We start from the raw sequence: 57,671 nt of genomic DNA on the forward strand, positions 1-57,671 counted from the left end.
TACTTCTCCCAGCGTGGCGGAGTAAGCACCGACGATCACGTCGGCATACCCGTCGCCGTTTACATCGCCGGCGGAGGAAACGTCATTTCCGAAGCTGGAACTGGCGTCGTAGCCCTGTATGGTCACCGGGTTTGTCGCACCGTTGTTCTGGCTACCATAGTAGATGTAGGCAGCGCCATAAATGTTCTGGCCGACGGCGAAATTGGGCGAGCCTATGATCACGTCCGCAAATCCATCCCGATTGATATCTCCCGCACCGGAGACGGATGCCCCGAAGCCGGCATTGGCAACGTCCTTTTGCAAAGTTTGACTGGTATTTGGATTGATACCCGAATTGGAACCTTTGTAAATAACCGCAATGCCCTCTTTACTATTTCCTTCGGTGTAATCGCGGGCACCAATAATAATGTCGCCATAGCCATCACCATCAATATCGCCCGCCCCGGCGACAGAGGTGCCGAAATGGCTGCCAGGTTGGTTTTTGCTTAAAATCAAATAGTTACCCGTATTGATGCCGGTAAGTGAACCGTAGTACACAAGAGCTACTCCACCCGACTGGCCCATGTAGTCATAATCCGGCGCACCCATTATAATGTCATCGAATCCATCACTATTCACATCCCCTGCGCTTGCCACGGAGGAACCCGCTAATGCACCATAAATGCTGCCTAGCGACAATGTCGTCAATTCATTTGTGCCTACACCTTCTGCTCCGCCATGGTAAAGGAATACATGCCCTTCGTCTTTCTGGCCGTTGTCAAAGGTGTAGCAGCCTATCAGAATATCGCTGTACCCATCGCCGTTCACATCCCCGGCGCTAGCGACTGCGGTTCCGAACCAACCGTCGGCCTGGTTACTTTCCAGAGTGGAAGCCGGAGGGCCGACTATGCCATTTTTCGAGCCGTGACAGACGAAGACAGCCCCTTCGTTGAATTGGCCGTTATCATAATACTGAGCGCCGAGGAGAATATCGGAATAGCCGTCCCCGTTCACATCGCCAGCACAGGCAATCGAGGAGCCCAGACGGTCGTCGATATGACCACCAGCAAAGGTTCTGACCGGCTGAGCGGTGATGCCGGTTGAGGATCCCATATGCAGGAATACCCTCCCTTCATCTTTAATTTGTGTGGCGCTGTACTGGCCGTCATACAAATAAGCACTAATAAGCACATCACTATACCCGTCTCCATTTACATCCCCAGCCGAGCACACTTTGTTACCCAAGGCGGCGTCATATTGATCGCCTTCAATGACAACCGGATTTCCGGTGTCGAGGCCACTTGCCGTTCCGCGATAGATGAACGCAGCACCTTCCCCGTCCTGCCCCTGGCCATTGGTATAATACCTGGCTCCTATAATTACATCACTGAATCCGTCCGCATCGACATCGCCAGCACCCGCCACGGAATAGCCGAACTTCGCATTGGCCTGGTCGGCAGCCAGTTGTTGGGTTGTTTTGTAATTTGCGGAAGCTCCGTAGTATACGAGGGCTATTCCCTGATTATTTTTTTGACCAAAATCACTTGAATGTGCGCCTACGATGATATCACTGTATCCATCCGCATCGATATCGCCTGCCGTAGCCAATGCTATGCCGCAGAAGTCGCCGGAGTTTCCTGTGAAAAAATTCATGGGAACGGAGTTGTCCTTAATCCCTTGTGCAGACCCGAAATAGAGTTTCGCCATCCCATCATTCTGTCCGTTAATGTCATAGTAAGGAATCCCCACCAACACATCACTGTATCCATCCCCATTGAAATCGCCAGCGCTGGCAACGGTGTATCCCATTTTAGCACCGACCTGGTTGCATTGCAACGTTACCGCAGCGAGGCTCAACCCCTGTGCAGTGCCCGGATATATGAAGGCCGCACCTTCACCATCCTGGTTTAGGTCATACTCTGGAGCGCCCACGATCACATCGCTGTATCCATCCCCGTTCACATCACCCGCGCTGGACACCGAGAAACCCAGCCACATATAACTCTGGTTGATTTCCAGGATTTTGTTGGCGTTCTGCGGGGTACCGTTAGCGATAATCGGGTCGATGGTGACGGGGTAGGCGGCGGCTGCAACGTCTACGCTGATCTGGATGCGTTTATCCACATAGGCTAGGGTTGCATTCAACGGTTTTTTGTTGGCGTCCCAGCATTTGAGATCGCTGTAAACGAGTTCGTTGCGGGTATTTCCGTTGGAGGATTCGGAATAGAAGCGTAGTTCGTTGCCGGAGCCTTGTTCTACTTTCAGGCCTTTGGCGGTCATTCTTACCTGCAATTGGCGGGTGCCTTCCGGGGCGCTTTCTACAATGAAGTTTTGGCGGACGCCGTCTTCATTGTTGATGAACTCTTCGATGAATGCATTGTGGCTGATCTGCACTTTGTTTTCGTGGTGCTTGGCCTTTGCGGTGATTTCGGGCGTGTAGAGCAACTTCCCGTCGGCGAATACCCCTTCATTCAAGAGTTCCATCTTGAAACCCTTGCCGGTGGTGTCTACACGTGTCTGGACGGTAAGTTTACCCGGCTCGTAGTAGGCCCGGATGTTGTTTCTGCGGTTCGGGCTTTGCAGCTTCTTCTTTTGCTCGTCGAAGGAAATGTGGTATTCCTGCTTTTCCAGCGAGTTGCGGATATCTGCCAACGTTGTTTCCGACAGGGCCGTTTTCGACAAAGCCGTCTCAGGCATTTGAGCAGGTAATGCGGTGGCTGGCCGTGTTAGGGGCCGGCCTAGGCGGTCGAGGTATTGAAAACCGGCAGCGAAAGCTGCCAAGGCCATTCCGACATACAGAACAGGCAGGTAGCGACTTTTCATAGAAGCGATATTTTAGGTGATACAATCAGGTTACCGGGCGAGACGCCGGTGTAAATTTTACCGATACTTCAAAAGTGATTTCAAACCGTTTAGCCGCCGGGTGGAATGGAATGATTAGACGGTATATGAAAAAAAGAACGCCTCCCCACGGCACGGGGGAGGCGTCGGAGAGGGGGCTATCGCCGGATCAGAACCCGGTGCGATGTACTTGTGCCGCTGGCCCGGTTGAGCATGAGGATATAAACGCCTCCGGGCAGTTTGCTTACGTCGATATCTTTTTCGTATCGCTGCGATTCGAAAACGGGTGTCCCGCTGGTATTGTAAAGGCAGACACCGCGAACGTCGGACGGATCAGAGACTTGAATTGACAAGCGATCCGAAGCCGGGTTAGGAAACAGGGAAACGGAAGTTTCGATTTCCGGCTCGACTTTTCTTTTGATCGTTTCAGCCATGGCTTCTTCCGGTACCGGTGGATTGGTGTAGCCTGCGAGCTGGCGTTGCACGTAGCGCCACGGGCCGTACATCTGGCCGGTGATAGCCAGGGTGGGGGAGTAGCGGACGCGTACGCGGACTTTGGTTACAAAATTGCCAACTTTGCCCTGAATGGATATCAGTTCGGTGCCTGAATACGGGATAACGATATTTCCAGAGATTGTCGAAAATGCGGTACTTGTTGTGATAGGATTGTTTCCTATTCTTGAAAACGCAATACCTGGCGCTTTCACTTCCCGAACATACTTTTCCTTATTGCTTCCGCCTAAAAATGATTTTGTAAACAATCCGATATTAAATTCTGAGTAATTAAAATTGGTATGGTTGATCGGAGTTAACGTGCTGGCATTGTAAAGCCGCACATTATTCCGCAACCCTTTGCCATTGTTGCCATAATAAACGAAAGTTACACCAGCGTCGGTAGCTTGTCCGTTATTGTAACCATTTGCGCCTGCAAGAACATCACTGTATCCGTCGCCGTTGACATCACCGGCTCCCGAAACCGCCTTGCCCAGAAGGTTATCGGCAGTATTACTTTCGTTGCTGAATGAACTGGCTGCTTTAGCACCATCGGGTGAACCTTGGTAAACAAATACATTTCCCTCATTACTTTGACCGACGGAAAAATTGGGCGCGCCTACAATTAGATCACTATACCCGTCTCCATTCACATCTCCGGCACAGTTGACCGACCATCCGAAGTAGGCCCCACTGACGTTTGCTTCCAGATAAGTTGGGGATGGGGTGACGTCATTGATGCCTCCCACTGTTCCATAATAGACAATCGCAGCACCTTCATTGGATTCGCCTTTATCGTAGTAGCGGGCTCCCACAATCACATCACTATATCCATCTCCATTCACATCTCCGGCAGAGGCCACTGAAAAGCCGAAACTGGCATCGATCTGGTTTCCTTCCAGACGCTTGTCGTAAGTCACATCAAGTCCCGAAGATGCCCCGAGGTAAATATAAGCAGCCCCTTCACCCTGCTCTCCGATAGCTGCGCCCCAGGCACCTACAATTACGTCGTTATACCCATCTCCGTTCACATCACCTGCCGAGGATACTGCTTCACCAAAGTGCGTATTGGTAAATCCGGTAAGGGTGACTTGATTCGCTGGGCCATTCACTCCTCCGTAGTAAACCAAAGCGATGCCTTGCGCGATATAGGTGGGTGCACCGATGATAATATCGGCATATCCGTCACGATTGATATCTCCCGCACCGGCAACCGCGTAACCAAAATCCGAATCGGCTTTATTCATTTGCAGTGCCTTGGGTTGTACGTTCAAATCGATACCCGATGCCGTGCCAAAGTACAAAAACACCACCCCTTCATTACTTTCTCCAATAGTGTACTCCTTGGCACCAACCAGGACGTCATCAAAGCCGTCTCCATTGGTATCACCTGCACCTGCCACGGAGCCGCCGAAGAAAGAGTTCGCCTGATCTTTTTGTAACAGGTGATAGGTATTGGTAATTAACCCATCGACAGAACCATAATAGACAAATGCAGCTCCTTCGCTGGGCTCTCCGTCATCATAATAGGGTGCTCCGACGACCACATCGTCGTAGCCATCCGCATTGACATCACCTGCACTGGCCACTGAAAAACCCATTTGAGCACCCGGTTTGCCGTTCGTGATTGTCAATGCATCCTTCGTGCCAATTCCTTCCGCACCGCCATTGTAAACAAACACATGCCCTTCGTCCGTCTGCCCACTGTCAAAAGTGTAGCAACCAACTAGGATATCGCTGTATCCATCCCCGTTCACATCCCCGGCGCTGGCAACGGCGGTGCCGAACCAGCCGTCGGCCTGGTTGCTTTCCAGCGTAGCGACCGGCTCTCCGACGATACCTACATTACCTTTTGATCCGTAGTAGACGAACACCCCACCTTCATTGAACTGGCCGTTATCGTAGTACTCAGCACCGAGTAGGATGTCGGAATAGCCGTCGCCATTCACATCGCCGGCACAGGCGATCGAGGAGCCCATATGGTCGTTATGCTTTCCGTAAAAGGTTCTGGATGGTTGCTGTTGTGCACTGATGCCGGTTGAGGATCCAAGGTACAGATTGACTATGCCATGGTCTTTCTCGTTCGCGACATTAAGGTCGAACAAATAAGCACTAATAAGCACATCACTATACCCATCCCCGTTCACATCCCCTGCCGAGCTTACTCTGTTGCCCATCGCGGCATTGTATTGGTTGCCTTCTATGATTGTCGGATTCCCCTGAAGACCGTTGCCTCCTCCGCGATAGATGAAAGCCGCACCTTCTGCATCCTGTCCCTGGCCGTTGGTATACCACCGTGCGCCTACGATAACATCACTGTATCCGTCCGCATCAATGTCTCCCGCGGGAGCGAGCGAGTAGCCGAATTGGGCATTTGCCTGGTTAATTTGAAGGGTCATTGAAGAAGCGGAATTTAAGTCTGTATTGGCATTCCCGTATTTTACCAAAACACTCCCTTCTTTGCTTTCTCCATTTGTATCTTGACTTGCTCCTATTAATAGGTCACTGAATCCGTCGCCGTTAATATCTCCAGCGGTGGCCACATTGATTCCCAGTAAGGCGCCCGCATGGCCGTTACCGATACCATAAGCAGTAATTGGGCCAGTAAAAAATGTACCGGCGCCAAGATAGAGGTTTACCCCTCCTTCATCGATGGCATTTCCGTCGTAATATGGTATCCCCACCAATACATCACTAAACCCATCCCCGTTAAAATCCCCTGCGCTAGATACGGAATATCCCATTTTGGCACCGGCCTGGTTGGATTTGAAGGTAACAGCTGTTAATGTCAAGCCGGCCGGACCACCTTTGTACACAAACACCCCTCCTTCGGCATCTTTGGTATAGTCGTAATCCGGCGCGCCCACGATCACATCGCTGTATCCGTCCCCATTCACATCACCCGCACTAGACACAGACCAGCCCAGGTGCATGGAGGTTTGGTTTACTTCAAGCACTTTGTTGGCATTTTGAGGCGTACCATTAGCGATAATAGGATCGATGGTAACGGGGTAGACAGCTCCCACTACATCCACGCTGATTTGAATGCGGTTATTCACATAAGCAAGGCTCGCGCTCAGCGGCTTTTTGTTGGCGTCCCAGCATTTGAGATCACTGTAAACAAGCTCGTTGCGGGTTTGGCCATCAGCTGCTTCGGAGTAGAAGCGCAACTCGTTGCCGGAGCCTTGTGCTACTTTCAGGCCTTTGGCCGTCATTTTTACCTGCAACTGGCGGGTGCCTTCCGGGGCGTTTTCGATGATGAAGTTCTGGCGGACGCCGTCTTCATTGTTGATAAACTCCTCAGTGAATGCGTCGTGGCTGATCTGCACTTTGTTTTCGTGGTGCCCGGCCTTTGCCTTAGCGTGGGGCGCGTACAACAGCTTGCCGTCGGCGAAGACGCCCTCATTGACCAGTTCCATTTTAAAGCCTTCCCCGGTGGTGTCAACACGGGTCTGGACGGTGAGTTTCCCCGGCTCGTAGTAGGCCCGGATGTTGTTGCTGCGATTGGGGCTTTGCAGTTTTTTCTTTTGCGCATCGTAAGAGATGTGGTACTCCTGCTTTTCGAGCGCATCGCGGATATCTGACAGGATCTTTTCGGAGGGCGCTGCTCCCGGCAGGGCCGCATGTAATGGGGAGGCTGTCTGTTTTTTAACAGGGTTTCGTGGCAGGGACCGGCAAAGGTGGTCGAAGGTGTGAAAACCGGCAGCGAATGCTGCCAGGGCCATTCCTGCGTACAGAATGGACATGTAACGACTTTTCATAGTCAGCAATCCTTTAAGTGAAACAATCGGTTACAAGGAGGGATACGTGAAGCGCTTTCGTAAAGTTTACCGATACTTCAAAAGTGATTTCAAACCGTTTAGCCGCCGGGTGGAATGGAATGATTAGACGGTATATGAAAAAAAGAACGCCTCCCCACGGCACGGGGGAGGCGTCGGAGAGGGGGCTATCGCCGGATCAGAACCCGGTGCGATGTACTTGTGCCGCTGGCCCGGTTGAGCATGAGGATATAAACGCCTCCGGGCAGTTTGCTTACGTCGATATCTTTTTCGTATCGCTGCGATTGGAAAACGGGTGTCCCGCTGGTATTGTAAAGGCGGACACCGCGAACGTCGGACGGATCAGAGACCTGGACCGATAGGCGATCCGAAGCGGGGTTCGGGAACAGGGAAACGGAAGTTTCGATTTCCGGCTCGACTTTTCTTTTGATCGTTTCAGCCATGGCTTCTTCCGGTACCGGGGCATTGTTGTAGCCTGCGAGCTGGCGTTGTACGTAGCGCCACGGGCCGTACATCTGGCCGGTGATGGCCAGGACGGGGGAGTAACGGACGCGGGCTCGGAACTTAGTGCTAGTTAACTTCTTAGATGCAAGTTCCGTTAACTCAGCCTCTGTTTTAGGTAGGTTGAATGTCGGTGACATGCCGCTATACGAAGTACTAGTTGTGATGGTATTGTTGCCTACCTTTGAAAATGGGAAACCATTCCCGGTTTCATAGGCAGTTTTGCCGTTATTCACACCAAGAAATGATTTTGCATAGATGCCAAAGCCAAAAAATGTCTGATTAAACCACGTATGATTGATCGGTGTAACTTTATTACCGCAGTAAAGCCGCACATTATTCCGCAACCCTTTCCCATTGTTACCATAATAAACGAAAGCTGCGCCAGCGTCAGCCGCTTGTCCGTTATTGTAGCCATCTGCGCCTGCAAGAACATCGCTGTACCCGTCGCCGTTGACATCACCCGCTCCCGAAACCGCCTTGCCGAGAAAAGTGCCGGCGATATTACTTTCGTTACTGAATGAGCTGGCTTGTTTAGTGCCGGAAGGTGATCCGTGGTATACAAAGATTTTTCCTTCCTGAATATGCCCATTATTCACATTGTAGGCCCCTACAATTACGTCACTATATCCGTCCCCATTCACATCTCCGGCACAGCTAACGGATGAGCCGAAATAAGCATTCACAACGTTTGGTTCCAATAGCGTGGGAGCGGGAGTTACGTCGTTGATACCGCCAATCGTTCCGTAGTAGACTTTTGCGACCCCCTCGTTGGATTCTCCATTGTCATAATAGCGGGCTCCAATGATCACATCACTATATCCATCCGCATTCACATCTCCGGCAGAGGCCACTGAAAAGCCGAAATTGGCGTCGATTTGGTTGCCTTCCAGGCGTTTGTCATAAGTCGCGTCGAACGACGATGCCCCGTGATAAATATAGGCTGCCCCTTCGCCTTGCTCTCCGATAGCTGCACCCCAGGCGCCAACAATTACGTCGTTATACCCATCTCCGTTAACATCTCCCGCTGAAGAGACTGCTTCACCGAAATGCGAGTTGAAATATCCCGTGAGGCCGACCTGGTTGCCGGGTCCAATATTCCCTCCAAAGTAGACGAAGGCTATACCCTGGGCTATGTATGTTGGCGCCCCGATAATAATATCTGCATAGCCATCGCGATTGATATCCCCTGCACCGGCGACTGAAAAGCCATAATCTGAATCAGCCTTATTTGCCTCGCATATAAATGGGGCGGCATTCTGGTCAATTCCCGACGCGGAGCCAGGGTAAAAGAATACAACTCCCTCATTACTATGGCCGTTAGTGTATTCCTTGGCACCAACAAGTATGTCGTCATAGCCATCCCCGTTAACATCCCCTGCGCCCGCTACGGAGCCACCGAAGTAAGAGTCGGCCTGGTTTTTCTGTAACAGATTATAAACGTTGGTAACTAATCCGTCGACAGAACCATAATAGACAAATGCAGCTCCTTCGCTGGGCTCGCCTGCATCATAATAGGGCGCTCCGACGACCACATCGTCATAACCATCCGCATTGACATCACCTGCACTCGCCACTGAAAAACCCATTTTAGCGCCGGCTTTGTTATTGGTAACCGATATTCCATCCTTCGTCCCAATCCCATCCGCACCGCCATGATAAACAAACACATGCCCTTCGTCCTTCTGGCCATTATCAAAAGTGTAACAGCCAACTAGGATATCGCTGTATCCATCCCCGTTCACATCCCCAGCGCTGGCAACGGCGGTACCGAACCAGCCGTCAATTTGGTTGCTTTCCATCGTAGCGACCGGCACGGCCACAATTGGTATGCCGTCTTTTGATCCAAGATAGACGAACACCCCCCCTTCATTGAACTGGCCGTTATCGTAGTACTCAGCACCGAGTAGGATGTCGGAATAGCCGTCGCCATTCACATCGCCGGCGCAGGCGATCGAGGAGCCCATATGGTCGTTATGCTTTCCGTAAAAGGTCCTGGATGGTTGCTGCTGCGCGCTAATGCCGTTTGAAGATCCGAGGTACAGATTGACTATCCCATGGTCTTTCTCGTTTGCAATATTAAGATCGTACAAATAGGCACTAATAAGCACATCACTGTATCCGTCCCCATTTACATCCCCGGCTGAGCTCACTCTATTGCCCATGGCGGCGTTGTATTGGTTACCTTGTATGATTACCGGACCGTCCAGTTGACCACTACTGGTTCCGCGGTAGATGAAAGCACCACCCTCGGCATCCTGGCCCTGACCGTTGGTATAATAACGTGCACCTATAATGATATCGCTGTATCCATCCGCATCGATGTCACCAGCGGGAGCGAGCGAGTAACCGAACTGGGCATTGGCCTGGTTAATTTGGAGGGTCATCGAAGCAGCGGAATTTAGGTTTGTATTGGCATTCCCGTATTTTACCCAAACACTTCCCTCTTTGCTTTCTCCATTTGTATCCTGACTTGCTCCGATTAAAAGGTCACTGAATCCGTCGCCATTAATATCGCCTGCGGTCGCTACATTAATTCCTAGTAAAGCGCCGCCATGGCCGTTACCAAACCCGTAGGCAGTAATTGGATCATCGAAAAATGTACTGGAACCGAGATAGAGGTTTGCTCGTCCTTCGTCGATGGCATCTTTGTCGTAAAACGGTATACCCACCAGCACATCGCTAAATCCATCTCCATTGAAGTCCCCCGCACTTGCCACGGAATATCCCATTTGCGCATCCTTCTGGTTGCTTTGGAAGGTAACCGCTGTCGCGGTCAATACAAAGGGACCACCTTTATACACAAATGCCCCTCCTTCATTGTCCTCTCCCAGGTCATAGTGCGGTGCGCCAACGACCACATCGCTATACCCATCGCCGTTCACATCACCAGCGCTCGCTACCGAGAAGCCCAGCCACATATAGCTTTGATTGACTTCGAGCACCTTGTTTGCATTCTGCGGTGTGCCGTTGGCAATAATAGGGTCAATCGTAACCGGGTAGGTGGCCCCGGCCACATCCACGCTGATCTGAATGCGGTTATCCACGTAAGCAAGGTTCGCGGTTAGCGGCTTTTTGTTGGCGTCCCAGCATTTGAGATCGCTGTAAACAAGCTCGTTGTGGGTTTGGCCATTAGCTGCTTCGGAGTAGAAGCGCAGCTCATTGCCCGAACCTTGTTCTACTTTCAGGCCTTTGGCGGTCATTTTTACCTGCAACTGGCGGGTGCCTTCCGGGGCGTTTTCGATGATGAAGTTCTGGCGTACGCCGGCTTCATTGTTGATAAACTCCTCGGTGAACGCATTGTGGCTGATCTGCACTTTGTTTTCGTGGTGTTCGGCCTTTGCATTGGCTTGGGGGGTATAGAGCAGCTTGCCGTCGGCGAATATGCCCTCATTGACCAATTGTACTTTGAAGCCTTCCCCGGTGGTGTCTACACGGGTCTGGACGGTGAGTTTACCCGGCTCGTAGTAGGCGCGGATGTTGTTCCGGCGGTTGGGGCTTTGCAGTTTTTGCTTCTGCTCGTCGTAGGAGATGTGGTACTCCTGCTTTTCCAGCGAGCTTCGGATGTCCGCCAGCGTCGCTTCTGAAACGCCCGTCGGTAACGTTTCGGCGTTTTTCGTGACTTGCTTTGAAGGAGCCGGGCTTATTCGATGGTGTTTGTGCCACAACCCTGCTCCGAGGAGAGTCGTTCCGGCCAGGGCAACGGCCATGGCCCGTTGATAAATCTTTTTCATACTCGTGTGTATTGATAGTTTTGGATTACGGTAACATTCCCGCGCCCCAAATTTTGTGAGCGCGGGAATTTAAAGAGCTAAGCGATTATTCTCAGGTAGCAACCACTTAGCCCGTGGTTCATTGATCCTCTGAAAGTAGCCGCCGGATAATTAATGCAACACAATAGAGTGATGGCTTTCCGTGGCATCGGCGTAACGGATGCGGAGCACATATCGTCCCGTGCCGACTCCGCGCAGATCCAGTTTTTCAGGATTTCCTTTCCAACTTCGAACTACCGAGCCGTTGGTTGTGAGCAATGCGGACTCGGCGATTGTCAGGGTTTTTCCGATATGAATGTGTAATGCCGAGGCTGCCGGGTTGGGGTATCCGTAGGTTGTTGCGGCCGGATTTTCATCGTCTCCGGTTTCGGGGACCTTTGGAACGGGAGCGCTGGTTGTTCCCGTGGATGGACTGGACAGGTACCGCCACGGGCTGTAAACCTGCCCCGTCAATGCCAGCGCGGGATTGTATTTGATTCTGACTCTCAGGTTTGTTCGGGAGCCTTGTTTGTTAATTTTCGCTTTAAGCTCCGAGCCGGTGAGGCTGTAATATCCTTTTTGAGAGCCGTTGTAAAAAGTACTGTTAAGAAGAAGCCCATTGGAGCCGGTGGAGAATGCCTGCCCGCTTGCAAGCGCTTCCCACGCCAGTTTTCCTTTACTCAATCCTAAAAACGATTTGGAAAACAGCCCGACTCCGAAATCGCTTTTGCCATGCTGCTGGTTGTTCAGCAATGTGGAGAGATCCGAGTTATAAAGGCGGATATTGTTCCGTAAACCCGCGCCATTATTGCCGTAGTAGACAAATGCAGCATCCGCATCGGTCTGGTCGGAGCTAAAATTTGGGGAGCCTACGAGCATATCGCTGTAACCGTCCGCATTTACGTCGCCGGCAGCAGCCACCGACCATCCGAAGAAGTCATAACTATCGTTGGGATTGCCCGTAATGCGTTGTGGGCCGGGAGCGATTCCTGTGGGTGATCCGTAAAAAATCAGGACGAGGCCTGTTAGTACCGAGGTGTTTTCATCTATAAACCATGGCTCGCCGACAAGCACATCACCGTACCCATCGCCATCGAGGTCGCCCGCACCTGCGACGGACTCGCCCATAGCAGCGCCCATACCCGTCTCGTGCGTGTACAGGTGCGTGACGTTCGCCTGCGTGATCCCCGCGGGCGAACCATAGTAAATGTGTGCGGCACCGTCGCCGTTGTCGTAGGCATGGGCGCCCACAATCAGGTCGGAATGCCCATCGCCATTCAAATCGCCTGCGCCGGATACGTCCCATCCGAAATGCGCCTGATCCTGTGTGCCTTTGATGCAATCCAAAGTAAGCGAGTCCAGGGAATTGGCTTTCCCATAGCCAATAAAGACGGCGCCCGCGTCGTAATCGCCGACGCTGTATGCGCCTGCAACGATGTCGTCGCGGCCGTCGCCGTTCACATCGTCGGCGGCTGACACCGCATTACCAAGCCGTGCATCTTCGAGGTCGCTTTCGATAATCCGTAGTCCGGCGGGATTGGGGCCGTTGGGTGAGCCGGGGAAGAGATAAAGCGCGCCTTCTTCCGACTGGCCATTGGAATAATTCATCGCGCCGATTACTATTTCGGAAAAGCCATCGTCATTCAGGTCACCGGCGTGCGCTACGGCGCAACCAAACCAGGCGCCGGTTTTGTCGCTTTCGAGTTGGATGGGGGTCGAGTGGAGGCCTGCCGGTGAGCCGAGGTAAACAAATGCGGCACCTTCTTCGTCTTGGCCGCCATGGTAATGCATCGCGCCCACGATAATGTCGCCAAATCCGTCGCCGTTGACATCCCCGGCAGCGGAAACCGATGTGCCGAAACCGGCGTCTGCCTGATCGGCTTCGAGCATATGGGCGGGTATCTGGCCGATGCCGTCCCGCGTTCCTTTAAACAGGAATGCGACGCCTTCCTCGGATTGACCATTGTCATAATGCGGTGCACCGACGATCACGTCGTCGTAGCCATCGCCGTCGACATCGCCTGCACCCGAAACCGAATAGCCCAGGGCCGACTCCGGCTGGCTGGCATTCAAAGCCGCAGCGGTATTCGGGCCGGATGCACCGCCGTGCCAGACCATGATCGCTCCTTCGTTGTTTTGCGTATGATCATATAGATGAGCGCCGATGACAATATCGCTGTATCCGTCGCCATCGACATCCCCCGCGCTGGCGAGCGACTGGCCGAGGTACGCATTGGCCTGGCCGCTTTTGAAAACAGATGCAGGTTTTTTATGAATACCCGCCGGAATCCCTGAAAAAAGCATGACTACTCCTTCATGAAGTAAATTTTTACCCTGCATTAGGCTCGCAATCATAATATCAGCATAGCCATCGCCTTCCACATCACCAGCACAGGCTACCGCGCGACCGAATTCTTCTTCCATTTGCTGCCCCACAAGCGTGATCGGGGTGTTAGCATTGATTCCATTGGCAGAGCCGAGGTGTATTTTGACCAAACCCTGGTCGGAATACACCTTGTCGTAGTGCGGCGCACCGAGAATGATATCGGAAAATCCATCACCATTTAAATCTCCCGCGCACGCGAGCGAGGTGCCCAGGTGGGCGTCGGCCTGGTTACTTTGGATGATGGTTGGGGCCGGTGATATTCCCTGCACGCCGCCCAGGTACACAAACGCGGCGCCCTCATCGGATTCGCCCTGATCGTAAAACGGTGCGCCGACCAGCACATCGCTGAAACCATCCGAGTTGACGTCCCCCGCACCAGCAACAGAGGTGCCCATTCCGGAAATAGACTGGTTCATTTCCAGAATCGTCATCTTGTTGGGATCGATGCCGACTTTTGAACCATAGTAAACAACTGCCGCCCCTTCATTCAACTGCCCTTTGTCGAACTCGCTGGCACCGACGATCAGGTCGCTGTAACTATCATTATTTACGTCGCCTGCCAATGCAACGGCCATGCCAAATTGTGCCCCGGCCTGATTCCCTTCCAGCATCACAGCCGGAATGGGCTTTATGCCTTTGGGAGATCCGAAATGGACAAATACTACACCCTCGTTGGGTTGCCCATTGTCGTAAAATGGCGTTCCGAGTGCGATATCGCTGAAACCGTCGTTGTTGATATCTCCCGCGCTCGAAACCGAGTAACCCATTCCGGCATGCGCCTGGTTGCTTTCTAAAAGCGTTGGCACAGGATTGAGCCCGTTGGCGGAACCATAATAGAGAAATGCAGCCCCCTCGTTGTCCTCACCATTGTCGTAATGCGGCGCACCGGCGAGTACGTCGCTATACCCGTCGGAATTGACATCCCCGGCCGAAGCGACCGAAAATCCCAGTAATGCATCCGCTTGTGATGACGCGAATAATGCATTGGCATTGGCCGGACTGCCATTCTCGACAATCGGATCGATCGTAACCGGATAGGCGGCATGATGCACGTCGACGGTGATGCGAATTTGCTGACCCTCGCCGGTGAGATGCGCGGTGAGGGGCCGGTTTCCGGCGTCCCAGCATTTCAGATCGCGGTAAATGAGGTAGGGGTGTGTCTGGTCGTTATCGGCAAAAAACAGCAATTCGTTTGCACTTCCATTCTCAATGCGTAAGCCCCGGGCGGATAGTTTTACTTCCAGTTCTTTTGTGCCGGCAGGGGCTTGTTGAATGATAAAATTCTGCCGTAAGCCGCTTTCATTGTTGATATACTCTTCCGTGAATGTTGAATGTCGGAGCAGGAGCCTGTTTTCAAGTATTTCAGGTTCAGCGGTAGGGTTCGGGTGGCCGATCAGCAGGCCGTCGGCCAGGATGCCTTCATTTTGTAATACCAATGAAAAATACTGGCCCGGTGAATCGACGCGGTTTTGAATTGTGAGATTTCCGGGCTTGTAACAGGCGCGCAGGTTATGCTTTCGGTTGGGACTTTGGAGCACACGCCGGGCGCGGTCGTAGGAAATGTGGTACTCGTGGGAAGCGATGGTTTCACCGAGTCCGGGCGGAATGCCGGTATTATTGTGTCTGCCCGGTTTTAGCAGACTGTCGCCGGGTAATGATTGTATTAAAAAGGTAGGAAAGAAGCTAACGCTGCCCGCATAAGTGAGAAGCGCGATAACGGACGCCGCAATGGATAGCGGCAGGAGGTGTTGTCTCATGGGAAAAATTTGGGATAAGGTGAAGTGTAAAACAGGGCGGCCGACCCGGTTTTCAATTTTGTACTTATCTCAAACTCTTTCCGAAAGCAATGTTCAGGTGACGCTAGGGGTTATCAAACGGCTAATTCGGCTCCAAAAAAGAAAATCCCGGAAGCTGAGTGCCCGGGATTTTCCTTATGGATTGAAATGCGGGATTTACTTCTGCACCAATGCTTCCAGCATTTTTTCTGCCAGGAACTGGTTGCCGGCTTCTGTCAAATGCACGCGGTCGGTCGTGAGAATGCCTTTTTCCTTGTTTTCTGGATTGTTTTGGGCCAGATAGTCCTGGAAATGCTTGCGCAGGTCGAGCAGTTGCAGGCTGTTGCGTGTCGCGATCTCGCGGATCAGTTTGGAATACTGGTTCAAATCACCGTCCTGCTGGTTGGAATTGTCATTGCGCTCGCCGATGACGGTAGGCGTACACACGATCACGCGGATATTCTGCGCTTTCAGTTTTTTGATCAATGCCTCGTAGAACTTCACATATTTATCAGGATCGGTACCGGTTCCCGACGAGGCTTTGTGCCATACATCGTTGATCCCCACATAAATGAATACGACATCCGGCTTTTTGGCGAGCACGTCGTCTTCGAGCCTCAAATAGAGGTCGTACACCTTATTACCACCGATTCCGGCTCCGATCAGTTCATACTGACCGTCCTGGCCTTTCGCTTTCAGCATTTCGCCTACTTTGGTGATATAGCCGGTAGGGCTCACGCCCGCCTGGGTAATAGAATCGCCGAAGAATACGACGCGAAGGGGCTTGTCGGCACGCATGGCAAGTAACGGAAGCGCGATAACGGCAATTTGCAGCAGTTTGAAAAGTACTTTCATGGATTGATTGTATGGATTTTTTGGAGAAAAGACGGTTGTGAGGGGAAGTTACCCTTTTGACCGCCGACCATGGAGCCTAATGGCTCGACCATGGACCATGAACTGATTGTATACGGTCGGAGGTTCATGGTCTATGGTCGGCGGTCAGCGGTCAGCCGTCAAGTTCTAAGAATGCGAATCTCCACATCTCCCCCGCTGTAACGCAACGTGAACTTCGCGCCCGGTTGTAACTGTGCTTCCCAGTGTGTAGGAACATTGAATTGGCGGATTTTTCCGTCGATCCAGGCTTGTACGGAAAGTGTTTCGTTGCGGCGCTCGCGGGTTAGTACTTCGCCGTAAATGAGCAGCGCTTCGGTTTGATCATTCAAATACATTTCTGCGGGTGTTCCAAGTCGGGTCAACCTGCCGTTTTCCATGACTGCCACCTGATCGGCCAGCCGGAAAATTTCCCCTATATCGTGCGTCACCAGGATGACCGTAAATGGTCGTTCGCGGTGCAGTTTGAGCAGCAAATCCTGCAATTGCAGCTGCATATCCGGGTCAAGTGCGGCAAAAGGCTCATCCATTAAGAGTAGCTTCGGCTCGCGTACGAGGGCGCGGGCGAGCGCGACGCGCTGCTGTTGCCCGCCCGAGAGCTGGTGCGGTTTCCGGGCGGTAAGCTGCGTGAGACCTGCCGTTTCGAGCAAATGGCTGATCAATTCCTTGTTATGGATTTTGGGTAGGGCAAATTCAAGATTTTGCATGACCGTCATGTTCGGGAACAATGCATAGTCTTGAAAAACAAACCCGATATGCCGTTGCTGTGCCGGAACGTGAATGCGCGTTGCAGTGTCCAGCCATGGATTCTTGCCAAAAGTGATCCAACCGGATTCGGGCATAGCCAGCCCGGCGATTTGCCTTAGCAATGTCGTTTTTCCTGCGCCGGAAGGCCCGGTGAGTGCGAAAATGCTGTTGCCGGCCAATGCGAAGTCCACTTCCATCGGCAAGATCCCCTCCGCGGTGTGCAAAGTATGCCGGATATGGACTTCAAGCAGGTTGTCGGACACGGAGCAGGCGGTTGTTAATGGAATAGACCAGCAGCAAAATAACGAAAGTGATCGCAAAAAGCACCATCGCGTAGGCATTGGCGGCCGGGTAATTGAGAGCTTCCACCTCATTGTAAATGGCTACGGAAGCTACTTTGGTTACGCCCGGGATGTTGCCGCCGATCATCAGCACCACGCCGAATTCGCCGACGGTATGGGCGAATGTGAGCACAAATGCCGTAAGAATGGCCGGTTTGCAATTGGGTAAGAGCACTTTCGTGAACGTCTGCCATTCGCTTTTACCCAGCGTGTAGGATGCCTCCCGTAATGAAGGCGATAACGATTGCAGCCCCGCACGAATAGGGTAGACCATGAATGGCAGGCTGTATAAAATGGAGGCGATTACAAGTCCCGGAAAGGAAAAAACCAGCCTTAATCCCAGATATTCCTCAACCGTTGCACCAAACCAATGCGACGGACTGAATGCCAGCAGCAAATAAAACCCGATCACTGAAGGCGGCAGCACCAGCGGCATGCCGATCAACGCTTCCACCACGCCCCGCCCTTTGAATTTCCCGAAAACCAGCCAGTAGGCGATCGGCATGGCGATTACGAGTAGCAGTACCGAGGTAATGCCGGCGAGTTTGAAGGTAAGCCAGAGGGGTTGGGTGTCCAATTTTGAATGATTGAATGATTGAATGATTGAATGGTCAGGTGTTGTCAAGTGTAGTCAGGTATTGTCAAGTGTTGTCAGGTATTGTCAGGTGTTGTCAAGTGTTGTCATGTATTACAATGTTTTCAATGACTATTCTTGACCATTTCCTGACTACAAATGACTACATCTGACCACATCTGACCACGTTACTTGTACCCATACTTGTTAAAAATCGCTTTCGCCTTTGCTGAATACAGGAACTGGTAAAACTGTTCGCTGGATGCTTTTTTGGGCGAATCCTCGCTGTGTTTCAATAAAATGGCGGCTTGCTGAATGGGTTTGTAGAGGCTTGAATCCACTAGTACATAATGTCCCTTACCCTTCATTTCAGGCGACAGCACAATGGATAATGCATTGAAACCCGCTTCCACGGAACCGGTCGTAATGTACTGGGCCGTTTGGGCGATGCTTTCGCCGTATACGAGCTTTTTTTCGGTTTGTTCGTAAAGCTTCAATGCATTTAATGCCTGCACGGCCGCTTCGCCGTAAGGTGCCGTTTTGGGGTTGGGGACGGCTATTTTTTTGACTTTATCGGTCGCGAGTATTTCCGGTTTGAGGTCGGCTTCAGGGACGTCTTTCGTCCAGAGTACCAATGCGCCGGTGGCGTAAACCTGTGGTTTTTGGTCGGAACCGCCGTTTTTGAAAATTTCTTCGGGGTATTTGGTATCGGCGGAAACAAATACATCGAACGGCGCGCCCTCGCGGATCTGCGTGGTGAGCTTGCCGGAAGAGGCGACTACGATCTCGATCTTTTTGCCCGATTCTTTCTCAAATTCCTGCTGGATTTCCTTCATCACATATTGCACGTTGGCGGCAGTGGCGACGACGATTTTCTCCGACGGCTTGGAACAACCGGCCAGCAATGCAACGAAAAGGGCGAGGATACGTAGTTGGTTCATGCCGCAATTTAAAAATATTGAGGTGAGATAAATAGATAAGGGATAAACAGGAATGTGTAATATGACCATGTATGCAACTAAGGCTGCCCCGGAGGGGCCTCCTGTTTATGGCAATTCACGTATCAATCCAATTCGCGGGCCCCGGCGGGGCAGCCTTTTCCAATATTTCAAAACGCGTCCCCTCGGGAATTTGTCGTAAATTGCGCCCCGTTTCGCCGGGCTGTTCCGGACGGGCGTTTGAACCGCTGATAGCCAATGGCTAAAAGCACAATTTAATCATTATAATGATCATAGAAACTGCACAGCGCACCAGGCAGACATCGGAATACTATTTTTCGGTGAAGCTGGCCGAAGTGCGCAAACTGATTGCCGAAGGGCATGACGTCATCAATCTCGGGATCGGAAACCCGGATATGATGCCCTCAGTAGAAACGCTGGAAGCATTGACAACCGCTGCCTATCAACCGCAGGCGCATGGTTATCAGCCTTATACAGGCACCCCCGCTTTCAGAAAATCAGTTGCAGATTTTTATTATCGTACCTATGGCGTAACACTCGATCCGAATACTGAAATATTGCCGCTTATTGGTTCCAAAGAGGGCATTACCCACATATCGCTGACGTTCCTGGATCCGGGCGACGAGGTGCTGGTACCCGAGCTGGGCTACCCGGCCTACCGCGCCGTGAGCCAGATGGTGGGTGCGGTGGTGAAAGAATACCCGTTGCGCGAAGACCACGGCTGGCAGCCCGACTGGCATGCGATGGAAAGCCTCATTACGCCGAAAACGAAGCTGATGTGGCTCAACTACCCGCATATGCCCACGGGCGCGCCCGCTACGCAGGAGCTGTTCGAAGAGGCGGTTGCATTTGCGAAAAAGCACCGGATATTGCTCTGCCATGATAATCCTTACAGCCTCATCCTGAACAAGAAAGCGCCTATCAGCCTGCTTTCGGTGGAAGGAGCCAAAGAGGTGGCGATCGAGCTGAATTCGATGAGCAAGTCGCATAATATGGCGGGCTGGCGAATGGGATGGCTTTCGGGCGCGAAGGAGTATGTCAGCGCCGTGCTGACGATCAAGAGCAATGTCGATTCGGGGATGTTCTTTGCGATGCAGGAGGCCGGTGCCAAGGCATTGGGCAACTCTGCCGAATGGCATTCCGAGCGCAATGCGGTGTATCAGGGCCGTCTGGAAGCTTCGGAAGCGCTTCTGCGCACGCTCGGCTGCACGTGGGATGATAAGCAGGAAGGCATGTTCCTATGGGGTAAGCTGCCCGATTCCACGGAATCGGCGGAAGCGCTTGTGAACAGCCTGCTGGTTGAAAAGCACGTTTTCATCGCGCCGGGCTTCATTTTTGGTCCGAAAGGCCAGCGCTATATCCGTTTGTCATTGTGCTTGCCAAAGGAAAGAATCTGGCAGGCAGTGGAGCGGATTAAAGGGTAATGTTTCAGGATATTCAAAATTCAAAATAATGATAATCAGTATCATAGGGGTAGGCCTGCTCGGCGGGTCGTTTGCCCTGGGACTGCGTGAGAAATACCCGCACGTGAAATTCGTGGGGGTGGATAACTCAGCAGTCAATCAGAAAATAGCATTGGCGAAAGGGATCGTGGACGAGATCCTGACGCTCGACGAGGCATTGCAGGTATCCGAGCTGAATGTGCTCGCGACGCCGGTGGATGCCATTACCAAATTGTTGCCGTATATGCTCGACCACCTGCCCGACGGCCGGACGATCATGGACCTCGGTTCTACCAAGGAGCTGATTTGCAAATTAGCAGACAAACATCCGAAACGGGGCCAGTTTGTAGCCGCCCACCCGATGGCCGGTACCGAAAACTCGGGCCCGGGCGCGGCATTCAGGGAGCTTTTGATCGACAAAAACGTGATCATCTGCGACAAGGAAAAGAGTAACCCGGATTCCCTGGCGCTGGTAGAAACATTCCTGCGTGATGTAGGTATGAAAATCCACTATATGCAACCCGTGGAGCACGATCTGCATTTGGCGTACGTGTCGCATTTGAGCCATATCAGCTCTTTTGCATTGGGGATGACGGTCCTGGACAAGGAACGCGACGAGCGCGCGATCTTCGATATGGCCAGTACCGGTTTTTCGTCGACAGTTCGTCTGGCCAAAAGCTCCCCGCAAATGTGGGCGCCGATTTTTGACCAGAACAAAAAGAATGTTTCCAAGGCATTGGGCGACTATATCGAGCTCCTGAAAAAGTTCAAAGACGCGATCGACGGCCGCGATATGGATGCCAGCCTTTCTTATATGGCCCGGGCAAATGATATTGGACGGGTTTTGGCGGGGATTGAAAAGAAATAGTCAGGTGTGGTCATTTTTTTTGACCGCCGACGGCCGACCGCCGAATGGGGCAATGACAACTGTTCGGCGGTCAGCTGTCAGTGGTCAGCGGTCAGGTATAGTCAAGAATTGTTGTATATAAATTACTGAATATTAGTGCATTGCAAATGGTTCTGAAATTTTTCGGAACCATTTGCGTTTTTTGGGCTGTTAAGTTGGGGTCGTTTAACGGCACCCTTCTTGATTGATTTTGAAGCATATAGTCTCAACAAAACAATAAGAAATGACAAAGGCGCATGGGGTTTGGGCAGCGGTATTGATAGCAGCAGGCATTTCATTAAGTGTGCACCGGGCCGACTCACTTTCCAATCATTCTACCACCAAAACATTGCCGGTCGCGAAAACCGACTCGGCTGTTACCCGTTCCGAATGGATTTCATTGTACGACTCGCTGGGCCTGAAAAAGCAAGGTTTGTCGGAACGTGCATTCTACTGTGCCTGGTTCGGTTTCCAGAAAATCAAACTCGATAATCCGATCATGGCGATCTGCGATTTTACGCAATCATCGCGCAACAAGCGGTTGTACGTAATTGATCTGCTGAAAAAGAAGGTGCTTTACAATACTTACGTGGCGCATGGCCGCAACTCGGGCAATGAGTTTGCCGAGCATTTTTCAAATGCGAATTCGTCCTTTCAGTCGAGTTTGGGTTTTTACAAAACATTAGGTACCTACCAGGGCAAGCACGGATTGTCACTAAAACTGGAAGGTCTCGAAAAAGGCATTAACGACCGCGCATTGGAACGTGCCATCGTCATGCACGGCGCGGATTACGTGAGCGAATCCTTTATCAAAAATACGGGTCGCCTTGGCCGTAGCCTCGGTTGCCCCGCCGTCTCGATCGCCGATTCCAAAAAGCTGATCAACATGCTCTACAATGGCGCGGGGTTGTTTATTTACTCCGGCGACCAGCATTATCTCGAAAAATCCTCGCTGCTGGCCGGAATGGAAGCCGTTGCCGAAGTTCAGGCATTGGGTGCCTCGCGTTTGTAAACATCCGGGAAATACATCAAATCTCCCTTCTCGTTGCAATCTGCCGGTAAATACAGCAGAAACACCGGTACGCGGACTTTTAGCTTGTGCCATTTCGGCGGATGCGAAACGCTGTCGGGTTCGGTCATGAAATCGCTGTCGAGTAACTGGGTGCCGGCCATATAATTGGCAAGATCGGTCGGTTTTTGCACGCGCACGCATCCATGGCTGCGCCAGCGCTGGTTGCTTTTGAACAGGTAGCGCGCATTGGTATCGTGCAGATAAATGGCGAGCGGATTTTTGATCTCCACTTTTAATAAACCCAACGAGTTATCCTCGCCTGTTTCCTGGCGGAAGCGGTAGGGGAATTTGTCGGCTGTCAGGTCCCCCCATTCGATTTCTTCGGGGTTAATAGCCTGCCCGTCCTTATCAATCACCTGAATGCGGTTTCTGTTCAGATATTCGGGATCCGCGGCGGCTTTCGGGAAAATTTCTTTGATAGCAATGCTTTTGGGCACGTTCCAGTACGGGTGCGTGACAATGCTCGTCGCGTAGGTGTCGATGGTAGGCGTGGGCGTATCGCGCTTGCCTACGACGGTACGCATGGTTAGTACGTTCTTGCCCGCGGAATCCATGGCGGTGAGGTAGGCACCCCGGATATTGACCATTACAAAACGCGGCGCGTGCTGGATTTGTCGGTGAATCCAACGGTAGGCATTCAATGTCTGCGCCACATAGGCGGCGCTGTCCTTCTTGTTGGATTTAAGCAGCCGGTCGTAATGGATTTTGAGGTTGTGATAAACCGGGAAAACCGGCTCCAATTGCTCCATTACCCGCTCCACGGACTCTCCTTTCGCCAGTTCTTCTGCTGCATTACGTATCAATGCAGTATCGGCTTTCACTTTCTTTTGGGTAAAACGAATGGTAGGCTTGTGGCCGAATGCGATTTCTTCCAAAAGTGCGAAAACCGGCGCAATGGTGTCCTTCGTTTCAAATTTTTGGGTATTGATCCCCGCTCCGCTGGCTTGCGAGAGGAGTTCCTGGTAAATATCCTTGCTGCTGATCGCCTCTTCCAGTTCCTGATCAGTCATGTCCTTCGGGTTCTTCCGGCACGACTGCATGATGGCGAGGGTAAAGAGTATCAGGAGGGGTACATAGCGGGCTTTGCCCAGACCGGACAGCATTTGCATTACGAACGATGATTTGGTGCTGAATAGGGCAGTGCAATTGTCATGCTAACCTGAAATGTGCATACACGGACTGTCCACAACTCAAAAATGGGGAATTAAAGTGGCATCGCTGTACTTTAATTCCCTAAATCGATTATTCGTTGCGCAGGCTGCGGACCGGATCGGCTGTGGCAGCGCGGATCGCCTGGAAACTGACCGTCCCGATCGTCACTGCCAACGCCGCTGCGCCTGTCACAGCGAACACCCACCAGTGGATCGTCGTCCGGTACGGATAGCTTTCGAGCCATTTTTGCAGCGCATACCACGCCAGCGGCGACGCAACCACGATGGCAATGACCACGAGTTTGACAAAATCTTTTGAGATTAACCCCACAATACCTGCTACCGATGCGCCCAGCACCTTGCGGATGCCTACTTCCTTCGCCCGCTGCTCGGCGGCTTGCACTACCAACCCGAAAATCCCCAAAGCGGAAAGGAACATCGTAAGCCCGCTGAAAAAGAGGAAAAGCTGGTGCAATTTGGATTCTGCTTCGTATTGCTTTTCCAGTTTTTCTTCAATGTTATGAATGCGCAGCAGCTTTTCAGGAAAGAACTGCTTCCAGAGCTTGCGCACACCCGCACCGACCTGCATTTCGGTCCCCGGCTCGATTCGGATGAGCATGCCGGCGTATTCAGGTGCCTTTTGGGCGAGAATGAGCGTGGGTTTCAACGGTTCGTACAACGATTCGTTGTGGAAATCGCCTACAACGCCAACCGGTACCGATTGTGTGTCTTTGGCGTGGACATCCAGCTGTTTGATACGAAGCATTTTCGCAGCCGAGGCAGTCATTAGCGAATTCTGGTTCATCTGCATTTTTTCGAATTTTACGAAATCCTTTTCCCGTAATGAATCGGCGTTGAATGCATCGGCGAAACGGTTGCTAAACATGCGCCCCTTCACTAATTTTAATCCCAAAGTCGTGGGTAAATCCACATCACCGGCGACGTACCAGATCCGCAGGCGGCGGCCTGCGTGGGCCGGGTCGGGGACCTCGCGCTGCATATAACCTGCGCCCTCTGTGGGCATCCACATGCTAAGGCTGCTGCGCACGACGCCCGGAATTCTTTGCAATTCGTTTTTAAACGCCTCGCCTTTGCCATTCCACGCGATTTGCTCGATGCCGATCAGGTTGTTTTTATCGTAGCCGAGGTCTTTGTTTTTCATCAGGTCGAATTGCTGCCAGACTACGATGGTAGCGAGCAATACGATGATTGAAATGGAAAATTGTGCGACGACGAGCGTTTTGCGGAGCCCTGTTTGCCCCAACGAAGCCGTGAATATACCGCGTAAGGTATTGGCCGGTTTGAAGCCCGAGATAATCCAGGCGGGGTAAAGACCGGTGAGCAGCGCGGTGAAGAAGAACATCAGCAATGCGCCCCCCGCCATCAGGATGTTAGACGTAAATGTGAGTACCAACCGATGCCCGAGGAAGTTTTCGACCGGGCGTAATGTGAAGAAATAGGCAAATACCGCGATACCGACCGAAATCCCGAATAATAATAAGGTTTCAGTGAGAAGCTGCATGACGAGCTGCGTCCGCGATCCGCTGAGTACTTTTCGTACACCGGCTTCCTTTACCCGTGCAAATGCTTTGGCTGTGCTGAGGTTCACAAAATTGACGCAAGCGATGAATAACACGAGTAATGCGACGCCCGCAAAAATATAGATCGTCCGGATGCTGGCTTTAACACTTTGGCCTTCGGCGAAATCGGAGTGGAGATAGATGTCCTTGAAAGGCTGGAATTCGAACTGCTCCCGGCCTTTGTTTTTTGTGAAATCTGCATACCAGGCATTCACTTTCTTCGTGAATTTGCCAACATCTGTGCCACGTTTCAGGAGTATGTAATTTCTCCCAAAGCTCATGATGCCGGTAGCTACAAGCGGTTCCGGTTTTGTGACTTCCAGTCTGATGGCATCGGCGCGCAGGTGACTATTGTAAGGCAAATCGTCGATCAGGCCTGTGATTTCGTAAGGAGTCGGCTCAGAGCTGAAAATAGGAATGTCGTAAATGATCTTTCCGATCGGATTCTGGCCGGGAAAGAGGCGAGCAGCGTACGATTGTGTTACGAGCAAACTCCAGTGCTTTTGCGTCGAACGTTTGAGACTTCCCCCAAGCAGTTTAATATCTAATATTTTGCTGATGGAAGTGTCGGCGGTAAGCAAACTAGTGTTGATACCGTCGCTATCTTCCGGGCGGATTTTGAAGTATTTTTCACCGGAACTAATATTCGCCCAGGACTCAACCGCTGTATAATTTTTCTGCAACTCCGGAGCCAGCCCCATTACGGACGAAGAATTGCGTTCGAAGAGGCCTTCCCCCATTTTATTCACCGTGACAATCCTGTAAATATCATCCTTCCGGCTCCATTGCCGGTCGTACGAAAGGCTGTCGATCACCACCGTAGCCACCATCATGCACGCCCACAAGCCAATGGAAAGTCCGGTTAAATGGATCAGGGAATAGCCGCTGTTTTTAACCAAAACCCGTGAGCCGATTTTGAAATAATTGCGCAGCATATCGCGGCTGAATGCCGATGGCGAGCCGTATCGCGACGGTTGCCGTCTCATAATCGAAGGGCGGAGCAATGCTGACACTTCGCGGAGGAAGAAAAAATTGGCCTTGCGTGCGCCTGTGCGGCGGTGGCGCAACGCGTAGCGCTCGTGCAGGTCGCCGAGGAGTTCTTCGCGCAGGTGGGGCGCACAAATGCGGGTGGCCAGCTTATCGAGCCAGCGGGGAGGGAGTGGTTGCATGGTTCAGCTGTTTGAAAAGTCGAGGCCCATTTTGGATAATTCGGCAGGTGTGATGCGATTCCAGAGGCTGTTCCGCACGGTGCGGGCTTCGTGGAGGATCTTGCCGCCATAAGCAGTGACGGTAAACAGGCGCTTGCGGCGTCCGCCACGTTCCTGCGTCGCCTCGCCTAGGTACGAGCTGAGATAGCCTTTCTGTTCGAGCCTCTGCAATGCGGCGTGTACAGCGCCCGTGCTTACCGTCTGTCCGGTTTCGTTTTCGAGCTCTTCGGCGATGCTCACCGAGTAAGCCCCCGGAGCCAGCGCCGCCACCGCCAGCAGTACGATTTCTTCAAATTCACCCAAATCGCTTCGTCTCATAACAATGTGTCCGGATTGATTATATCTATTTCTGTATGTAAAATATCTTGCCAAACTTGAAAAACTGTATTTGTACTCACTTTAAGAGGGTTTTACGGAAAAACCCTGTTCGGTTTTGAACAAGTTCGTCCGGTATTGTACGGATTTAAAAGCTATCAGAAAATTGAACCCAATAGATTCAGTCAAGCTTTTTCTTTATCAGATTGCAAGCACTTACATCAAAATCATCACACTATGGCGAAGTTGAGTAAAATCACGGTGGATAACGTAGACATATCCATCGCGACCATCAAGGAGAATGACTACATCTGCCTTACCGACATGGTAAAGGGGAAGGAGGATGGGGGCAGGGCAGCGGATGTTATCAAAAACTGGATCAGAAACCGTGCAACCATCGAATTTCTGGGAACCTGGGAAACGATATACAATCCAGATTTTAAAGTGGTCGAATTCGACCACTTTAGGCGAGAGGCCGGAGTCCCTACATTTACCATGAGTGTTTCGAATTGGATTGAAAATACCAATGCGATCGGAATGTTTTCTAAAGCAGGTAGGTATGGAGGAACTTACGCGCATAAGGATATAGCATTCGAATTTGGATCGGCGATTAGTCCGATATTTAAGCTGTATGTAATCAGGGAATACCAGCGGCTTAAAGAGAGTGAATATGACCGGTATGGACTAGAATGGAACGTCAAGCGTATTCTATCCAAAGCAAACTACCAAATACACAACGGCGGTGCGGGATTACCTCATTCCGAAAGCCGGTTACTCGCAAGCGAAAGAATGGCTGCTTTACGCGGATGAGGCCGATTTGCTCAATCTCGTGCTGTTTCGTTGTACTGCCAAGCAGTGGCGCGACGCGAATCCCCAGCGTCATCTGGCCGGGGAGAATATTCGGGATATGGCCAGCATTAATGAACTAACCATACTTTCAAATCTTGAAAACCTGAATTCTGTTTTAATCAAAACTGGACTGGGCAAGCGGGAGCGCTTCAAAATACTGGACGAGACCTGTCATGACCAACGCAAAACATTAGAACAACTTGACCTCATCAAATCTATTAAGAAGGACAGGAACCTTCATCCCTGGATTTTGATAAAAAGAAGCTCAAATAGCAAGAAGGCACTGACTATTTCTTCCCAAAAAATCGTTGCTTGGTCCCCTTCTTCTCCACGTACTCCTTCACCGCTTCCGCCGCTTCAATGGGTAAATCCGATTCCAGAATGGACGCCCCGTCTTTTGCAATGGCCAGGTAGGCGGCTTTACGCTCTTCGGCGGTTTTCAGTTTGTCGTAAGAAGATGCGGCTGAGATCATGCACATCGTGCCTTTTTTGTTCAGTAATGCATATAATTCCTTGTTCTCGGGCTTCACGTGCGGGCCTATGTAGGCGATCATCTGGGTGAAAGGCACATTAGCCTTTTCGTAATCCTCGTACTCTTTCATGTTCCGGATGAATGCCGAGAAGGTGTGATTTTTGTTTTGGGATAAATAATAGGTCATTTCGGCGGCGCTGTGCACGGTGAGCATCACGAATGCATCGGCTTTGTGCTTTTTGATCAATGCGGCGGTCATGGCGAGGGGGACGTCCTTGCGGTCGAGGTTGAGGACGGTTTTGCCGCGCGCCCATTCTATCACCTCTGATAATGTCGGGATAGGGAAGTTAGTGACGTTACCTTCCGCGTCTTTGAGGCGGAATTTTTTGAGCTCTTCATAGGTGTAATCCGACAGCTTCCCTTTGCCCGTCGTCGTGCGGTCGAGCGTGGCGTCGTGCATGAGCACGATCACACTATCCTTCGTCAGTCGCGGATCGATTTCGAAGAATGCGGGGGTGTGTTTCAATGTGTTTTCAAAAGTAGCAATGGAGTTTTCCGGAAAGCCTTTCACCATTCCGCCACGGTGCCCGGCGATCAGTATCGGGTCGTTGCCGGTGTATTGAAAATAGGCATGTAGATCTTTCGCGGTCTTGATTTTCAGGACATTGAGCTGGCTCTGCGCATGGCTGGCAAAATGGCTACCCAGGGTGAGTAATGCAGTTAGTATGAATGGGTTAAGGAGTTTCTTTTTCATGATTATATTAAAAATTAAGAGCGGCAGTTGAGTTTTAAAAGACTGAATTCACCCTGCGGATCCAGGCTGAACAATGTTACCGAAGAGTTCTCCTGAACGATCTGCCGGTAGTTTTTGAGCGGCATCCCCAGCTTCCAGGCCATGTAAAACCGGTTCACGGCATTGTGTGCCACCACGAGCACGGTCCCATCGGGGTGTTTTTGTAAAATATCATTGAAAAAATCATCGACGCGCGTCACAATCTCGACGGCCGTCTCGCCCGTACCGCCCGCCCGTGCGTAATCGGGCTCGTGGGCCCACGCGTCCCAGAGCGCGGGGTTTTCAACGATGAACTCCGCCCGCGTTTTTCCTTCCCATTCCCCGAATGAGGCTTCGATCAGCCGTTGGTCCACGACGATGCCCGGGTAGTTGCCCGAGGCAATGGTGGCTGTGTGGTGGGCACGTTGGAGCGGCGAGGTGTAAACCGCGTCGAATGCAATGTCTTTGAGCAATGTGGCCGCCAGATGCGCCTGTTCGAGGCCTTTTTCGGTGAGGCCGATGTCCGTGGCGCCGCAGTAGCGGTTACCGTCGGCATTCCAGAATGTTTCTCCGTGGCGGAGTAGATAAACATGAAGCATGGTCAATGAGTTACGGGCACAGGCCCTGCTATGAAACCTTTTTCGGTTAAAGTTTGGACAAAATTCCGGTATTGCTGCGCATAGGCGGCTACCAATGCCGGTTGGGGGTGGATGGTCTTCTCAATGCGGGTCATTGCCTGCGCAGCCTGCGTGAGCGTTCCGAAATAGGAGCCCGCTGCCGCTACGATGGCGGCACCCGCTGCGCCGGTCACATTACCGCATTTGTGTACGGGCCGGTTGAGGACATTCGCGCGGATGGTAAGCCAAACGTCGCTGTTGCTCCCGCCGCCGGCAGTGTATACAGCATGTACTTCCTCGCCCGAAAGGCCTTCAATCATTTCATAGGCATAGCGTTCCACGAATGCGACGCTTTCCATATTGGCAGCGAATGTGGCCTCGCGGCTGGCATTTTCGGGCGCAAAACCCCGTGCCTGTGGCGCTATGAACGGGAAGCGCTCGCCTTGTTGCAGCAAAGGATAGGCGATGAGGCCGGTAGGAATGAGGTTTGCGGCAGCGTTGGTCAATGCGGGAAGGTCGTCGGCAAAGCCTGCCGAAACCCAGTCGGCGCCGATGTTACCCGCTCCTCCCGGCATCCAGTAGCCTTCCGGATGGCGGTGGCTGTACAGCCGGCCTTCCGGGTCGCGTACCTCCCGGGCAGTGACGCCCTTCACGACGAGCGTGGTGCCTATAGTGGTATTCCAATCTCCGGGTCGCACGGCACCAGACGCCACCTGTGACGCACAGCCGTCGGTCATGCCAGCTATAACCTGAATCTGCTCCAAACCGAGTTGCCCGCTCAGTTCTGGTAGTAAGCGGCCTATTTGTGTGCCCGACGGAACAACTTTTTGCAGCCATTCTTTGCGTAGCGGCAGGTGTTCGGTCAGGTAAGCCGGCCATTCGCCCGCGCCGACGTCAAAGCCGGATTTCAATGCATTGGTATAATCGGTTACCGAATAGTCGCCGCAGAGTTTGCCGATGATAAAATCCGTCGCGTGGATCCAGGTATGAATTTGCGCTGCTTTTTCGGTGAACTGGTTGGAATACCACACCATTTTCGACAGCCCGCTGGACGCATTGAAACCGGTGTAGCCTTCCGGGTGAAGGCGTTCGGCGATTTCCCGGCAATACTTGCCTTCTGCGGCGGGGCGGGTGTCGGAGTACATCAATGCATTGTGCAATGGCTCTTTTTTCGCGTCCAGGGGAATGACTGTGCCGGATGTGGACGTAACCGAAACTGCCCTGATATCTTTCAAATCGATGATTTCGCGGACGGAGGCCAGCAGGTTTTGTAAACAGGCCCATACCGACTCCCACCACAGCGCCGGCGATTGCTCCTCGCGCGAATGGGACGTGAGCGGGAAAACCTTCTCGCTGCTGCCCGCCGTCTGGCCCGTTTCGTCGAGCAGTATTACACGCACGCCCTGCGTTCCGACATCGATTCCTAAAAAGTATGAATGCATAGTTAATTCAATGTTTTAAATGCCTCGCGGCTGCGTTTCCATTCGGCATACCATGCGGCGTAAACCGGATCGCTATCCGGCTCCGTAACCTCCAATGTTTCCGGGGAATGGTTCGCGATGCCTAATGCATTGTTGCAAATAGTCACTCCGCCCGAAACCGAGGCCTGGCGGTAATTGGTCCGAATAAGTACTTTTTTACCTAACAAATTGGCGATAAACTGCCGCAGCAGCTTGCTTTGCACGCCGCCGCCGCACATCCATACATAATCCTGCTCATGGCGCGTCACTTCGCGGAGCACGTGGTAGTTTTCGGAAATACTGCAAGCAATGTCCCAAAGCGTGGCCCATACGAAATGCGCACGGCTGAGCTGGTGCGACACCGGCGTGTTAAATATGAACCCTCCGCGGATCAGCGGGGACTTCTCGCCCGCGAGCAGTGAGCCTAGCGCGCCCACACAATGCGTATCGCGGATGGCCGCTACCTCGGTTTCGATCAATTCGTAGGGCTCATTGGGATAGAAAATTTCTTTCAGGCGCTGGTAGTTCAGCCCGGTGACGCCCGCATTGGCTTCGAGCAGGAAATTCGCGTGGTCGGTATGCCGGTTGGTCCAGGTGCGTTCTTGGGCGTCGGTGATGTAATGGTCGGCTATTTTAATGATAGGGGTAGTAGTGCCCGAAACGATCACAATATCTTCTACGGACGGTTCGAGGCTCATGATCGCCAGTTGCGTGTCCGAACCGCCGACTACTACTACGGCAGATTCCGAAATACTAAGTTCGGCTGCAATATCAGGTTGTATTTTACCTAAAACAGTCCCTGAATGCACCAGCGGCGGCAACAGTGAGGCATCGAGCCGGTATTTTTCACAGAGCTGCTGTGACCATTGACCTTCCGCGACATCGTATAATAACGTTTCGGACGCCTGCGAGTGCTCGTATCCCTGCACGCCGCTGAACATATATTGCGCCCAGTCGCTGATGCTAAGGAATGTCGACACCCGCTGCCAAAGCGCCGGACGGCGTTCGCGGACGCCGACGAGTTTCAATGCCGAAAAAAGCGAAGTAGGGTAACGACCGGTGAGCAGGTAGACCTCGTGTTTGTCGGGGGTAATGTCTTCCCATTCGCGGCCGCGGTGGTCGATATTGGGCATGCTCATCCTTCTGGTAACGCATGTCGCCGCTCGCCACGCCGAGGATTGTGCCGGCGGGGTCGGCGACGGCTACACGTACATTGCCTGTGCCGATATCGGCCACGAGGTATGCCTGTTTCAAAGTCATTGTTTTACGATTAATGGGTTTTGGCAGACAATACATCCCGGTTCACCAGCTGGCGGACGTTCCGGTTGCCTTCCGCATAAAAGCCGCGCAGGGCCTTGTTCATAATGTCGGCGTGGTGATCTTCCACTTCAAAAGTAGCCCCGGCAATGTGCGGCGTAGCGAGTACATTTTTGTGGTGTATTAATCTATAATCCAGTGCATCAGGCGGTTCGTGGTCGAAAACGTCAAGGATGGCGCCGCGGATCGCATTGCTTTCGATGGCCGACAGTAGTGCCTCGCGCTGCACCACTACTGCACGTGCGGTGTTCACGAAAATGGCATCTTTTTTCATTAACCCGATCAGCTCTTCTCCAATCATGCCTTCGGTTTCCTTGGTTACAGGCAAATGGATCGAAACCACGTCGGAGAGACGGAAAATGTCTTCCAGGCTGACCTTTTTGTAATCGGGCTCCTCCGAAGTATAGAACGGATCATAATACAATATTTCGGCAGGGAAATGCCTCACCAGGTTCGCGATTGTCTGCCCCACGGCCCCGAAACCGACCATCCCGATCGTTTTTCCGGCAATTTCGTTTCCCTTAAACTGCAAATAGGAAGTATGCGCACCCGCCTCCCAATGCTCGCCTTCGAGCCATGCAACGCCTTCAAATGTGTTGCGGAGGAGGTTGATGAGGTTGGCAATAAACATTTCCGCCACCGCTTGCGCATTGCGCGCGGGGGTGTTGAAAACCGGGATGCCTTTGGCCGTAGCGGTCGCCACAGCCACATTGGAAGGCGTCCCGCGGCACACGCCGATAAACTGTAAATCCGGGAACGCCTCGATTACCGCAGCTGTAACGTGATCGTGCTCGGTAATGAGGGCGTTGGCCCCGGTTTCAGTCAGTAGTGCAATGAGTTCGCCCTCATTGTAAGCGCGCTCCTGCAATTTCCATGGCTTATAAATGATTTCTCCGAATTGTTCTTTCAGCGCCTGCTGCGCCTTGTCGTGGTAGGGGGCGGTTATTAGGATTTTCATGTTTGGTGTCGAGTTTTGATGGTTGACCGCTGACGGTCGACGGCCGACCGCGGATTAGGCGGCGCGCACAATCGGCGGTCGGTGGTCAGCTGTCGGCGGTCAAAAATTGTTAAATGTTACTATCAATAGTCAAATGTTTCTCCGCGACGCTACTAGCCTGCGGCAACGTAATAAACCTCGTGAGCACGGCGCTGATGAAGTACAGGATCGCCAGCGTCCAGGCCACGCCCTCACTGCCGATGGAGCCAATGAATAGCCCTACAATGGCCGGGCCGATGAAAACCGGCAGGCCTGCTCCGAGGTTCAGGATGGCCATAGCGGCGCCTTTTTCTTCTTTTACCAATGAGGGCACCAATGCCGACAGCGGTACATACCCGGCGAGTAATCCGCCCCAAAGGATGCCGGGGATGAGGATCAGCCAGAAGTTGCCGTCGAAAAGCGCTGGGGAGTAGTAGAAGAGCAAGGTACTCACCCCGCAGCCGAATCCTCCGAACCACATAATGGTGTTCTGCCAACCCAGCCGGTCGCCCACGAAGCCAAAAATGAGGTTGAAAATGATGTTACTGGTGAAAATGGTACCCCATATCCACAGCCATTCCTGCGTGGAAAGCCCATGCTCGGCCATGTAGGTAGGGAGGAACACCGGGAATGCAAATTGCGCCGTGGTGTTGATAATGCGTACAATGCCGCCGATCAGCACCTTGGGTTCTTCGCGGATAATGGTGAAGCCTTTCAGTAGCTCCTTAGCCTTGCCGGCAGCCTCGCCGGTGGAGTGGAACTGATCTTTGTTTAAAACCAATGCAAAAAATGCCCCGACGGAAACCCAGAAAATAGAGCTCCAAAGCGTATTCTGGTAGCCGATCCGCTCAATGGCCCAGCTCGAATAATAGGCGCCGAATACATTGAGGCCGCCCGTAAATACAAACCAGAACCAGCCCACCGCGCGCCCGAGCGCTTGTTCGGGCGTGCGGTAGGTGATCCAAACCAGAAACGAATAGGCAAACAACGGATACCCGAACCCTCTGATCGCATAGGTGAGCAGCATGACGGGGAAATTCAGCGATTCCATGCCCAATCCCACAAAACCGACGGTGCCAATCACGTAAAGTAAAATGCCCATCAGCATGGCCTTGCGCGGGCCATACCCTTCGGCCAGGACGCCCGAAAACCAGGACGAAATGGCGATGGTAATGCCGTACACCGTGAAAAGCGATGCGGATTGCTGGATCGTCATGCCACGGTCGAGGAGGTAGGGGCTGAGCCAGCCTTGCTCCACGCCATCGCCCATCATGAAAATCAGGATGCCCAGATACCCCCAGGCGAGGTGCCGGGGTAATCCGATGCGGTCAAAGGGTGTCGTTGGTGTCATTGTTGGATTGATTTAGGAATATGAAAAAGGTCAGTTGAACGAATATCTCACACCCAGCTGAATGCGCCACGGCGTTCCGCCGATCGGCCGGGTAGCAATGTTCTGCACCGAATAGTTGTATTGCTGCTTCGCCTGATCGAATCCGGTAATGTTGAGCAGGTTGGTATTGCCGCGGTTGTAGTTGCGGCCCCATTCCTTGTTCAGGATGTTAAGGAAGTTGAATGCATCGGCCGAAAATTCGAGGTTATGGCCTTTGGCAATGCTGAATGCCTTGGTCAGGCGCAGGTCAACCGTCGTATAAAATGGGTTGGAGCCGCCGTTCCGCTTCGCTACCTGCCCGATATTGGAATTGATATAATCCTTCACGCTCTGGTCGGTTTCGGGATTGCTCAGCAGGTCGCTGATGCCCTTGCGGATGTTCTCGGGGGTGTTCGGGTTGTTAGGATCAAAAACGTAGGCCAGGTCATTGGTTAATACAAAATCGCCATTCAAACTCGTATTACCGCCCACCAGGAAGCTATACCGGCTGCCGCCGATGCCGATGAGCGTCGCGCCGAGCTGGAAACCTTTCCACGACGGTGCCGCGCCGTTGATGACGAGTTTGTTGCGGAACTGCTGGTCGGAGTAGCCGTAGTTCAGGTTGCGGGGATCGTCTTTCACGGGAAGGAATGTGGAGGTATTGGCCACGCAGCAGTTGTAGGAAGAGTTGTCCTTCGCCGAGTTGATGGTGTAGCTCGCGTTCACATACCCATCATTTCCAATCCGAATGCTGGCGTCGGCCACAAATGTGAGTTGGTTGGACTCGCCGGTCGAGATCAGTTCGAGTACGCGTCCGACATCAGCAGTTTTGCGCGATTGCAGCCAGTCGGTTACGCCCTTGGCCGAAATGCTTGCCGCCGGCACGAACACGCCGCGGTTATCCTCATTGGCAAGCCTGAATGCCGGATTATCGGCCAGGTTGCGGTCTACATACACATAGTTATGTACCGTGCGGCCCACGATTGCATTCAAGCCCACGCGGATGCGGTCGCCGAAAAAGTGGTTGTAGTTGATATTCGCCTTGTAAGTGGTCGGTACCTGAAAATTCTTGTTCACCGCGTTGATCGTCGAAATGTAATTTACGCCTTCAGGAATGCCGGGGATCGTGGACGGATCGTTGCGATAAGCATTGAAATCGGGTTTCGGAACGGCCGCGCCGGTGACGTCAATCGCGCCTACCATGGTGCCGCTGTTCTGGATGTTGTTTACCTGGGCGTAGTAATGCGGCTGCGAAGAGAACATCCCGCCGCCGATTTTAAGAATATCCTTCTTGCGGCCGCCCATATCCCAGGTCACCTGGAAACGCGGCTGGATGTTGTTCCAATCCTGTGGTTTGATGTCCGTACGCACACCCAATGTCTTGTCGACGGTCGCATTGTAATCGCCATTCGTGAGGAACGCGGTAGCATCGTAGCGCACACCGAGGACGACGTTCAGGTTACGGGTCGGGTTGTACTCGGCCTGTGCAAATGCGGAAATATCGAGCACGGTCTGTTCCACGATCGGCGCGCCTTTCAATGGCACCTCGCGGGCGTAGCGGTACGGGCGCAATGCCGCGAGGTCGTTGAGGCTGTTGAAGAAGAAACGGCCGTTCTGTTCGCTGGAAAGGTAGGTTTCCATGTAAGTGAGCATGTTATCGGTACCGAATGTGAAATTGACCTTATCGGTATTCCAATAGGCTGTGTTGCTCAGATGCACCTGCTTCATGCGGTTGGATTCCGGGCTGAAACGCTGCCCGCCGAACTGCACCGACTTGGTTTGCGTCGCATTCGGGTTAGCCTCCGTCGGGAAGGGTGAGGTCACGTTCACGATCGCCCGCGGGATGTTCGAAAACGGCAGGTAGCTCTGGGGTGTCTTCGGTTTGTAGGAGTACATGTATTGTACTTTGAACTCGTTGGTCAGGCGCGGGTTCAGTGACGAGCGCAATGCGGCCATGGCGGTGGTCGAAACATCCTTGAAGTTGTTGTACGATTCCAGCAGGTTGATATTCGAATTATCACCTTCGTTGAACGGCGACACATAGCGCGTGGTATTGCTTCGGAGCGTCAGCTTGTGTTTCTGGTTGATTTGCCAGTCGAGACGCACGAATGCGGTGTTGGTCGTGGTTTTGCGCGGAAACTGGCCGTATTGCTGACCTTTTAAGCCGTACAATTCGGAGGCAATGCGGATGAGCTTATCGAGCGTGTCCTTCCGGATTCCGTAGCGCTGCTCATCGTCGGCGCTTTTAATATCCGCGATCACGAGCGGCTGGCTGGCATCCTGGCGGTCGTAGGCGACGAAGAAATGCAGTTTGTCCTTAATCAAAGGCCCTCCGAGGCTGAAACCCGATTGGTAGTTGCTGAAATTCTGCTCACGCTTCACGCCACGAATATCGTAGCCGCTGGATAATGTATTATTTCTGAAATAAAGGAATGCCGAGCCTTCCAGCTTATTGGTTCCGCTTTTGGTCACCGCGCTGATCGCCCCGCCCGATTGCCGGCCCTGGGTAACGTCGTAATCATTGGTAATGACCTTGTATTCGCGAATTGCTTCGAGGGAAATGGCGTAAGGCCCTTCCGCTACGGTGCCGTTGGTCCACTGGTTCTTGGCATTCATCCCGTCGATCGTCACGTTTGCACCGGTAGCACGCTGCCCGCCGAAACTGAAATTATCGCCGCCCTGCAACGGGGAAAGGTTATTGAGGCGCGTGAAATTGCGGCCTTCATTCGGTAAGCTCTTGATCTGAGCCGCCGTAATGGAGGTAGATGCGCCCGCCTGCTGTACTTCTTTGGTAAAGCCTTTTTCAGAAATAACCACTTCTTTCAGTGCGGTTTCCGAAGCGGAAAGGGTAATGTCGACGCTCAATTTGTCGCCATAGTTGAGGGAATAACCGGTTTGTTTCACCGTTTGCAGACCCACAAATGAGGCGCTGATCGAATAAGGTTTACCCAAAGGCAACTGGTGCAGCGCATATTCCCCCTTTGCATTGGTAATGGTATGTGTTTCAAAGCCGGTGGCGTCGTTACGGATGGTAATGGTGGCACCGGGTAGGAGTTCATTGTTCGTGGCGTCTTTTACCGTGCCTGTGATGGAGGCGTCGGTGGCCTGTGCATACCCGCTTCGCGCTCCCGATAGCAGCGCCAGCAGCAGCATGAAGGCTGCGAGATAAGAGTTAAAGGATTTCATGGTAGATTGAGTAGATCTAAATTTTACATTTTCATAATGATGTGTTAAAATTTATTTCACTTTTCGATCAGCTTCCGGCGCCTTGGAGACTTTTCGAGGGTGTTTTTGGTATAATTGACATAAAAATCATGAAATATTATAGCCAAAGAGCCATACAAACAAAGTGAAATTAAATTATTTAAACAAAATTAAAGTTTATTAAAGCAAACGAAACTGTCTGATTGTGATGTTAACAATATGATAATACCGGCCCGGGAAAGTAATACAGGCGGTTTTTGGTCTTTATATTGTATTATTTTTATTTGAAAAAATAAATCTGGCGGTATGTTAGGCAACGGTTATGAGGAGGGGTTTCCGTGTTCCGGAAACTATGGTTATACTTGCTTTCAAAGTGTATCGAAATGACTATTACGGAAAGGCATCAATTCATTTTGCAGGAGCTGAAAAGGGCTGGTACGGTGAGTATCGTGCAGCTTTCGGAGCAAATGCAGGTTTCCGGCGTGACGATCCGGAAGGATCTGAAACTCCTCGAAGACAAAAATCTGTTGTTCAGGACGCACGGCGGAGGCTCGCTCAACAACCCTTATGCGGTGGAGCGGCCCATTAATGAGAAAGAATTTATTAACTCCGACGAGAAGCAAAGCATTGCGCGTGAGGCATTAACACTGATCCGGCAAACGGATTCGATCATGATCGGATCGGGTACGACGGTGTTTGAGCTTGCGCGCTGCCTGCACCCGACGAAGCAGATCACCGTGATCACGCCGGCTGTAAAGGTTACATTGGAGCTCAGTAACCGGCCCAATGTGGAGGTGTTGCAGCTAGGCGGGCTGATCCGCCAGAACTCGTCGTCGGTGGCCGGTTCCTATGCCGAGTATATTCTCGACCATATTTCGTGCGGCGTGCTTTTTATCGGTGTGGATGGGATCGACTTCGATTTCGGGTTGTCGATCAGCAACCTGACGGAGGCGGGTTTGAACCAGAAGATGATCAGCACCGCGCAGGTAGTGGTGGTGCTGGCCGACCATACGAAGTTTGGCAAAAGGGGAATTGGAAAAATTTGCGACCTCGACCAGGTGCAGTACATCGTGACCGATGCCGGCGTGTCGGACGAGGCCGTCAAATCCCTGGAAGACCGAGGCGTGAAGGTGCTGGTCGCAGGACGGTAAGGGTTTAGGAAAGTAAGGGTTTACGAAAGTAAGTCTGCTCTTTAATCCATTTTATCAGCCAGTTCGAGGCTGATTTTCAATTGCTTCCGGGTCGATGCAGTGAGTTCACGTTTGGCCAGTGCGTGACATTCATAGGTGGCATCGGCGAACATCATTTGCTGCGGCGGCGTCTTCTGGGTCGCTGCCGAAGGGCCGCGTAATGCGCCTACGAGCCCCATCTCGCGTGCGACGTACACATAGCGTATCGCGTCTATCACCACGCCTGCCGAGTTGGGCGAATCCTGCACGGAAAGTTGGGCGTCGAGCGTTACCGGAGAGCCCATAAAGCCTTCCAGTTCGAGGCGGAAATTGGCCACTTTGTTATCTCCGTAGAATGCGATGTATTCCGATGGCCCGGCGTGGAGAAAGCTGTCGGCGGTAGAGATGCCGCGGATATCATTTTGAGCACGGATTACATTCTCTTTCGATATTTTCTTCGATTTCAGGCGGTTCTTATCCTCCATGTTCAGGAAGTCGGTATTGCCACCGACGTTGCGCTGAATGTGGGCTTTCACGTGGTGGCCGCGCTCGAAGGCCAGTTCTTGCAACATTTGTGACAATATGCTGGCCCCAAACTGGCTCCGCATGTCGTCGCCGATCAGCGGAATGCCCGCATCGATGAACTTCTGCTCCCATTCCGGGTCGGACGCGATGAACACCGGAATGCAGTTTACGAGCGAAATGCCGAGTTCCAGGCAGATTTCAGCGTAAAACTCTGTTGCAAGTTGCGATCCTACCGGCAGGTAATTGATCAGCACTTCGGCCTCGTGCGCTTGCAGGTGCGCGATGATTTCCTGGCGGATGGTGGCGGTCAATGCTTCGTTATATTCTTCGCCGCTGGTCAGCAGGTCGGTTTCCTTTAGTTCTTCTTTTACTACGAAACGGTTGTCGGCCGGGTAGGCGAGCATTTGCGGGGAAACGCCGTCGAGTACGGGTGAGCGGTAAATCGGGGCCTCGGCGGTAATGTCGGTGTATAGTTCGATCGCGCAATTGGGTTTGGTGAAAATGGCATCTTTCAATTTCAACCCGATTTTACGCTCGTCGACCTCGAAACCGCAGACGAATTCGATGTTTTCGGCTCGGTAGCCACCGATATTGTCGGCCATAAGTCCCGAGGTTTTTTCTGCATAGCGTGTATAGTATTCAACGCCCTGGACGAGGGAGCTGGCGCAGTTTCCTACCCCCACAATCGCCACCTTTATCTTTTGATCAATATTTGACATTTCCAATAATCTAAGTTTATGATGAGAATTTTATTTTAAAATATTTTAATAAATATGAAATACTTGAATTTGAGTCAAAATAAAGCATTGATTGCTGGAAATGCAACTGTAAATGGATATTTATGCAAACGTTTGCATTAAGATTCGTATATTTAATTTTTGGAATATTTTAGAATGACACGAATACACCGATACGACAGCAGAGAGGCATTCACCCTTTGGATGGGACCAGTAATTCGTGCTTCCGGTTTGGCGGGAAGGTTATTTGCTTTGTTTTTGGAGAGTGGGGTAAAAAAGAAAAGCCAGACTTAGAGCCTGGCTTAGGAGTGAATGGAGATTTCGGTATCTAAAACTCTTGATCAACCTTTTGTTTAAGCAGAACCAGACGCTCCGCAATTTCCAGGCATTCGCCTTTGGACATCTGGCCGATGGTGTTTTTAACGGCATTCATCATTACCCTTCCTTCGTCATCGTAGGCAATGCCTGATCGGGTTACGGTGGTGCAGAGGTCGTCCCATTCAGGGGCAAGCTCATCCGAAAACATTTTGGATGGGATAATCTTGAAATAGGCGTGCAAGGACAGCAGGTCGGCCCGGCACCGGTTAGGGTCAAGGGTTAAGCCTTCGACGAACTTCGAAAGTTCGACGTAAGCAAAAAGGTTGGAATGTTTCATGAATGGAGGGATGGATTTGGAAATAGCATAAACTATTGGCTGTAAATGTATCTTTTTACGCTTTACAGCACAAATAGGGCCATTTCCCTGCGATACGATGGCCGGAATGGCAGATCTTCTAGATGCCTAATTTTTAGATATTTAGTAACTAATTCTACAAAATTCCGTACAAGTCAAGAATTTCAAAAAGTTATTTAACGGTAATGGCGATGGGGCTATCCGACATATCAGGGTGTATGAAAATGAAAAACGCCTCACATTGCTGCAAGGCGCTTTTTTGTGGATGTATAATAATGTGATATTATACTTTCGTGACCGCGACGGGAATCGAACCCATATCTAGAGTTTAGGAAACTCCTATTCTATCCGTTGAACTACGCAGTCAAATTTTGTACCCCAAAAAGGGATTTGGGGTGCAAAACTGAGAAAAATTCGTTTGAATTACAAATGATTATTCCTCTGTTTCCACTGGTGTGTAACCGAGATCCAACCAGTTGGGGTAAATGGAGAAGTGTTTTTCTTTCACCAGAGAGAACAGTGTCCGCTTCAATTCGTCGATGTTTTCCTTTTGCTGGGCTGAGATGAAAACGACATGGTCGGCTTTTTCCGAGATGTAGCTTCGTTTCAGCTGGTTAAGCACGTCCTGGGTCGATGGCGCCGGGTTCTCTTCCTCCTCTTCGTCGTTGTACGATGGTTTGTACAAATCTATTTTGTTGAAAACCAATATGGAAGGTTTGTTGGCTGCGCCGATTTCTTCCAGCGTTTTGTTCACAACATCAAGATGTTCCTCAAACGAAGCATGTGAAATGTCCACGACATGCATCAGGATGTCCGCTTCGCGAACCTCGTCGAGGGTCGATTTGAACGACTCGATAAGCGTTGTGGGCAATTTGCGGATGAAGCCGACCGTGTCCGTAAGCAGGAAGGGGATATTCTCCATGTTCACTTTCCGCACGGTGGAGTCGACGGTCGCGAAGAGTTTGTTTTCGGCGAAAACGTCGGCTTTCGATAGGTTGCGCATCAATGTCGATTTACCGACGTTGGTGTAACCCACAATAGCCACACGCACGAGGCGGTCGCGCTCTTTGCGGCGGGTTACGCTTTGCTTATCCACTTTTTCGAGCTTCTCTTTCAGGAACGCGATCCGGTCTTTCACGATCCGGCGGTCGGTTTCGAGTTCCGTTTCACCAGGGCCTCGCATACCCACACCTGCGCCCGACTGGCGGCTAAGGTGCGTCCACATGCGCGTCAACCGCGGGTACATATACTGGTACTGCGCGAGCTCCACCTGCAATTTTGCCTGGGCGGTTTGAGCACGCATGGCGAAAATGGCGAGGATCAGCAAGCTGCGGTCGATTACCTTGATGTCCTTGAAAACGGCTTCGAGGTTCCGGACCTGAGACGGTGTAAGGTCGTCGTCGTAAATGATCATATCCACCGGGTTGGCGGTGACGTAGATCAGGATCTCTTCGAGTTTTCCTTTTCCGGTGTAAGTGCGGATGTCGGTTCGTTCGAGATTTTGTGTGAAAGTCTGGACCGTTTCCACGCCCAGCGTAGTCGCCAGGAATGCAAGCTCTTCCAGGTATTCCTTCGTCTTTTCAGTGTTTTGTTTTTGGGTGCTTACAGCAACCAGAACGGCCGTTTCCTTTTTGGCAGCTGTCGAATATAATTTTTTCTTATCAATCATGCACTGGTGTTTTTGTGTCTTTGTTCCGGCTCAAAATCCTGCGATAGCATACCCAAATGCCGGAAAAGGGGCAGAGTTGCAACGGTTTGCCGGTCGCAAAAGTTCACCGCAGGAATTTGTGAAATTACATTTACCATTTAACAAATCCATTTTTTTATTTGATTGTTCGAAAAAGACTTTTGTATCTTTGCCGAAATTCTTAACGCCTATGTTGGTGCTCATCTTCGGCTAATGCCTAGCCACAATTCAGTCTCCGCCTTTTAACGGGCACTTTTTTACGACCCATTGCCGGTCGCACAATTTCTATTTATCCATTATTGCAAATTTTTATTATCCATGAAAAAGTGGTTTACACTGCTTCGTGAGGCTATTCGTGGCTCCGAAGAAAGTTTTACCGAAGGAAGCATCAACCGTGCCATTTTCTTACTGTCAGTACCCATGATCCTCGAAATGGTGATGGAGTCGCTGTTCGCGGTAGTTGATATTTTCTTTGTTTCAAAAGTAAGCACCGAGGCCGTCGCGACGGTCGGACTCACCGAATCGGTGATTACGCTGGTTTATTCCCTTGCGATCGGTCTCAGCACGGCGGCGACAGCTACCATTGCGCGGCGCACGGGTGAAGGAAACCTGGACCAGGCGCGGCATGCGGTAGGGCAGGTGATATTCATTTCACTCGCCATTTCATCCGTGACTGCGGTGGCCGGGTATCTGTTAGCAGGAGACATTCTCCGCATGATGGGTGCCGATCATAAGGTGATCGAAACGGGTACCAACTTTGCCCGGATCCAGTTCCTGAGCAGCCCGGTGGTGGTATTGCTTTACTCACTGAGCGGCGCATTGCGCGGAGCGGGGGCCGCTGCCACAGCCATGCGTTCGCTGATGATTGCCAACGGTTTCAATATGCTTCTTGGACCGATCCTGATTTTCGGCCTGGGGCCGTTCCCGGAACTCGGCGTAACAGGTGCGGCTTTGGCCACGGCCACAGGACGTTCCATTGGGGTGGCTTATCAGTTGTTTTCACTCACCAAAGGCAGAAAAGCACTGGGTTTGCTTTGGGAAGACCTAAAACCGAATCCTGAAACAATCAGGGCGATCGTCAAAATTGCGACCGGCGGCACTGTTCAGTTTCTGATAGGTTCTGCGAGCTGGATTTTCCTGACGCGCATTCTTTCCGAGTTCGGCAGCGACGTGGTGGCAGGTTACACCATTGCTATCCGGGTCATCATGTTCACATTACTGCCTGCCTGGGGGCTTGCCAATGCCGCGGCGACGCTGGTAGGGCAGAACCTCGGTGCCGAGAAGCCCGAACGCGCTGAAGCGTCGGTATGGAAATGTGCTTCGTTCAATCTGATATTCCTGGGCGTGCTTGCAGTCGTGATGTTTGTCGGTGCAGAAGGCATTATCAGCCTGTTCAGTTCGCAGCCACATGTGGTCGAAACGGGCAAACTCGCACTGCGCGTTCTTTGCATGGGTTATGGGTTTTACGCATACGGGATGGTGGTGATCCAGTCGCTGAATGGCGCGGGTGACACCAAAACACCGACAGTCCTGAACCTGATTGCGTTCTGGGCTGTGCAAATCCCTACTGCGTATGTACTGGCCGTTATCCTCGATTTCGGGCCGGTGGGAGTTTTTGCAGCGGTACCCATTGCGGAATCCGTCCTGGCGATGCTGGGCATTTGGCGGTTCCGTCTTGGGGGATGGAAGGTCGTTAAAGTGTAAATATGCCTGGAATTATTCGGGGAAGTCATATAGTGTTGGGCTTGGTCAGGAGTTTTCTGATCGTGGTGCGGTATTGTCTGGTGGTAATGCGGCGGAGGTAGGGGAAGTGGTCAGGAGTAGTCAAGTTTAGTCAAGAGTGGTCAGGTGTTGTCAGGGGTGGTCAGGAATAGTCAAGTTTGGTCAGGTGTTGTCGGGCGTGGTCAGGAGTAGTCAAGTTTAGTCAGGAGTGGTCAGGTATCGTCAAGAGTAGTCAGGAACTGTCAGGAGTGGTTAGGGGTTGTGATGATTAATTACGAGGTTTGGTTGTTGCCAATGAATCGGACTAACTCAGATTAAACTTGACTCTCTTGACAATAACTGACCACGCCTGACCAAACTTGACCCTCTTGACAATACCTGACTACTCCTGACTAAACTTGACCACCCCTGACAATACCTGACCAAACTTGACCCCACCACAAATCGTTACAAAACCGCAACATCGATGAAAATAGAACAGATATATACCGGCTGCCTTGCGCAGGGCGCTTATTTTATAGTTTCAAATGGCGAAGCCGCGGTGATTGATCCGCTGCGCGAAGTAGCTCCCTACATTCAGAAAGCAGAGAAGATCGGCGCCAAAATCCGGTATGTTTTTGAAACCCATTTTCATGCGGACTTCGTTTCGGGGCATATTGATCTGGCCGAAAAAACCGGAGCCGAAATCGTGTATGGTCCCGGTGCGCAAACCGGCTTCAAGGCCCATATTGCCAAAGACGGGGAAGAATTCAAACTCGGTGATGTGATCATCCGCGCATTGCACACGCCCGGGCACACGATGGAATCGACGAGCTATTTGCTGTTTGATCAATCCGGTAAGCCGGTGGCCCTGTTCAGCGGGGATACCTTATTTATAGGGGATGTGGGGCGGCCCGATCTGGCCCAGAAAGGCGACCTGACCATGGACGATCTCGCGGGAATGCTCTACGACAGCCTCCGTTCGAAGATTATGCCGCTCCCGGACGATGTAATCGTATACCCGGCTCACGGCGCAGGCTCAGCATGCGGCAAGAATATGAGCAAGGAAACTTCCGACACATTGGGCAACCAGAAGCGTTTCAACTACGCATTGCGCGCGGATATGACCAAAGAGGAATTTATCAGAGAAGTGACGACGGGCCTCACAGAGCCGCCCCAGTATTTTCCTGAAAACGTCAAAATGAACCGCGATGGTTACGAAAGCATCGACGATGTGCTCGAACGCGGGCATCAGGCATTGTCACCGGAGGCATTCGAAGCCAAAGCAAACAACACCGGCGCATTGATCCTCGATACCCGCAAGCCGGTCGATTTTGCAAAAGGGTTTATTCCAAATTCCATCAATATCGGCATCGACGGCAGCTTTGCCCCCTGGGTAGGCGCATTGATCCCCGATTTGAAACAACTATTGCTTATCATCACTGAGCCGGGTAGAGAGGAAGAAGTGGTAACACGCCTAGCACGGGTAGGGTACGACTACACGATCGGCTATCTCAATGGCGGTTTCGAGAGCTGGAAGCTGGCAGGTAAAGAAGTCGATACGGTCGAATCGGTCAGTGCCGAGGAATTTGCGCGACGTTTCGAATCAGGCGAACTCGAAGTAATTGATGTGCGTAAGCCCGATGAGTTTGCTTCCGGGCATATCGAAGGGGCGAGAAACCTGCCTTTGGATTACATCAACGACCTCATGCCTGAATTCCCGAAAGACCGCCAACTGCACATTCATTGCGCGGGAGGCTACCGCTCCATGGTGGCCGCCTCGATCCTGAAATCCCGCGGTGTAGACGACGTCGTCAACATCGAAGGAGGCTACGGCGCAGTTGCGAAAACGAACGTACCGGTTTCTGTCGCGGTGTGATTATTTGGCTGATTATTTGTAGTTTAGGGAAAATCAACTGATTGTTTATGGAAACGCTGGTTGTAGAGCTAACTCATAAAAATGCATTGCAGCTGCTTAGGGATTTGGAAGCGATGAATATTATTCGTTTGCATAATGACAAAGAGGCTCCCAAAAAAAGGCTTTCTGAAAAGTATAGGGGTATTTTACCGAGAGAGGCTGGTGAAGATCTTGTCAATCACGCAAAGCAAGTTCGAAACGAATGGGGCAGTATCTAATCGACACGAACATTGTTTCGAAATATTTGTCGGGTTTGTTGCCCGTCAAAGGAGAACTACTGTTGGATGCAGTGGTCGATTCGATTCCGCAATTATCGGTGATTACACAAATAGAACTATTGTCGTGGAGAAGCGGATTTGAGGGGCGGGTCGGAGAGTTCGTTAATGACAGCATCATATTTGCATTGACTCCCGAGGTTGTTGAGGCATGTATTAAACTAAGACGTGAACGCAAAATGAGAACGCCGGACGCGATCCTAGCCGCAACAGCTATTGTTAGTGATCTTATTTTGTTGACAGATAATGAAATAGACTTTCTTGGGGTTCACAGATTAGAGGTGATTAATCCTAATAAACTCTGATTTGCGTTTTGTTGTTTTTTAACAATATATAAAATCTATATACTTAATATTTTAACAATGAACATCATCGAACTTCTTAAAAGCCCCTGGCCGTGGTATGTTGCCGGGCCGTTGATCGGGTTGACTGTGCCGGTGTTGCTGTTACTGGGGAATAAATCGTTTGGTATATCGTCGTCGTTGCGGCATATCTGTGCGGCGGTGATTCCGGCCGGTTTACCTTTTTTTAAATACAACTGGCGGAAGGAGGCCTGGAACTTGTTTTTTGTAGCCGGAATAGCGATTGGTGGGTTTGCTGGAAACTTTTGGCTGGGCAATCCCAATGCCATCGTGGTGGCGGATGATACCCGGCAAACGCTGGCTGCCCTGGGTGTAACCGACTTTTCAGGCCTGATGCCGGCGGATATTTTCGCGGTAAGCAATGTATTTACGTCGAAAGGCCTGATATTCCTCGTGCTCGGCGGGTTTCTGGTTGGTTTTGGAACGCGGTATGCCGGGGGGTGTACCTCGGGGCATGCGATAATGGGGCTGTCCAATCTGCAGTGGCCTTCGCTCGTGGCTACGGTGAGTTTTATGATCGGCGGGTTTGCCTGTACGCATTTGCTGCTTCCGTTCTTTCTACGTCTCGTTTTGTAAACCTCGATTCATCATGGAAAAGGTACATCAGCACTCCCCGCTCGCAGAACCTGTCGACAAAGACTTTGACAATATCAAAATTGATGGCTGCGACGGTGCAAACCGGCAGCAGTCTGTCGAAGGTTTCACTGCAAACCTCAAATACCTGCTCGTAGGTATCCTATTCGGGATCGTTTTTGTAAAAGCCGAGATTGTTTCATGGTTCCGTATCCAGGAAATGTTCCGGCTCGATTCGTTTCATATGTACGGCGTGATCGGCTCGGCCGTAGGTGTGGGCCTGCTGTCCATCTGGCTGATCAAACGGTTCAATATCAAAACAATATCCGGCGAAACGGTGAGCATTGCCGACAAGGTTTTCGACAAAGGCCAGATTTACGGCGGTGCCCTGTTCGGTATAGGCTGGGCCATTACCGGCGCTTGCCCAGGACCGTTGTTCGCGCAGATCGGTGCGGGTTACCTGGCGGTGGCTGTTACTCTGTTGAGTGCCATTGCGGGAACCTGGTTTTACGGATTGATCCGCGCGCGGCTCCCGCATTGATTATTCCTTGCGGGCTACCAGGTACAATTGTTCGTCGCCCAGCATGAAAGGGTCCGCTTCGAGGTTACTGAATGAACCTACCACAAGCAACCCGGCCAGTTCAAACATATAGGTGAGCTCGCCAAGTGTGTAAATATGCTGGCGCACGCTGTGGGTCACTTTTTCGGAGCCGGAAATGAAGGTTTGCTCGGCTTCGATGTAACTGCCTTCGGCGCGGTACTCGTTTTCTGCCAGGTAAACAATGTCATCCTGTACCGGCATCCAGTTGCGTGTCTGGAAGTTAGGCAGAATGCTTTCAGCAAGGTTTTCGGTGTGGATAGCGACGTGGGCGCCCGGTTTCAGTGATATGGCGATCTGATTGATAAATTGCTGCATATCCCCTCGCGGAAAGAAGCTGAAACTATTCCCGAAACAATATGCGGCGTCAAATGCAGCTTCGGGAAGCGGATAATTCAGCACATCCGCGCAAATGACTTCCAACGGCAGTTGCTGCTTGCTGCTGACGCCTTGTAACTCTTCACAATACTCCTGTGAAATATCGATACAAGTCAATGCCGCGCCCTGCTCCGCCAGCGGAATGGCGTGCCTCCCGTAGCCGGCAAGCACGTCGAGCACTTTGCTATCCGACTTTATTTCGAGCACATCCCGCAGGAAATCGACCTCATAATCGGTGTATTCTTCGTCCTGATTCAGTTTCCAGGCACGTTGCGGAAGTCCTTTGAAATAGGTATGGTACCAGGCCACGACAGTATTTTGGTTTAAATTAAAACCCAAAACTACTAAAAAAGCCTGCTTACATACGCATGAGTGCGGGTGTAATGCGCAGGTGCACCTGACCGGAAAGCGGGGTTTTGCCATAAACACTTTCCAGCGGGCGGTCGGGTTTGTAAAGGCTGATCTGCGCTCCGGCTTGCAATAATGTGTTGCTGAACGAAACAATCTGGCGGTTCAAACCGAGCGAAAACATCGAAACGGGTAACTTTTCAAGAAGGGGGTCGGGGTCATAAGCGATCAGCCCTAGCTCGCTGCCGCTTTTCTGAACCCATTCATACCGGCCATAAAGAGCCCATTTATCGAGTTGCAGATTGGATTCAGCCAGAACAGAATGTTCCTTGTGATGTTCGCCGGCGTCATTCAAACCCCATACAAGCGTGGAGGAAATCCATCTGTTTTTTCCTCCCAGGTTACCCGAGTGCTGGACGGAGGCCGTCGTACGGTTTACATCCTCGTCGGGCTCACGCGGCTCGGGGCTTTTGATAAAACCTCTGGAAGCCTGTAACGCCCAGTTGGCCGACGGATTGAACAACAGCCGGTAACTGTAAGAATTGAAGCGCGGCCTGTCGAAATCAAAGCGGTTTTCGTCTGGTTCGCGGCCGGTGAATGAGGAGCCTTCGAGTTTGAATTTACCGTAACGCACACCCGCCGTAACGACACCAAATGTAATATGCGTCGCGTCCTGCCAGTGATGGCCGAGCACGGCATCGGGGTTGTTGAACGCCGACATCCGGTGCATAAACGCCGTAGGGCCAAGGGCTGGCTCGCCGGGATAACCCGCGTAAATCGTCAGGTCGACCTTATCATTGATCCGCTGGGTATAGCCGACAGAAAGTTCCGAAATAAGATCATGTGGGTGCTGGCGGTCGATAAGTGGCTTGCCTTTCCAGCTCTCGCCGGATTGGAAAAGCAGCGGATAACCTGCGCCGCCGTCGGTGAGTCGGTCGAGAGAAACCATCGCGCGGAGGTTCAACAAGCCGTTTTTACCCACTTGCCGCTGGGCCATTCCCATAAACCAGTTGGGGGCGCTGAACTTTGAGTCTGAACCTCTTTTGCCGTCGTTATTTAAGTTTTGGGCGGTATACCGCAGGAAAATGCTTCCGTGCAGCATGTAGTTCCATTTGCTCCCGTGTTTCATGTAGGCGTACATAGGCGTGGCGTCGGGCTGCCAGCCGGTACCGGAGCCATTGCGGGTCATGGGCAGGCTCAATGAAAAGCTGTGGGTCATGTGCGATGGGCTGTGACCCATTTGCGCATGATCCATGCTTTTCATATTGTGCATTTCATGGCTGGTAGTGTCTTTCGCGGGCTCGCGATGGTGCTCGTGCTGGGCAAATGCGGGGAGCGCGGCCGTCGCCATGGCGACGGTCAGCGCAGTAAGTTTGTTGACAAGCATGATGAAGTAATTTCGTGACTAATGTGCTGCGGCGGTTTTGCGGCAGCAGTTCGGCAGTTTGTCGTGTGCCTTCTCGTTGGCAGGCAGCTCGTCGGCGTCGTAGCCGGTTTTGTTGATCGTCGCCTTGATGGCCTCCGCGGTCGTTTTGTCCGGATTGTATTTCACGGTAATGACCTTGTTGGAAAGATCGAGATTCGATTCTTTCACGCCTTTGGAAAGCCCGAGGTTGCGCTCAATGCGTGCCTTGCACATTTCGCAAATGGCTGAGGTTTTGATTTTTACCTCTTTGGTACCGTCGGCGTAGGCGATATTCAGGCCTAGAAACAGGGCGGTAATAATGCTTAAAATGGTCGTTTTCATAATCTGGTCAATTTAAAATCAGTGTTGATGTGCTGTTGTATCGGTTTCTGCCAGGGCTACTTCCTGTAACTCCATTTTGCAAACCGGGCATTTGCCAGCCTCGGCGTACGTCTTTTCTCCTTCGCATTTCATCGGGCAGGCATACTTTTTCTCGCTCACTGCGTGTGCTTCGGTGGTAGCGGCCTCTTTTTCAGATTTGTTTCCCGAACAGGCAACGGATAAGAACAGCAAGGAGGCAACAATGATTTTGTTCATATAATGGAAGTTTTAATAAATTCTTGATAACGAATATTTTAGATTAATCAGATATCGGTTGTTAATTCCCCACCTGGTCGAGTGCGGTGCGTTGCAATGTGCCTTTTTTGAACTCTCCGGGCGTCATACCGGTCACTTTTTTGAACTGGTTGCTCAAATGCGCCGTGCTGCTGTAAGAAAGCCGCCAAGCTATTTCGCTCAATGTAAGTTCGTTGTAGGAAAGCCATTCCTTTACTTTCTCCACTTTCTGGGCAATGATATATTGCTCGATCGTCTGCCCGGTTTCGGAAGAAAACAAGTTGCTCAGGTACGAATATTCATAGCCGATTTTTTCCGACAGATAATCCGAAAAATTCATCTGTGCGGGCTTGTTGCCTTTCAGGTTCTGTACCTCGTCGATCACGAGCGTTTTGATATGCTCCACCAGCGCCAGACGACGGTCATCGAGCAGCTCGAAGCCATTCGCTTCCAGCACCGTTTTTACCTGTTGCAACTTATCGGTATTCACCTCAGCCACGGTCTCCACTTCGCCAAGTTCGACGAAAGTCAAGTCAATTCCCAACCCGTTCAGTTCTTCCCGCACCACCCGCTTGCAGCGGTCACACACCATATTTTTGATATATAACTTCATAATCCATTCAATTTAGCCTAAATCCTTCGTCCCATTCCTCCTTCCTCCCTTTCCTCCTTTTGTCTCAACGCGGAGCGCCCAAGATTATCGAACAATCTTATAACGCATTCCCGCATAAATCATTCGCCCTACTACCGGCCCCCAGGCCATTCCCGCATCGAAATGCTGTCCGAATGGCTCATTGGCACCCATGATCGGGTCTTTCTGACGGAAATTAGCCAGGTTTTCGCCACCGAGGTAAATATCCCATTTCGGGAAAGTGCGTGTGATCTGGGCATTCAGGTTGTAAAACGATGGTGCCCAGGTTGATGTCAGGTCTGTCGGCACGTGGTGGTCGGGGACGTGGCCCATATAAGGAAGCCGTTTTTTGCCGTTCCATTGTACGGTGGCGTCGAACTTCCATTTGTCGTATGGCAAGGCATATCCTGCGTTAAAAAGTACCCTGTCGCGGCTCACCATCATTCTCGGTTGCAAAGTATTCTGGTCGTACACATTACGGATGGTCTGTTTCACATCGAAGAGCCGGTACGCGAGTTTCAGTTCGAGCCGTTTGATGGGCGTCAGGTTCGCTTCGGCCTGGAAGCTGTTGGCATAGGCTTTTCCTTCGAGGTTGTAAAAGCGAATGTAACGAGGATCTTCCATATCTGCCACGAGTTGGTTTTCGAAATCCGTCCGGTAGAAATCCATGATGAAATTCCCACTCATTTCACCGATCTTAAACTCCTGCGTAACGCTGGCCCCATAGTTCCACGACACTTCGGGGCGGATAGCTTCGCGGAAAACCACATTACGCGAGCTCACCAGGTTTCCATAGTATTCCGCGAGCGGGTTTGAGACCCGGAACCCACGGCCTGCCGATGCGCGCAGCGTGGTTTGGTCGGTAAGGTTGTATTTCAAATGCAGGCGAGGCGTCCATTGTGTGCCGTAAAGATTGTGGAAATCCACGCGTCCGCCGGCTACCATCACAAATTTGTCGAGGTGATTATAGGTGTATTCAAAGAATGCGCCTGGTACTGACTCATTTCGTTTCAGGCGGATATCCTTGTAAACCTCATCATAATTATCGAGCATGTAGCTGATCCCGGTCTTGTAGGAGTGATTGGTGTTGTCGATAATCGATTGGTAAATCAGGTTTCCGTACAGCGTTTTTTGCGTTCCATCATAGGTATTTAGTCCAAAATAGGATTTCGAATCGTGTACCGATGCATTCAGGATCAGTCCCAGGCCTTTGTAGGGCTTCTCGGGAAACAACCGTGCAATTTTGGAGAAAAACTCATAGCGATTCACTTTGGCACCGAAACCGTAGGCTTGGGTAGTCCCTTTCATTTCGCGTTCAAAATTCTTCTGGCCACCCAGGCGGTCTTCATAAAGTGCTTTTACCCCAAATTGGGCCATTAATTTATCGCCTTGGTACTTCCAGCGGTTCACGGCATTGTACTGGGTGTAAAGCGGGAGGTCGAGGAAGCCATCACCGTTTTTGTCGACGCGGTTGCGTAGCGTGCTACCGTGCGTAAGGAGTCCTGTGCTCCATTTTTTGTTCAACTGGTGTGCGAGGTTGAGGTTCACCTCCCCGCGGCCGAAATTATTGACGTAGGTGTTCAGATATAGTTTTTCCTGTGTATCCGGTTTTTGAAGCTCGACATTGATCTGCCCGGTCATCGATTCATAACCGTTGACGACCGAGCCGGCACCTTTGCCGACATCGATCGACTGGATCCACGTTCCGGGAACGAAATTGAGTCCGAATGTGGATGCCAACCCGCGTATGGAAGGGATATTCTCGACGTTGGTCTGAATGTAAGTACCATTCAGGCCGAGCATCTGGATCTGTTTGGAGCCCGTCACCGCATCGCTGTATGAGACTGAAACGGATGCATTGGTTTCAAAACTCTCGGAAAGGTTACAGCACGCTGCCTTGGCTAATGCACGGGTCGTGATGATTTCGGTTTGGTGTGGAGAAAGCCGGTCGATGGAGGTATTTCCGGCTCTGACTACCACTTCGTCGAGCGTCTGGTCGTTTTGCAGCACTACCTGCAAATCGCTTTCCTGCCCGATTTTGATGGTATCGTTCCGAAACCCGACGAAGCTCACTACCAGCAGGGCCGATTGCGCCGACCGCGGAATGCTGAACCGGCCGTTTTCGTCGGTGGCCGTAGCCTGTGTCGTACCCGACCAGTACACATTGGCACCGGTGATGGGTTTCAGGTTTTTAGTTTGCGGTTCCTGCTCGTTGACCGACCCGGTTATACGTTGTGCATAAATGCAGGAGGTTATCAGTAAGAGTAATCCTCCCAGAAGGTATTTGTTCATGATTGCATGGATTCATTGGAATAAAAGACTCATTGCCAGAACCGTCGGCATGAATGCGGCGGCTTTGCATTAAATGACTGTTATTCAATGATATCAAATCAGGAACGATTGGATAAATGTGAGCATACTTCTCCCATGAAGCCGGGAAGTGAAGGATATGTCGGGGGAAAATAAGGGGGCAGGGAGTGTCCACTCAGCCCGGATGAACTGATAACGTGTAACCGACCAGGTAACACCTGCTGCTACCGATTTGAGAAGTTTCGCGAGCAATTGCGAATCAACCGAAGCAACTTCCAGTTTTTCGAGCTTCTTACTTTCCTTGCAGCAGGCTGCTTTTTCGAAAAATGTGCCCTTAGTCATTTTCAACGCTGCGCGTTTGGCACAGCAGGAGGAAGCAACTTTCGATTTGGAAGAATTTTCTTTGCCCTTGCCTATGAGCTGCACCGATTTACCTCCCATCACCGCGCATTGGCGCTCTGTCAGCACGAACCCGGTGCTGCTCAGCAGGACCAGGAAGGCCATCAGGATGGTGATCGATTGATGCAGTTTGTTTTTCATTTGAATATTGGCAAAGATTTCAGGCTATTGAATTGGCCCGAAATTCAGATTCCGGGCCAAAAATACTAATTATCAGGCGATTTCTTCGGCTACGTACCCAGCCTTTTTAATCAACTCCTGAATTTCTTCCGGCGAATGGCTCGTTTCGACTTTCAGCACACGGTCCGGATTTTCCAGGTCGACGGCCCATGTTTCCACATTTTCGTCTCCATTCAGGAAGGGTGTAACAGCGGCGATACATCCGCCGCATTTGATATTGGTTTTGAATTGCAAGGTTTCCATGGTTACTAAAATCTCCCGTTTCCCGCGGGACAGGTTATGTGTTAAATTGTTTTACAAATATCGGCAGCGCCGGTCTGGGGTTTGTTACAGAATTGTGGGGAGGTGTTACAGAGTTTTTGGGTTGAGGTGGGAGAGTTCTACAAGCTGTTACCATTTGTAGCTCACGTCGTATCAATAGTAAAACTTTCAACCAAAGTGATACTATCATGAGCGAACGAGTAATCAAAAATCAGGGCGAAGTTCTTTTGTATAAATCCGAAAGAGGAGAGATGTCCTTGCAGGTACAGTTGCAGAACGATACGGTCTGGTTAACACAATTGCAGATGGCGGAATTGTTTGGAAAAGGACGATCAACAGTTACCGAACATATAAATAATGTTTTCAGGGAGAAGGAGTTAAGGAGGAAATCAGTATGTCGGGATTTCCGACATACTGCGGCTGATGGTAAGGGGTATGTTACCACTTATTACAATTTGGACGTGATTATTTCCGTCGGCTATCGTGTAAAATCCAGGCAAGGGACTCAGTTCCGGATTTGGGCTAACCGGGTCCTGAAAGATTACCTGATCAAAGGTTTTGCAGTACAGGAAAAGTTGAAATCAGATCAGTTGGAAAGTCTGAAAAAGACGGTTGGCTTGTTGGCTAATGTCATACAGAGTAAAGAACTAACTGCCGGAGAAGCGACGGGCTTGATTCAGGTGATTTCTGATTTTGCCTATGCATTGGATATCCTGGATAGATATGACAAGAAGGCACTTAGCGTTGAACACGTTTCTCGAAGACAGCTATTCATCATCACCTATGACGAAGCTATTACCGCAATTCAAGGGTTAAGGAGCAAATTCGGCGACCATACCTTTTTTGGTAACGAAAAAGATGATTCTTTTAGGAGTTCCATCAGTACAATTTACCAGACATTCGACGGCGTCGATCTGTATCCGAGCATCGAAGAGAAGGCCGCACATTTACTCTATTTTATCATCAAAAACCACTCATTTACTGATGGTAATAAGAGAATTGCAGCCCTGATTTTTGTGTGGTTTCTGGAACGAAACAGTATCCTTTACAAATCGGATGGCTCAAAACGGCTGGCGGATAATGCTTTGGTAGCGCTTACGCTGATGATCGCTGAAAGTAACCCTTCGGAGAAAGATATGATGGTAAAAGTGGTGGTAAGCCTGATCAATCAAAACAACTAGCCTTACCACCGTAAAACTTTACAACCGCGCCCCTTTTAATCTCAAACTATTCATCACCACCGAAACCGAACTCAGGGCCATGGCGCCGCCGGCGATCATCGGGTCGAGGAGGAAGCCATTGATAGGGTAGAGGACGCCTGCGGCAATGGGAATGCCTATCACATTGTAAATAAACGCCCAGAAGAGGTTTTGTTTGATCGTTACCACTGTCTTGTGGGATAGCCGCAAGGCTTTGGGCAATGCCAGCAGATCCGAGGTGATAAGCGTCATTTTGGCTACGTCCATGGCAATGTCGGAACCTTTACCCATGGCCACGCTCACGTCCGCCTGCGCGAGGGCCTGGGAGTCGTTGATGCCGTCTCCGACCATCGCGACCGTTTTGCCTTGCGTTTGCAACTTTTTGACAAACTGCATTTTATCGTCCGGTTTCACTTCCGCCCGATAGCTGTCGATCCCGACTTGTGCCGCCACGGCCGCCGCTGTCTGCGCATTGTCACCTGTGAGCATATGGACCTCAATGCCCTGTGCATGTAGTTTTTCAACGGCTTCGCGTGAGGTCGGTTTCAATTGGTCGGCGATGGCGACGAGCCCGGCGTGCTGCCCGTCAATCGCGATTCCGATTACGGTTTTGGCCTGTGCTGTGAGTAGTTCATAGGCAGGTTGAAGCTCGGAGGCAATGCGAACGCGTTCTTTTTCGAGGAATTTCAATGTGCCGATAATGTATTCGCGACCGCTAGCGGTGCCTCGTATGCCGCTTCCCGTCATGGATTGGAAGTCAGAAACCTCCGTTTTTGTGTCGTTTTCAATGTACTGCACGATAGCCTGTGCGAGTGGGTGCTCGGAACGTGCTTCCAGGGCCTTCACGGCTGCCAGGTGTGTGTGGGGGGCATCGATTGAGCTTACCCATTGCCAATCCGTTACCTGCGGGCGACCTTCGGTGAGCGTACCTGTTTTATCAAGGATCACAGCATCCACTTTATAGGCTTTTTCCAGGCTTTCGGCATCACGGATCAGGATATTGTTTTCAGCACCTTTCCCAACTCCTACCATCATGGCGGTTGGTGTGGCAAGGCCGAGCGCACACGGGCAAGCTATTACCAGCACAGAAACCGCCGTGAGCATGGCTTGCGTAATGGCATTTTCACCTCCTAGCAACATCCATACAATGAAGGTAAGAATGGAAATACCGATTACAACAGGAACGAATACCCCCGCAATGCGATCGGCGAGACGCTGCACGGGGGCTTTGCTGCCCTGAGCTGCCTGGACGGTTTTGATGATCTGCGCCAGTACCGTTTGTTTACCTACTTTTTCGGCAATGAATGTGAAGCTGCCGGTTTGGTTGAGTGTACCTGCAAACACGTTGTCGCCGGGTTTCTTTTCTGCCGGGATCGGTTCACCGGTCATGAGGCTCTCGTCGACGAACGAGCTGCCGCTGAAAACTTTACCGTCTACCGGGATTTTTTCGCCCGACCGGATAATAATCTCGTCGCCCAGGATTACCTCGCGCGCCGGTATTTCTATTTCGGCGCCGTCGCGGTACACCCTGACGGTCTTAGGCTGCAAGCCGATCAGCTTCTTCAATGCATCGGAAGTATTCGACTTGGCGCGCTCTTCCATGAGTTTACCCAGCAAAATGAAGAAGATAATGACCGCCGCGGCTTCGAAGTACACGTGCGGATGCAGACCGCGCGCATGCCAGAATGCGGGAAAGAATGTATTGAATGTGCTGAAAAGAAATGCGACACCGGTGCTGAGTGCGACAAGGGTGTCCATATTGGCCTTGCCGTGCTGCGCCTGTTTCCACGCATTCACGAAGAAATCCCGCCCGAAAAGGAATAGGACCGGGATCGTGAGGGCCAGCATGATGTAGTTGGCATATTCCCAATCCATGAGAAACATACCCAGCACCACCACCGGTGCAATGAGTATGCCGGTATAAATGGCCTTGTTTTTCAGTTTCTGGTAACGATCCTGCTGAATTTTCTCCTGTTCGGCGATCGCGTCTTCCTCATTTTCTTCGATAATGAGTCCATAA

At 51.5% G+C, this 57,671-nt stretch carries 42 protein-coding genes and 1 tRNA gene (2 of these 43 running past the window's edge); 12 read left to right on the forward strand and 31 right to left on the reverse strand.

What is annotated here, in order from left to right; genetic code table 11:
• The 8 genes from J2Y43_RS26290 to modA all read right to left on the reverse strand — a co-directional run.
• A protein-coding gene (locus J2Y43_RS26290) for an FG-GAP-like repeat-containing protein (RefSeq protein ID WP_309989934.1) crosses the window boundary here: on the reverse strand, window positions 1-2,802 show its 5' portion. It extends 1,284 nt beyond the left edge of the window; the window shows 2,802 of its 4,086 coding nt (coding positions 1-2,802); the start codon lies at window positions 2,800-2,802; its stop codon lies off the left edge, out of view.
• Window positions 2,803-2,978: 176 nt separating this feature from the next.
• Window positions 2,979-7,073, reverse strand: a complete 4,095-nt coding sequence (locus J2Y43_RS26295) for an FG-GAP-like repeat-containing protein (RefSeq protein ID WP_309989931.1) — start codon at window positions 7,071-7,073, stop codon at window positions 2,979-2,981.
• Window positions 7,074-7,258: 185 nt separating this feature from the next.
• Window positions 7,259-11,326 (reverse strand): FG-GAP-like repeat-containing protein, encoded by a 4,068-nt coding sequence (locus J2Y43_RS26300; protein WP_309989928.1) that lies wholly within the window; start codon window positions 11,324-11,326, stop codon window positions 7,259-7,261.
• 150 nt (window positions 11,327-11,476) lie between these two features.
• On the reverse strand, window positions 11,477-15,487 hold the full coding sequence (locus J2Y43_RS26305; RefSeq protein WP_309989926.1) for an FG-GAP-like repeat-containing protein: 4,011 nt from the start codon (window positions 15,485-15,487) through the stop codon (window positions 11,477-11,479).
• Window positions 15,488-15,682: 195 nt separating this feature from the next.
• Window positions 15,683-16,360, reverse strand: coding sequence for an SGNH/GDSL hydrolase family protein (locus tag J2Y43_RS26310; RefSeq protein WP_309989924.1), 678 nt, complete (start codon window positions 16,358-16,360; stop codon window positions 15,683-15,685).
• 158 nt (window positions 16,361-16,518) lie between these two features.
• Window positions 16,519-17,406 carry an ABC transporter ATP-binding protein gene (locus J2Y43_RS26315; protein WP_309989921.1) on the reverse strand — a complete coding sequence of 296 codons (888 nt, stop codon included), beginning with the start codon at window positions 17,404-17,406 and terminating at the stop codon, window positions 16,519-16,521.
• Window positions 17,387-18,061: a molybdate ABC transporter permease subunit gene (gene modB / locus J2Y43_RS26320; RefSeq protein WP_309989918.1), complete on the reverse strand. Its 675-nt coding sequence runs from the start codon at window positions 18,059-18,061 to the stop codon at window positions 17,387-17,389. Before modB ends, J2Y43_RS26315 begins: the two co-directional genes overlap by 20 nt.
• A gap of 185 nt (window positions 18,062-18,246) precedes the next feature.
• Entirely contained in the window at window positions 18,247-18,999 is a 753-nt protein-coding gene (gene modA / locus J2Y43_RS26325) for a molybdate ABC transporter substrate-binding protein (protein WP_309989915.1), read from the reverse strand.
• 284 nt (window positions 19,000-19,283) lie between these two features.
• Between modA and J2Y43_RS26330 the strand changes: the two genes are divergently transcribed.
• The 3 genes from J2Y43_RS26330 to J2Y43_RS26340 all read left to right on the forward strand — a co-directional run bounded on the left by J2Y43_RS26330 (window position 19,284) and on the right by J2Y43_RS26340 (window position 22,357).
• On the forward strand, window positions 19,284-20,441 hold the full coding sequence (locus J2Y43_RS26330) for an aminotransferase class I/II-fold pyridoxal phosphate-dependent enzyme (RefSeq protein ID WP_309989912.1): 1,158 nt from the start codon (window positions 19,284-19,286) through the stop codon (window positions 20,439-20,441).
• 28 nt (window positions 20,442-20,469) lie between these two features.
• A complete protein-coding gene (locus J2Y43_RS26335) occupies window positions 20,470-21,327 on the forward strand; it encodes a prephenate dehydrogenase (RefSeq protein ID WP_309989909.1) in 858 nt (285 codons plus the stop codon).
• A 262-nt stretch (window positions 21,328-21,589) separates the two neighbouring features.
• Window positions 21,590-22,357, forward strand: a complete 768-nt coding sequence (locus J2Y43_RS26340) for a murein L,D-transpeptidase catalytic domain family protein (RefSeq protein ID WP_309989906.1) — start codon at window positions 21,590-21,592, stop codon at window positions 22,355-22,357.
• Here the strand turns inward: J2Y43_RS26340 and J2Y43_RS26345 are convergent.
• The 3 genes from J2Y43_RS26345 to J2Y43_RS26355 all read right to left on the reverse strand — a co-directional run bounded on the left by J2Y43_RS26345 (window position 22,330) and on the right by J2Y43_RS26355 (window position 26,674).
• Entirely contained in the window at window positions 22,330-23,526 is a 1,197-nt protein-coding gene (locus J2Y43_RS26345; RefSeq protein ID WP_309989903.1) for a L,D-transpeptidase family protein, read from the reverse strand. The two genes, J2Y43_RS26340 and J2Y43_RS26345, sit on opposite strands and share 28 nt — an antisense overlap.
• Window positions 23,527-23,659: 133 nt before the next feature.
• Window positions 23,660-26,317, reverse strand: coding sequence for a permease prefix domain 2-containing transporter (locus J2Y43_RS26350; protein WP_309989900.1), 2,658 nt, complete (start codon window positions 26,315-26,317; stop codon window positions 23,660-23,662).
• 3 nt (window positions 26,318-26,320) lie between these two features.
• Window positions 26,321-26,674, reverse strand: a complete 354-nt coding sequence (locus tag J2Y43_RS26355; RefSeq protein WP_309989895.1) for a helix-turn-helix transcriptional regulator — start codon at window positions 26,672-26,674, stop codon at window positions 26,321-26,323.
• A gap of 234 nt (window positions 26,675-26,908) precedes the next feature.
• Here J2Y43_RS26355 and J2Y43_RS26360 point away from each other — a divergent pair, with 234 nt between their 5' ends.
• Window positions 26,909-27,481, forward strand: coding sequence for a KilA-N domain-containing protein (locus J2Y43_RS26360; protein WP_309989892.1), 573 nt, complete (start codon window positions 26,909-26,911; stop codon window positions 27,479-27,481).
• A gap of 326 nt (window positions 27,482-27,807) precedes the next feature.
• Here J2Y43_RS26360 and J2Y43_RS26365 read toward each other — a convergent pair whose 3' ends face one another.
• From J2Y43_RS26365 to J2Y43_RS26395, 7 genes are all read right to left on the reverse strand, one after another.
• Window positions 27,808-28,746, reverse strand: a complete 939-nt coding sequence (locus J2Y43_RS26365; RefSeq protein ID WP_309989888.1) for a glycerophosphodiester phosphodiesterase family protein — start codon at window positions 28,744-28,746, stop codon at window positions 27,808-27,810.
• A gap of 14 nt (window positions 28,747-28,760) precedes the next feature.
• Window positions 28,761-29,363: a histidine phosphatase family protein gene (locus tag J2Y43_RS26370; RefSeq protein ID WP_309989885.1), complete on the reverse strand. Its 603-nt coding sequence runs from the start codon at window positions 29,361-29,363 to the stop codon at window positions 28,761-28,763.
• A gap of 2 nt (window positions 29,364-29,365) precedes the next feature.
• The gene (locus tag J2Y43_RS26375) at window positions 29,366-30,823 is read right to left on the reverse strand and encodes an FGGY-family carbohydrate kinase (protein ID WP_309989882.1); all 1,458 of its coding nucleotides are present in this window, start codon (window positions 30,821-30,823) and stop codon (window positions 29,366-29,368) included.
• Window positions 30,824-30,825: 2 nt separating this feature from the next.
• Complete coding sequence (locus tag J2Y43_RS26380; protein ID WP_309989879.1) at window positions 30,826-31,974, reverse strand: FGGY family carbohydrate kinase; 1,149 nt, start codon at window positions 31,972-31,974, stop codon at window positions 30,826-30,828.
• A gap of 137 nt (window positions 31,975-32,111) precedes the next feature.
• A complete protein-coding gene (locus J2Y43_RS26385; RefSeq protein WP_309989876.1) occupies window positions 32,112-33,116 on the reverse strand; it encodes a 2-hydroxyacid dehydrogenase in 1,005 nt (334 codons plus the stop codon).
• Between the two features lie 109 nt (window positions 33,117-33,225).
• Complete coding sequence (locus J2Y43_RS26390; RefSeq protein ID WP_309989873.1) at window positions 33,226-34,485, reverse strand: MFS transporter; 1,260 nt, start codon at window positions 34,483-34,485, stop codon at window positions 33,226-33,228.
• A gap of 30 nt (window positions 34,486-34,515) precedes the next feature.
• A complete protein-coding gene (locus J2Y43_RS26395; RefSeq protein ID WP_309989871.1) occupies window positions 34,516-37,689 on the reverse strand; it encodes a carboxypeptidase regulatory-like domain-containing protein in 3,174 nt (1,057 codons plus the stop codon).
• 401 nt (window positions 37,690-38,090) lie between these two features.
• Between J2Y43_RS26395 and J2Y43_RS26400 the strand changes: the two genes are divergently transcribed.
• Window positions 38,091-38,858, forward strand: a complete 768-nt coding sequence (locus J2Y43_RS26400) for a DeoR/GlpR family DNA-binding transcription regulator (protein WP_309989868.1) — start codon at window positions 38,091-38,093, stop codon at window positions 38,856-38,858.
• A gap of 41 nt (window positions 38,859-38,899) precedes the next feature.
• Here the strand turns inward: J2Y43_RS26400 and J2Y43_RS26405 are convergent, their stop codons facing one another.
• The 4 genes from J2Y43_RS26405 to hflX all read right to left on the reverse strand — a co-directional run bounded on the left by J2Y43_RS26405 (window position 38,900) and on the right by hflX (window position 42,480).
• On the reverse strand, window positions 38,900-40,120 hold the full coding sequence (locus J2Y43_RS26405; RefSeq protein WP_309989866.1) for a Myo-inositol-1-phosphate synthase: 1,221 nt from the start codon (window positions 40,118-40,120) through the stop codon (window positions 38,900-38,902).
• Window positions 40,121-40,466: 346 nt separating this feature from the next.
• On the reverse strand, window positions 40,467-40,793 hold the full coding sequence (locus J2Y43_RS26410; RefSeq protein ID WP_309989863.1) for a hypothetical protein: 327 nt from the start codon (window positions 40,791-40,793) through the stop codon (window positions 40,467-40,469).
• Window positions 40,794-41,105: 312 nt separating this feature from the next.
• Window positions 41,106-41,177: transfer RNA gene (locus tag J2Y43_RS26415), tRNA-Arg, on the reverse strand.
• Window positions 41,178-41,244: 67 nt separating this feature from the next.
• Window positions 41,245-42,480, reverse strand: a complete 1,236-nt coding sequence (hflX, locus tag J2Y43_RS26420) for a GTPase HflX (RefSeq protein WP_223400030.1) — start codon at window positions 42,478-42,480, stop codon at window positions 41,245-41,247.
• Between the two features lie 336 nt (window positions 42,481-42,816).
• Here hflX and J2Y43_RS26425 point away from each other — a divergent pair, with 336 nt between their 5' ends.
• The 6 genes from J2Y43_RS26425 to J2Y43_RS26450 all read left to right on the forward strand — a co-directional run bounded on the left by J2Y43_RS26425 (window position 42,817) and on the right by J2Y43_RS26450 (window position 47,868).
• Entirely contained in the window at window positions 42,817-44,202 is a 1,386-nt protein-coding gene (locus J2Y43_RS26425; RefSeq protein ID WP_309989859.1) for an MATE family efflux transporter, read from the forward strand.
• A gap of 484 nt (window positions 44,203-44,686) precedes the next feature.
• Complete coding sequence (locus J2Y43_RS26430) at window positions 44,687-46,078, forward strand: rhodanese-like domain-containing protein (RefSeq protein ID WP_309989856.1); 1,392 nt, start codon at window positions 44,687-44,689, stop codon at window positions 46,076-46,078.
• 47 nt (window positions 46,079-46,125) lie between these two features.
• Window positions 46,126-46,335, forward strand: a complete 210-nt coding sequence (locus tag J2Y43_RS26435; protein WP_309989854.1) for a hypothetical protein — start codon at window positions 46,126-46,128, stop codon at window positions 46,333-46,335.
• The gene (locus tag J2Y43_RS26440; protein WP_309989851.1) at window positions 46,320-46,697 is read left to right on the forward strand and encodes a type II toxin-antitoxin system VapC family toxin; all 378 of its coding nucleotides are present in this window, start codon (window positions 46,320-46,322) and stop codon (window positions 46,695-46,697) included. Before J2Y43_RS26435 ends, J2Y43_RS26440 begins: the two co-directional genes overlap by 16 nt.
• Before the next feature lie 57 nt (window positions 46,698-46,754).
• Window positions 46,755-47,330 (forward strand): YeeE/YedE thiosulfate transporter family protein, encoded by a 576-nt coding sequence (locus tag J2Y43_RS26445; RefSeq protein WP_309989850.1) that lies wholly within the window; start codon window positions 46,755-46,757, stop codon window positions 47,328-47,330.
• Between the two features lie 13 nt (window positions 47,331-47,343).
• Window positions 47,344-47,868 carry a DUF6691 family protein gene (locus J2Y43_RS26450; protein ID WP_309989847.1) on the forward strand — a complete coding sequence of 175 codons (525 nt, stop codon included), beginning with the start codon at window positions 47,344-47,346 and terminating at the stop codon, window positions 47,866-47,868.
• Here the strand turns inward: J2Y43_RS26450 and J2Y43_RS26455 are convergent, their stop codons facing one another.
• The 8 genes from J2Y43_RS26455 to J2Y43_RS26490 all read right to left on the reverse strand — a co-directional run bounded on the left by J2Y43_RS26455 (window position 47,869) and on the right by J2Y43_RS26490 (window position 54,434).
• Window positions 47,869-48,612, reverse strand: a complete 744-nt coding sequence (locus tag J2Y43_RS26455) for a class I SAM-dependent methyltransferase (RefSeq protein ID WP_309989844.1) — start codon at window positions 48,610-48,612, stop codon at window positions 47,869-47,871.
• A 49-nt stretch (window positions 48,613-48,661) separates the two neighbouring features.
• Complete coding sequence (locus tag J2Y43_RS26460) at window positions 48,662-50,038, reverse strand: hypothetical protein (protein ID WP_309989840.1); 1,377 nt, start codon at window positions 50,036-50,038, stop codon at window positions 48,662-48,664.
• Between the two features lie 18 nt (window positions 50,039-50,056).
• Entirely contained in the window at window positions 50,057-50,398 is a 342-nt protein-coding gene (locus J2Y43_RS26465; protein ID WP_309989837.1) for a heavy metal-associated domain-containing protein, read from the reverse strand.
• Between the two features lie 18 nt (window positions 50,399-50,416).
• Complete coding sequence (locus J2Y43_RS26470; RefSeq protein WP_309989834.1) at window positions 50,417-50,653, reverse strand: heavy metal-binding domain-containing protein; 237 nt, start codon at window positions 50,651-50,653, stop codon at window positions 50,417-50,419.
• 61 nt (window positions 50,654-50,714) lie between these two features.
• Window positions 50,715-51,284, reverse strand: coding sequence for a helix-turn-helix transcriptional regulator (locus tag J2Y43_RS26475; protein ID WP_309989831.1), 570 nt, complete (start codon window positions 51,282-51,284; stop codon window positions 50,715-50,717).
• An 84-nt stretch (window positions 51,285-51,368) separates the two neighbouring features.
• Window positions 51,369-53,594: a TonB-dependent receptor gene (locus J2Y43_RS26480; protein ID WP_309989828.1), complete on the reverse strand. Its 2,226-nt coding sequence runs from the start codon at window positions 53,592-53,594 to the stop codon at window positions 51,369-51,371.
• A 93-nt stretch (window positions 53,595-53,687) separates the two neighbouring features.
• Complete coding sequence (locus tag J2Y43_RS26485) at window positions 53,688-54,152, reverse strand: hypothetical protein (protein WP_309989825.1); 465 nt, start codon at window positions 54,150-54,152, stop codon at window positions 53,688-53,690.
• A 72-nt stretch (window positions 54,153-54,224) separates the two neighbouring features.
• On the reverse strand, window positions 54,225-54,434 hold the full coding sequence (locus tag J2Y43_RS26490) for a heavy-metal-associated domain-containing protein (RefSeq protein WP_223400044.1): 210 nt from the start codon (window positions 54,432-54,434) through the stop codon (window positions 54,225-54,227).
• Between the two features lie 206 nt (window positions 54,435-54,640).
• On the opposite strand from J2Y43_RS26490, the gene rhuM reads away from it, so the two are divergent.
• A complete protein-coding gene (gene rhuM / locus J2Y43_RS26495; protein ID WP_309989820.1) occupies window positions 54,641-55,633 on the forward strand; it encodes a RhuM family protein in 993 nt (330 codons plus the stop codon).
• 18 nt (window positions 55,634-55,651) lie between these two features.
• On the opposite strand, the gene J2Y43_RS26500 is transcribed toward rhuM, so the two are convergent.
• Window positions 55,652-57,671 carry the 3' portion of a heavy metal translocating P-type ATPase gene (locus J2Y43_RS26500; RefSeq protein WP_309989817.1) on the reverse strand. It continues 209 nt past the right edge of the window, so only the last 2,020 of its 2,229 coding nucleotides appear in the window; its start codon lies off the right edge, out of view — the gene reads right to left on this strand; the stop codon is at window positions 55,652-55,654.

This window comes from Dyadobacter sp. BE31, from assembly GCF_031457695.1.
Lineage (GTDB): Bacteria > Bacteroidota > Bacteroidia > Cytophagales > Spirosomataceae > Dyadobacter.

Bases quoted from the DNA above. Each gene is read 5' to 3' on its own strand.
- J2Y43_RS26295 (WP_309989931.1), bottom strand. From the start codon at position 7,073: ATGAAAAGTCGTTACATGTCCATTCTGTACGCAGGAATGGCCCTGGCA.
- J2Y43_RS26300 (WP_309989928.1), bottom strand. From the start codon at position 11,326: ATGAAAAAGATTTATCAACGGGCCATGGCCGTTGCCCTGGCCGGAACG.
- J2Y43_RS26305 (WP_309989926.1), bottom strand. From the start codon at position 15,487: ATGAGACAACACCTCCTGCCGCTATCCATTGCGGCGTCCGTTATCGCG.
- J2Y43_RS26310 (WP_309989924.1), bottom strand. From the start codon at position 16,360: ATGAAAGTACTTTTCAAACTGCTGCAAATTGCCGTTATCGCGCTTCCG.
- modA (WP_309989915.1), bottom strand. From the start codon at position 18,999: ATGAACCAACTACGTATCCTCGCCCTTTTCGTTGCATTGCTGGCCGGT.
- J2Y43_RS26330 (WP_309989912.1), top strand. From the start codon at position 19,284: ATGATCATAGAAACTGCACAGCGCACCAGGCAGACATCGGAATACTAT.
- J2Y43_RS26335 (WP_309989909.1), top strand. From the start codon at position 20,470: ATGATAATCAGTATCATAGGGGTAGGCCTGCTCGGCGGGTCGTTTGCC.
- J2Y43_RS26340 (WP_309989906.1), top strand. From the start codon at position 21,590: ATGACAAAGGCGCATGGGGTTTGGGCAGCGGTATTGATAGCAGCAGGC.
- J2Y43_RS26345 (WP_309989903.1), bottom strand. From the start codon at position 23,526: ATGCAAATGCTGTCCGGTCTGGGCAAAGCCCGCTATGTACCCCTCCTG.
- J2Y43_RS26350 (WP_309989900.1), bottom strand. From the start codon at position 26,317: ATGCAACCACTCCCTCCCCGCTGGCTCGATAAGCTGGCCACCCGCATT.
- J2Y43_RS26355 (WP_309989895.1), bottom strand. From the start codon at position 26,674: ATGAGACGAAGCGATTTGGGTGAATTTGAAGAAATCGTACTGCTGGCG.
- J2Y43_RS26360 (WP_309989892.1), top strand. From the start codon at position 26,909: ATGGCGAAGTTGAGTAAAATCACGGTGGATAACGTAGACATATCCATC.
- J2Y43_RS26365 (WP_309989888.1), bottom strand. From the start codon at position 28,746: ATGAAAAAGAAACTCCTTAACCCATTCATACTAACTGCATTACTCACC.
- J2Y43_RS26370 (WP_309989885.1), bottom strand. From the start codon at position 29,363: ATGCTTCATGTTTATCTACTCCGCCACGGAGAAACATTCTGGAATGCC.
- J2Y43_RS26375 (WP_309989882.1), bottom strand. From the start codon at position 30,823: ATGCATTCATACTTTTTAGGAATCGATGTCGGAACGCAGGGCGTGCGT.
- J2Y43_RS26380 (WP_309989879.1), bottom strand. From the start codon at position 31,974: ATGCCCAATATCGACCACCGCGGCCGCGAATGGGAAGACATTACCCCC.
- J2Y43_RS26385 (WP_309989876.1), bottom strand. From the start codon at position 33,116: ATGAAAATCCTAATAACCGCCCCCTACCACGACAAGGCGCAGCAGGCG.
- J2Y43_RS26390 (WP_309989873.1), bottom strand. From the start codon at position 34,485: ATGACACCAACGACACCCTTTGACCGCATCGGATTACCCCGGCACCTC.
- J2Y43_RS26395 (WP_309989871.1), bottom strand. From the start codon at position 37,689: ATGAAATCCTTTAACTCTTATCTCGCAGCCTTCATGCTGCTGCTGGCG.
- J2Y43_RS26400 (WP_309989868.1), top strand. From the start codon at position 38,091: ATGACTATTACGGAAAGGCATCAATTCATTTTGCAGGAGCTGAAAAGG.
- J2Y43_RS26405 (WP_309989866.1), bottom strand. From the start codon at position 40,120: ATGTCAAATATTGATCAAAAGATAAAGGTGGCGATTGTGGGGGTAGGA.
- J2Y43_RS26410 (WP_309989863.1), bottom strand. From the start codon at position 40,793: ATGAAACATTCCAACCTTTTTGCTTACGTCGAACTTTCGAAGTTCGTC.
- hflX (WP_223400030.1), bottom strand. From the start codon at position 42,480: ATGATTGATAAGAAAAAATTATATTCGACAGCTGCCAAAAAGGAAACG.
- J2Y43_RS26425 (WP_309989859.1), top strand. From the start codon at position 42,817: ATGAAAAAGTGGTTTACACTGCTTCGTGAGGCTATTCGTGGCTCCGAA.
- J2Y43_RS26430 (WP_309989856.1), top strand. From the start codon at position 44,687: ATGAAAATAGAACAGATATATACCGGCTGCCTTGCGCAGGGCGCTTAT.
- J2Y43_RS26435 (WP_309989854.1), top strand. From the start codon at position 46,126: ATGGAAACGCTGGTTGTAGAGCTAACTCATAAAAATGCATTGCAGCTG.
- J2Y43_RS26440 (WP_309989851.1), top strand. From the start codon at position 46,320: ATGGGGCAGTATCTAATCGACACGAACATTGTTTCGAAATATTTGTCG.
- J2Y43_RS26445 (WP_309989850.1), top strand. From the start codon at position 46,755: ATGAACATCATCGAACTTCTTAAAAGCCCCTGGCCGTGGTATGTTGCC.
- J2Y43_RS26450 (WP_309989847.1), top strand. From the start codon at position 47,344: ATGGAAAAGGTACATCAGCACTCCCCGCTCGCAGAACCTGTCGACAAA.
- J2Y43_RS26460 (WP_309989840.1), bottom strand. From the start codon at position 50,038: ATGCTTGTCAACAAACTTACTGCGCTGACCGTCGCCATGGCGACGGCC.
- J2Y43_RS26465 (WP_309989837.1), bottom strand. From the start codon at position 50,398: ATGAAAACGACCATTTTAAGCATTATTACCGCCCTGTTTCTAGGCCTG.
- J2Y43_RS26470 (WP_309989834.1), bottom strand. From the start codon at position 50,653: ATGAACAAAATCATTGTTGCCTCCTTGCTGTTCTTATCCGTTGCCTGT.
- J2Y43_RS26475 (WP_309989831.1), bottom strand. From the start codon at position 51,284: ATGAAGTTATATATCAAAAATATGGTGTGTGACCGCTGCAAGCGGGTG.
- J2Y43_RS26480 (WP_309989828.1), bottom strand. From the start codon at position 53,594: ATGAACAAATACCTTCTGGGAGGATTACTCTTACTGATAACCTCCTGC.
- J2Y43_RS26485 (WP_309989825.1), bottom strand. From the start codon at position 54,152: ATGAAAAACAAACTGCATCAATCGATCACCATCCTGATGGCCTTCCTG.
- J2Y43_RS26490 (WP_223400044.1), bottom strand. From the start codon at position 54,434: ATGGAAACCTTGCAATTCAAAACCAATATCAAATGCGGCGGATGTATC.
- rhuM (WP_309989820.1), top strand. From the start codon at position 54,641: ATGAGCGAACGAGTAATCAAAAATCAGGGCGAAGTTCTTTTGTATAAA.